At 65.8% G+C, this 43,804-nt stretch carries 33 protein-coding genes, 2 tRNA genes and 2 pseudogenes (1 of these 37 cut by a window edge); 11 read left to right on the top strand and 26 right to left on the bottom strand.

The annotated features are described in order from the left end of the window. From RN629_RS09110 to RN629_RS09085, 6 genes and pseudogenes are all read right to left on the bottom strand, one after another. Window positions 1–181: pseudogene (locus RN629_RS09110) on the bottom strand (electron transfer flavoprotein subunit beta/FixA family protein); the annotation flags it as partial. Between the two features lie 14 nt (window positions 182–195). After that, window positions 196–997, bottom strand: a pseudogene (locus RN629_RS09105) (OmpP1/FadL family transporter). 45 nt (window positions 998–1,042) lie between these two features. Beyond that, window positions 1,043–1,450 carry a DUF2147 domain-containing protein gene (locus RN629_RS09100; RefSeq protein WP_407034935.1) on the bottom strand — a complete coding sequence of 136 codons (408 nt, stop codon included), beginning with the start codon at window positions 1,448–1,450 and terminating at the stop codon, window positions 1,043–1,045. A gap of 161 nt (window positions 1,451–1,611) precedes the next feature. Next, the gene (locus RN629_RS09095; protein WP_407034934.1) at window positions 1,612–3,408 is read right to left on the bottom strand and encodes an acyl-CoA dehydrogenase C-terminal domain-containing protein; all 1,797 of its coding nucleotides are present in this window, start codon (window positions 3,406–3,408) and stop codon (window positions 1,612–1,614) included. A gap of 18 nt (window positions 3,409–3,426) precedes the next feature. After that, window positions 3,427–5,754: a 3-hydroxyacyl-CoA dehydrogenase/enoyl-CoA hydratase family protein gene (locus RN629_RS09090; protein ID WP_407034933.1), complete on the bottom strand. Its 2,328-nt coding sequence runs from the start codon at window positions 5,752–5,754 to the stop codon at window positions 3,427–3,429. Continuing rightward, window positions 5,754–6,890 carry a thiolase family protein gene (locus tag RN629_RS09085; RefSeq protein ID WP_407034932.1) on the bottom strand — a complete coding sequence of 379 codons (1,137 nt, stop codon included), beginning with the start codon at window positions 6,888–6,890 and terminating at the stop codon, window positions 5,754–5,756. Before RN629_RS09085 ends, RN629_RS09090 begins: the two co-directional genes overlap by 1 nt. A 150-nt stretch (window positions 6,891–7,040) precedes the next feature. On the opposite strand from RN629_RS09085, the gene RN629_RS09080 reads away from it, so the two are divergent. After that, the gene (locus RN629_RS09080; protein ID WP_407034939.1) at window positions 7,041–8,744 is read left to right on the top strand and encodes a long-chain-fatty-acid--CoA ligase; all 1,704 of its coding nucleotides are present in this window, start codon (window positions 7,041–7,043) and stop codon (window positions 8,742–8,744) included. Continuing rightward, window positions 8,741–9,130: a MerR family transcriptional regulator gene (locus tag RN629_RS09075; protein WP_407034931.1), complete on the top strand. Its 390-nt coding sequence runs from the start codon at window positions 8,741–8,743 to the stop codon at window positions 9,128–9,130. Before RN629_RS09080 ends, RN629_RS09075 begins: the two co-directional genes overlap by 4 nt. 51 nt (window positions 9,131–9,181) lie before the next feature. Here RN629_RS09075 and RN629_RS09070 read toward each other — a convergent pair whose 3' ends face one another. From RN629_RS09070 to RN629_RS09060, 3 genes are read right to left on the bottom strand one after another with little or no spacing between them, the layout of a single operon-like run. Further along, window positions 9,182–10,645, bottom strand: coding sequence for an efflux transporter outer membrane subunit (locus RN629_RS09070; protein WP_407034930.1), 1,464 nt, complete (start codon window positions 10,643–10,645; stop codon window positions 9,182–9,184). An 8-nt stretch (window positions 10,646–10,653) separates the two neighbouring features. Continuing rightward, window positions 10,654–12,243, bottom strand: a complete 1,590-nt coding sequence (locus tag RN629_RS09065; protein ID WP_407034929.1) for an MDR family MFS transporter — start codon at window positions 12,241–12,243, stop codon at window positions 10,654–10,656. After that, window positions 12,240–13,433 (bottom strand): HlyD family secretion protein, encoded by a 1,194-nt coding sequence (locus RN629_RS09060; RefSeq protein ID WP_407034928.1) that lies wholly within the window; start codon window positions 13,431–13,433, stop codon window positions 12,240–12,242. Before RN629_RS09060 ends, RN629_RS09065 begins: the two co-directional genes overlap by 4 nt. A 96-nt stretch (window positions 13,434–13,529) precedes the next feature. Between RN629_RS09060 and RN629_RS09055 the strand changes: the two genes are divergently transcribed. Further along, complete coding sequence (locus RN629_RS09055) at window positions 13,530–14,000, top strand: MarR family winged helix-turn-helix transcriptional regulator (RefSeq protein WP_407034927.1); 471 nt, start codon at window positions 13,530–13,532, stop codon at window positions 13,998–14,000. Here the strand turns inward: RN629_RS09055 and RN629_RS09050 are convergent. The 3 genes from RN629_RS09050 to RN629_RS09040 all read right to left on the bottom strand — a co-directional run bounded on the left by RN629_RS09050 (window position 13,997) and on the right by RN629_RS09040 (window position 17,706). Beyond that, window positions 13,997–14,416 carry a response regulator gene (locus tag RN629_RS09050; protein WP_407034926.1) on the bottom strand — a complete coding sequence of 140 codons (420 nt, stop codon included), beginning with the start codon at window positions 14,414–14,416 and terminating at the stop codon, window positions 13,997–13,999. The genes RN629_RS09055 and RN629_RS09050 overlap by 4 nt on opposite strands. A 4-nt stretch (window positions 14,417–14,420) precedes the next feature. Continuing rightward, window positions 14,421–15,584, bottom strand: a complete 1,164-nt coding sequence (locus tag RN629_RS09045; RefSeq protein WP_407034925.1) for a GAF domain-containing protein — start codon at window positions 15,582–15,584, stop codon at window positions 14,421–14,423. Window positions 15,585–15,741: 157 nt separating this feature from the next. After that, the gene (locus tag RN629_RS09040; protein WP_407034924.1) at window positions 15,742–17,706 is read right to left on the bottom strand and encodes a CocE/NonD family hydrolase; all 1,965 of its coding nucleotides are present in this window, start codon (window positions 17,704–17,706) and stop codon (window positions 15,742–15,744) included. Between the two features lie 224 nt (window positions 17,707–17,930). Here RN629_RS09040 and RN629_RS09035 point away from each other — a divergent pair, with 224 nt between their 5' ends. Next, complete coding sequence (locus tag RN629_RS09035) at window positions 17,931–18,632, top strand: FadR/GntR family transcriptional regulator (protein ID WP_407034923.1); 702 nt, start codon at window positions 17,931–17,933, stop codon at window positions 18,630–18,632. A gap of 78 nt (window positions 18,633–18,710) precedes the next feature. Here the strand turns inward: RN629_RS09035 and RN629_RS09030 are convergent, their stop codons facing one another. Further along, complete coding sequence (locus RN629_RS09030) at window positions 18,711–20,828, bottom strand: TonB-dependent siderophore receptor (RefSeq protein WP_407034922.1); 2,118 nt, start codon at window positions 20,826–20,828, stop codon at window positions 18,711–18,713. Window positions 20,829–21,042: 214 nt separating this feature from the next. Here RN629_RS09030 and RN629_RS09025 point away from each other — a divergent pair, with 214 nt between their 5' ends. After that, on the top strand, window positions 21,043–21,258 hold the full coding sequence (locus RN629_RS09025) for a DUF4170 domain-containing protein (protein ID WP_407034921.1): 216 nt from the start codon (window positions 21,043–21,045) through the stop codon (window positions 21,256–21,258). 122 nt (window positions 21,259–21,380) lie between these two features. On the opposite strand, the gene RN629_RS09020 is transcribed toward RN629_RS09025, so the two are convergent. The 5 genes from RN629_RS09020 to carA all read right to left on the bottom strand — a co-directional run bounded on the left by RN629_RS09020 (window position 21,381) and on the right by carA (window position 27,793). Beyond that, on the bottom strand, window positions 21,381–22,019 hold the full coding sequence (locus RN629_RS09020) for a rhomboid family intramembrane serine protease (RefSeq protein WP_407034920.1): 639 nt from the start codon (window positions 22,017–22,019) through the stop codon (window positions 21,381–21,383). Between the two features lie 4 nt (window positions 22,020–22,023). After that, the gene (gene greA, locus RN629_RS09015) at window positions 22,024–22,500 is read right to left on the bottom strand and encodes a transcription elongation factor GreA (protein ID WP_407034919.1); all 477 of its coding nucleotides are present in this window, start codon (window positions 22,498–22,500) and stop codon (window positions 22,024–22,026) included. Between the two features lie 94 nt (window positions 22,501–22,594). Next, entirely contained in the window at window positions 22,595–25,927 is a 3,333-nt protein-coding gene (gene carB, locus RN629_RS09010) for a carbamoyl-phosphate synthase large subunit (protein WP_407034918.1), read from the bottom strand. A 313-nt stretch (window positions 25,928–26,240) separates the two neighbouring features. Beyond that, window positions 26,241–26,615: a hypothetical protein gene (locus RN629_RS09005; protein ID WP_407034917.1), complete on the bottom strand. Its 375-nt coding sequence runs from the start codon at window positions 26,613–26,615 to the stop codon at window positions 26,241–26,243. Next, on the bottom strand, window positions 26,612–27,793 hold the full coding sequence (carA, locus tag RN629_RS09000) for a glutamine-hydrolyzing carbamoyl-phosphate synthase small subunit (RefSeq protein ID WP_407034916.1): 1,182 nt from the start codon (window positions 27,791–27,793) through the stop codon (window positions 26,612–26,614). The genes RN629_RS09005 and carA overlap by 4 nt, the downstream gene beginning before the upstream one ends. Window positions 27,794–27,934: 141 nt before the next feature. Between carA and RN629_RS08995 the strand changes: the two genes are divergently transcribed. The 3 genes from RN629_RS08995 (at window position 27,935) to rpoD (ending at window position 32,503) form a co-directional block, all read left to right on the top strand. Next, entirely contained in the window at window positions 27,935–28,387 is a 453-nt protein-coding gene (locus RN629_RS08995) for a GatB/YqeY domain-containing protein (protein ID WP_407034915.1), read from the top strand. A gap of 98 nt (window positions 28,388–28,485) precedes the next feature. Then, a complete protein-coding gene (dnaG, locus tag RN629_RS08990) occupies window positions 28,486–30,333 on the top strand; it encodes a DNA primase (protein ID WP_407034914.1) in 1,848 nt (615 codons plus the stop codon). A 142-nt stretch (window positions 30,334–30,475) separates the two neighbouring features. After that, complete coding sequence (gene rpoD / locus RN629_RS08985) at window positions 30,476–32,503, top strand: RNA polymerase sigma factor RpoD (RefSeq protein WP_407034913.1); 2,028 nt, start codon at window positions 30,476–30,478, stop codon at window positions 32,501–32,503. Between the two features lie 412 nt (window positions 32,504–32,915). On the opposite strand, the gene RN629_RS08980 is transcribed toward rpoD, so the two are convergent. Beyond that, window positions 32,916–32,992 (bottom strand) — tRNA-Arg (locus tag RN629_RS08980). 35 nt (window positions 32,993–33,027) lie between these two features. Continuing rightward, a tRNA-Arg gene (locus RN629_RS08975) sits at window positions 33,028–33,104 on the bottom strand. Between the two features lie 138 nt (window positions 33,105–33,242). Here RN629_RS08975 and RN629_RS08970 point away from each other — a divergent pair. After that, window positions 33,243–33,761 carry a hypothetical protein gene (locus tag RN629_RS08970; RefSeq protein WP_407034912.1) on the top strand — a complete coding sequence of 173 codons (519 nt, stop codon included), beginning with the start codon at window positions 33,243–33,245 and terminating at the stop codon, window positions 33,759–33,761. A gap of 356 nt (window positions 33,762–34,117) precedes the next feature. Here the strand turns inward: RN629_RS08970 and hemB are convergent, their stop codons facing one another. Next, a complete protein-coding gene (hemB, locus tag RN629_RS08965) occupies window positions 34,118–35,110 on the bottom strand; it encodes a porphobilinogen synthase (RefSeq protein ID WP_407034911.1) in 993 nt (330 codons plus the stop codon). Window positions 35,111–35,199: 89 nt separating this feature from the next. Here hemB and RN629_RS08960 point away from each other — a divergent pair, with 89 nt between their 5' ends. Beyond that, window positions 35,200–36,054: a diacylglycerol/lipid kinase family protein gene (locus RN629_RS08960; protein ID WP_407034938.1), complete on the top strand. Its 855-nt coding sequence runs from the start codon at window positions 35,200–35,202 to the stop codon at window positions 36,052–36,054. Between the two features lie 4 nt (window positions 36,055–36,058). Here RN629_RS08960 and RN629_RS08955 read toward each other — a convergent pair whose 3' ends face one another. The 4 genes from RN629_RS08955 to RN629_RS08940 all read right to left on the bottom strand — a co-directional run bounded on the left by RN629_RS08955 (window position 36,059) and on the right by RN629_RS08940 (window position 41,902). Continuing rightward, window positions 36,059–37,501, bottom strand: coding sequence for an MATE family efflux transporter (locus tag RN629_RS08955; RefSeq protein ID WP_407034910.1), 1,443 nt, complete (start codon window positions 37,499–37,501; stop codon window positions 36,059–36,061). Then, window positions 37,498–38,370 (bottom strand): hypothetical protein, encoded by an 873-nt coding sequence (locus RN629_RS08950; protein ID WP_407034909.1) that lies wholly within the window; start codon window positions 38,368–38,370, stop codon window positions 37,498–37,500. The genes RN629_RS08955 and RN629_RS08950 overlap by 4 nt, the downstream gene beginning before the upstream one ends. 38 nt (window positions 38,371–38,408) lie before the next feature. Further along, entirely contained in the window at window positions 38,409–41,057 is a 2,649-nt protein-coding gene (gene alaS, locus RN629_RS08945) for an alanine--tRNA ligase (protein WP_407034908.1), read from the bottom strand. Between the two features lie 164 nt (window positions 41,058–41,221). Then, complete coding sequence (locus RN629_RS08940; protein WP_407034907.1) at window positions 41,222–41,902, bottom strand: phytanoyl-CoA dioxygenase family protein; 681 nt, start codon at window positions 41,900–41,902, stop codon at window positions 41,222–41,224. 237 nt (window positions 41,903–42,139) lie between these two features. Here RN629_RS08940 and RN629_RS08935 point away from each other — a divergent pair, with 237 nt between their 5' ends. Then, window positions 42,140–43,471 (top strand): dicarboxylate/amino acid:cation symporter, encoded by a 1,332-nt coding sequence (locus tag RN629_RS08935; RefSeq protein ID WP_407034906.1) that lies wholly within the window; start codon window positions 42,140–42,142, stop codon window positions 43,469–43,471. 160 nt (window positions 43,472–43,631) lie between these two features. Here RN629_RS08935 and RN629_RS08930 read toward each other — a convergent pair whose 3' ends face one another. Next, window positions 43,632–43,804, bottom strand: partial view of a glutathione S-transferase family protein gene (locus tag RN629_RS08930; RefSeq protein WP_407034905.1) — the 3' end only. 454 nt of this gene lie beyond the right edge of the window; only the last 173 of its 627 coding nucleotides appear in the window; the start codon falls outside the window, past its right edge; it ends in the stop codon at window positions 43,632–43,634.

Here is a 43,804-nt window from a genome sequence, read left to right as displayed (position 1 = left end):
CGACGACGACCTCCGTCGCCGCCCCCTTCTCCTTCAGCCGGATCGCCTCTTCCACCGCGATCTCATCGAACGGGTTCATCGACATCTTCACGTTCGCCAGATCGACGCCCGTCCCGTCCGCCTTCACGCGCGGCTTCACATTGTAATCCAAAACCCGCTTCACGGGCACGACGATCTTCATCAAACCTAACTCCGTCAGAAGCTGAAGCGGCCGCCGATCGACGCCACGAACGCCCGCGCCTTCTGCACCTGACCCGAGGTCAGGATCGGCGTCATGACCGGCGTGCCGACATAGGCGGCGGTGCGACGATCGATGCTGGCATTGGCGAAATCGATATAGCTGCCCGCCGCATCGAGGGTGAAGCGCGGCGTCACCTTGTACGAACCGCCGATCGAGTAATTCCAGCGATTGGCATCGGGAACCCGCGCGTCGCGATTGCCGTCCTGCGTCGGGGTGATGCCACGCTGCACGCCCGCGCGCACGGTCAGCCGCTCATTGGCCGCATAGTCCAGGCCGCCCGCCAGCGACCAGCTGTTCCGGTAATTCTCCGGGATCGCGGTATTGATCGGGGCGCCCAGACGGATCGCATCGAAATCGGCCCAGGTGAAGCGGACGATCTGCGCGTTCAGCGTCAGCTTGTCGGTGGTGCGGAAACGACCGCCGACGATGATCTGGGCTGGCGTACGCCGGCGTGACCAGCGCGGGCGGCTGACCCGGACGCACGATCACGGTGCCGGTATCGACGACATTGCCCTTCGGAATGACCGCCGACGCGCCGATCACCGCCTCGCCACGTTCCATGCCCGCGATGGCCGCGGGGTTCCACCAGAGCGACGACGCGCCGGTATCGGCCGCTTCACCCGAAAAGGCGCGGCCCTGCGCGCGGACCGATTGTTCCTGAAGATAGAATGCCTGTCCGTGTGCCGCACCCGCAAAGGCGAAGGACGAGGACAGAATGGCGGAGGCCAGCAGCGGGGCCTTGAAACGGACGGTCATGATCTCTCTCCCAGATATTCTATGCTAAACGTCAGGCGCGGCCGATCAGCGCAGGCGGGTCCAGGTCTGGGTCTTGCAAAGCGGCACGAAGACGCACCCCCGCACCTTGAGCGTATCCGGCCCTTCGGGCGTCAGCTTCGCCTTATAGGTCTTGCCATCCTCGGCATTGTAGATGGTTCCGCCGCTCCACGCCGCGCCATCCTGCGAAAAGCCCTGAAGGATCAACAGGTTCTTGAGCGGCCGATTGCGCAGCTTGGGATCGCGATTATTCTCGTCGGTCAGCGCGGGGTTGGTGTGCAGCTTCTCCGAGGTCAGGATGCGACCGCAGACCGAATTGCCGCATTTCTGGATTTCGACCACGCCGCCGCGCGTCTGGGTCTGCCAGCGGCCGACCACCGGATCCGTGCTGCCCCCCGCCGTCGCGAGCGCCATTGCCATCAGGCTCAAAAACATCCGTGCTCTCCTCTCCATGCCCGTTCGTCCGGGCCGGAACGCCGTATTTTCACGGTCGTCCCGCCAATTGCCCTATAGGTTCATCACATGACGCATAGGGCAATGCGTCATGCCTACGATGCCGACGGGGCGCAATCAAGGCCCGCCGGCATCGAGCGATCTCAAAACGCGTCCAATTCCAGCGCCATGGTCGAACGCTTGCCCGACTTGATGGCCAGGAACGCGGCCGTCGCCTGCGGCAGGATACGGTCGAAGAAAAAGGCGGTGGTGGCGAGCTTGGCCTTGTAGAAGCCCGGTTCGTCGGTGCCACCGGCCAGCGCCTCGGTCGCGATCCGCGCCGATTTCAGGAAGCAATGGCCGATGCCGACCAGCCCCAGCAGCCGCAGATAATCGGTCGCTGCGGCGCCCGCTTCCTCGGGGTCCTTCATCCCCTTCTGCGCGATCATGCCCGTGCTGAGCTGGAGCGCTCCGAACGCCTGTTGCAGCGCACCGGCCCAGCCGGTGAGCGCCTTGTCCTCGTGCTTCAACAGGGTTTCGACCTGTCCCGACACAGCATGGAAGAAGGGGCGCATATAGCGGCCCATATGCGCGGGCATCTTGCGGCCGACCAGATCGAGCGCCTGGACGCCGTTCGTGCCTTCATAAATCTGGGCGATGCGGGCATCGCGCACGAACTGCTCGATCCCATGGTCGCGGATATAGCCGTGGCCGCCATGGACCTGCACCGCCAGATTCGCCGCGTCGAAGGCGAGGTCGGTGAACAACGCCTTCACGACCGGGGTGATCAGCGCGACGAAATCCGCCGCACGCGCCTTGTCGGCCGGATCGATCGCATGCGCCTCGGCATCCAGCGCGCGCGCCGCCCATTGCCCCAGCGCGCGGCATCCCTCGGCATAGACGCGCATGGTCATCAGCATACGCCGCACGTCCGGATGGACGATGATCGGATCGGCGGGCAGATCGGGCCGCTGGGCGCCGCCCAGCGCACGTCCCTGTACCCGGTCCTTCGCATAGGCGACGGCCGACTGATACGCGATCTCGTTGACGCCCAGGCCCTGGATACCGACCGAAACGCGCTCGGTGTTCATCATCGTGAACATCGCGGCCAGGCCCTTGTTCGCCTCGCCGATCAGCCAGCCCTTCGACTGGTCGAATTCGAGCTGGCAGGTGGCCGATGCCCTGAGGCCCATCTTGTGCTCGATGGCCGCGACGCTGACACCGTTGGCCGCACCGATCGAGCCATCCTCATTGGGCAGATACTTGGGCACCAGGAACAGGCTGATCCCCTTCACCCCCTTTGGCGCGTCGGGCAGGCGCGCAAGGACGAGGTGGATCACGTTCGTGGTCAGGTCATGGTCGCCCGCCGAGATGAAGATCTTGCCGCCGAAGATCGCATAGGACCCGTCCTCCTGCGGTTCGGCCCGGGTGCGCAGCAGGCCCAGATCGGTGCCGCAATGCGCCTCGGTCAGGCACATCGTCCCCGACCATTCGCCCGAAATCATCCTGGGCAGGTAGAATTGCTTGAGGTCTTCCGAGCCATGGCCGACCAGCGCGGTGGTGGCACCGTGGGACAGACCGGGATAGAGGCTGAACGACAGGTTCGTCGCGCAGATCATTTCCTCGACCAGCTTGTTCACCGCCTCGGGCAACCCCTGCCCGCCATATTCGACCGGCGAGGCAAGCGCGGCCCAGCCGCCCTCGCAGAACTGGCGATAGGCGTCCTGGAAACCGGCGGGCGTGCGGACGACCCCGTTCTCCAGCTTGCAACCTTCGATATCGCCCGACGCGTTGAGCGGCAGCAGGACTTCCTGCGTGACGCGGGCCGCCTCCTCCAGGATCGCGTCATAAAGTTCGGGGCCGAATTCGTCCTGCCCCGCAACGGGACCGAACTCATCCTCATGGAACAGTTCGTGGAGGACGAAACGCATGTCGCGCAGCGGCGCGTTATAGACTTGCATGGGGATTTCCTCTCCCGATCAATTGCGCAGCGGCTTGCCGGTTTCGAGCATATGCTCGATCCGGGCCTGGGTCCGCGCATCCCTGACGCTTTCCATGAAGGCGGAACGCTCCAGCTTGAGCAGCTGATCCTCGCTCACCTCGTCGATCAGGTCGGCATCGCCGCCGGTGACGATCCGCGCCAGCCGGTCCGCCACCACCACGTCATAGGGGGTGGCGACGCCCTTCTTCGCGAAGTCGGCGACCGCACCGTCAAAGGCGACCTTGCCCGCCGCGCCCGGCAGACGGAAGACCGGCTTTTCGGGCGGCTGATAGCCCTCGACCAGCGACAGCGCCTTCTGCTTGGCATCGGCCAGCAGCCGGTCGCGGTTCATGGTGACGCCGTCATCCTTGCGGAGATAACCCAGTTCCTTGGCCAGCGCCGCCGAGCGCGACACCTGCGCGGTCGAGATCGTCTCGAACGCCTTGGTCACGGCGGGCATCGGGCCCTTGGCCATCTTGGGCGACTTGGCGAGACGATCGATCAGCTCGCCATTGCCACCCCAGCCGGGGATCAGGCCGACACCGGTTTCCACGAGACCGATATAGCTCTCGGCATGGGCCTGGATCGCATCGGCGTGCAGCAGGATCTCGCACCCGCCGCCCAGCGCCATGCCGGCCGGTGCCGCGACCACCGGGAAAGGTGCGTATTTCAGCGCCTTATAGGCCTGCTGCCCGGCGACGACCAGCTTTTCGACCTCGCTCCAGGCCGCGATGTTCACCGCGAACATGGCAAGGCCCAGATTGGCCCCGGCCGAGAAGTTGCTGCCCTCGTTATACACGACCAGCGCCTTGTACTGGCTCTTCACCAGCGCGATGGCCTTTTGCAGCAGCGAAAGCACCTGCTCGTCGAGCGCGTTCATCTTGCCGGTGAACTCGAACGCCACCACGCCGTCGCCGATATCCCACAGCGCCGCCGAGCCGTTCTTCAGCAGCGGTTCGGACCGCAGCTTGATGTCCTCGAGCAGCAGCACGCCCTCGGCGCGGACGACATCGGCATAGTCGCCGCCGGTCGTCAGATACTGGCGCTTGCCATCGACCACGCGGTAGAAGGGGCGATCGCCCGCCGTTTCCAGCAGCGCGGGCACCGGCCTGCCCTCGGCGCGAAGCCGTTCGGCCAGCTTGCCCGGCCCCAGCCGGTCGATCAGCTCGAACGGGCCGAACTTCCAGTTATAGCCCAGCTTCATCGCGTCATCGATCGCGACGATATCGTCCGCCGCCTCGCCGACCAGACCCGCCGCATAGGACAGGACCGGACCCAGGATCGCCCACGCATAGTCGCCGACCTTGCCCGGCGTCGCGACCAGCGCCGCCAGATCCTTTTCGGCACGCCCCGACAGACGCTCAGGCTTTTTCTCCGCGCGATATTCGCCGGTCTGAAGGTCAATCGCCTGCTTCGCCCGGCTTCCGTCGGGCTTGCGGTCGAGGCGGTAGAAGCCGCCCTTGCCCTTGCGCCCGGTAAAGCCATCCGCGATCATCCTGTCGATCAGCGGCAGCGGACGGATCGTCTCGAAATACGCATCCCCTTCCGGCAGGGTCGAGGACAGCGACTTGGCGAGCAACGGCATCAGGTCGATGCCGACCAGATCGATCAGCCCGAAAATGCCGGTCTTGGGCACACCCATCGGACGGCCGCCAATCTGGTCGGCCTCCTCGACGGTCAGCCCCTGATCCATCGCGGCGTTGATCGCGACCGCCAGCCAATAGGTGCCGATCCGGTTGGCGATGAAGCCCGGCGTATCCTTGGCGCGCACGATCCGCTTGCCCATGCGATGATCGACGAACTGCGCGACCTTGGCGGCAACGCCCTCATCGGTCTCGGCCGAGGTCACGATCTCGATCAGCCGCATGTAGCGTGGCGGGTTGAAGAAATGGGTGATGAGGAAGTCGCGCTTGAACTGCTCCGACCGCCCCTCGACCAGATGGCCGAGCGGGATGGTCGAGGTGTTGGACGACACCGCCGTGCCCGGACGCTTCAGCTCTTCCAGCCTGGCGTAGAGCGACTGCTTGATGTCCAGCCGCTCGACCACCGCCTCGACGATCCAGTCGCATTCGGCGACCTTGGCGAGGTGATCCTCGATATTGCCCGTTTCCACCAGCCTGGCGGCGGCGGGCGACATGAAGGGGGCGGGCTCGGTCTTGAGCATCTTCGCCACGGCCCCCTTGGCCACCGCGTCGCGGTCGCCGCCATCCTTGGGCACGATATCGAGCAGCAGGACAGGCACACCGGCATTGGCGACCTGCGCCGCGATGCCCGCGCCCATCACGCCCGCGCCGATCACGCAGACCTTGTTGATCGCATCAGCCATCATGCACGCTCCAATACCGTGGCGATGCCCTGGCCGCCGCCGATGCACTGGGTAGCGAGCGCATAACGGCCGCCGTCGCGCGCCAACAGCGCCGCCGCCTTGCCGACGATCCGCGCGCCGGTCGCGCCCAGCGGATGGCCGATCGCGATCGCGCCGCCATCCTTGTTGATCGTCTCTTCCTTCAGGCCCAGGTCGCGGATACAGGCGATCGCCTGGCTCGCAAAAGCCTCGTTGATCTCGACCACATCGAGGTCGCCCGCCGCGATCCCGGCGCGCTGAAGCGCCTTGCGCGACGAACCGATCGGACCCAGCCCCATCGTCTCGGGCTCGCAGCCCGCAATGCCGACCGCCTTGATCCGCGCGAGGATCTTCAGGCCGTGCTTCTGCGCGAATTCCTCCGAAGTGACCAGCACCGCCGACGCGCCATCGGTCAGCGGCGAGGCGGTGCCCGCCGTCACCGTGCCCTTGGTGTCGAATGCGGGCTTGAGCCCGGCGAGCACCTCCTCGGTGGTATCCGGGCGGATCAGCCCATCCTCGGTCACGTCGCCCGCCTTGGTATGGATCGGCACGATCTCATCCGCGAGCCGCCCGGCGGAGCGCGCCTCGGCCGCCTTCATCTGGCTGGCCACCGCGAACCTGTCCTGCTCGGCGCGGGTGATCTGGTATTTTTCCGCGACATTCTCGGCGGTCTGGCCCATGCCCATATAGGCGCCGGGGCGCGCGGCGGCGAGTTCGGGATTGGGCAGCGGGTTGTAGCCGCCCATCGGCACGCGGCTCATCGACTCGATGCCCGCGCAGATGAACGCCTCGCCCGCGCCGATCTGGATCTGGCCCATCGCGATGTGGATGGCCGACATGGACGATCCGCAGAACCGATTGACCGTCATGCCGCCGACCGACAGCGGCAGGTCGGCAAGCAGGCCGATCAGCCGCGCGACGTTCATCCCCTGCTCGCCCTCCGGAAAGGCGCAGCCCAGGATGATGTCCTCGATCTCGGCCGGATCGACGCCGGTGCGTTCGATCAGGCCGCGAATCACTTGCGCGGCGAGGTCATCGGGGCGGACCCGCGCCAGCGCGCCTTTGCCCGCCTGGGTGAAGGGAGAGCGGGCATAGCCGGCGATCACGATGTTGGTCATCCAATCCTCTCTTTGTGCGGTCATCTTGGGGCTTGCAGCCTCACGTTAAGGTGCGTTACCTACCCTATACGTAAACACCATATGAAACTCGACTGCAATCGACAACCGGGTATGGTGGAAAAAAGAAAATAGGAGAGCCGCGCGATGATGATGGGCGAGATCGGCGGAGTGTCCCAGGGACGAGCGCAAGGACGCGCCCTGGCGTTCCGGCCACGACTGCTGACGGACATGTTCGAGACTACGGTACGGCAATATGCCGACCGCGCGGCGATCGATTTCATGGGGCGGATCACCCGTTATGGCGACCTGGCCGACATGGTCGACCGCGCCGCGGCGGGGCTTCAGGCGCTGGGCGTGAAGCCGGGGACGCGCGTGGCGCTGTGCCTGCCCAACATCACTTATTATCCGGTGCTGTTCTTCGCGACGCTCAAGGTCGGCGGCATCGTCGTCAATGTGAACCCGCTCTATGTCGACCGGGAGCTGTGCCATCTGCTCGAGGATTCGGGGGCGGAGATCATCGCCACCTGCGACATCCCCGACATATACGACCGCGTGACCAGGGCCGCCGAAAAACTGTCGCTGCGCCATGTCATCGCCTGCCCCGTGGCGGGCGCGCTGCCGCTGTTGAAGGGGCTTGCCTATCGCCTGTTCAAGCGTTCGATGATCGCGCGGCCCGGCCCCGCGCCCCGCCACCTGCCCTTCGCGCGCCTGCTCCGCCACGGCCGGTCGGTGTCGCCCGTGGCGGCGACGCCCGATGACGTGGCGGTGCTGCAATATACCGGCGGCACGACGGGCAGCCCCAAGGCGGCGATGCTGTCCCACGCCAATCTCCTCGCCAATGCCGATGCCATGGTCATCCATACCGGCGGCGAGGAGGCGATCGGGCAGGAACGCATCCTGGGCGTCCTGCCCCTCTTCCATGTCTTCGCGCTGACCACGGTGCTGAGCTTCGCCATCCGGGTCGGTGCGGAGATGATCCTGCTGCCCCGGTTCGAGCTCGACCAGGTGCTGAAGACCATCGCGCGCAGCAAGCCGACCTATTTCCCCGCCGTCCCCACCATCTACAATGCGATTGCGGGCGTGGCGGAGGCGCGCAAGGTCGATCTGTCGGATATCAAGGCGTGTATTTCAGGCGGAGCGCCCCTTCCCGCCGAAGTCCGCGTCGCGTTCGAAACGACGACCGGCGGCAAGCTGGTCGAGGGCTACGGCCTGTCCGAAGCCTCGCCGATCATCACGTGCAACCCGCTGACCGGCGCGAACAAGGGCGGGTCGGCGGGTATCCCCTTCCCCGGCACGATCATCGAGATCCGCGACCGCGAACATGCCGACCGGCTGATGCCGCCGGGCGAGGTCGGCGAGATCTGCGCGCGCGGCCCGCAGGTGATGAAGGGCTATTGGCACAAGCCCGCCGAGACCGAACAGGTCTTCGTCGACGGCGCGTTGCGTACCGGCGATGTCGGCTATCTGGACGAGGAAGGCTATCTGTTCATCGTCGACCGGATCAAGGACGTGATCCTGTGCGGCGGCTATAATGTCTATCCCCGCACGATCGAGGAGGCGCTGTACGAGCATCCCGCCGTGGCCGAGGCGGTGGTGATCGGCATTCCCGACGCCTATCGTGGCCAATCGCCCAAGGCCTTCGTCACCCTGGCCCCCGGTCATCAGGCCAGCCCGGACGAACTGCGCGCCTTCCTTCAGGACAAGGTGAGCAAGATCGAGCTTCCCCGCGAGGTTGAAATCCGCGAAAGCCTGCCCAAGACCCTGATCGGCAAATTGTCGAAGAAGGAACTGGTCGAGGAAGAAATGGCGAAGGCGGCGGCCAAGGCGCAGCCGGTGGGGGAACAGGCGAAGTGACAGAGACGGAGGAGTTGCGCGGCATCCAGGATGTCGCCAACAGCCTGGGCGTGACGGCGCGCACGTTGCGCTTCTATGAGGATCGCGGGCTCATCGAACCGCGCCGGGTCGGCACCGCGCGCGTTTATTCCAAGCGCGAGACCGCCCGGATGCAACTGATCCTGCGCGGCAAGCGGCTGGGTTTCTCGTTGCGCGAGATCGAGGAATTCCTGCGCCTCTATGACACGGACCCGCAGCATGTCGAACAGATGCGCGTCCTGGCCGAACGCTGCCGCAAGCGGCTGGAGGAATTGCGCCAGCAAATGACCGCGCTGGTGCAGACCGTCGAGGAACTGGAAACGATCGAACGCGAAGCGCACCAGCGGATCGCGGCGGCGGAGGCGTAACGGCCATCCATCCTCCCCCTCCCCAGGCCTGGCCCGGGGAGGGAGCGAGCATCACGAACCCTGCGGCGCGCGCCAGCCCAGGCCCAGTGCTTTCTGCAGCGCCACATAGTCGCTGGTCAGCCCGGCGACTGCCTGCGAGAGCGACTGGTCCGCCGCCACGCGCTGCCGTTCGGTATCCAGCGTGTCGATCAGCGTGGCCGCGCCCGCGCGATAGCGTTGCTGCATCAGCGCCGCCGAACGGTCCGCCGAAAGCTTGGCCCGCGCCAGCGTTGCCACCGTGTTGCGCCGTGCCCGGAACCGCGACAGCGAATCCTCCGCATCGCGCAGCGCCGACAGCACCGCGCCGCGATATTGCGCCTCGGCCTCGTCGCGCGCGCCCTCGGCCTGGCCGACCCGCGCATTGGCGCGACCGAAGTTCAACGCGTTCCACTGAAGCATCGGCGCGCCCAGCGTCACCAGATTGTCGAGGTCGGTCAGCGAATCGACGGACGTGCCGCCGATGCCGATCAGCCCCATCAGGCTGAGCCGTGGGAACTTCGCCGCTTCGGCCACGCCGATGCGCGCGGTCTGAGCCGCCAGCCGCCGCTCCGCCGCGCGAATGTCGGGCCGCCGTTGCAACAGCGCGGCCGGATCGCCCACCGCCACCTGCGCCGGGGGCAAGGGCACCTTGCCCGCCGGGCTCAATCGCTGGTCGAGCGCGCCGGGCGCTTCGCCGACCAGGATCGCCAGGGCGTTCAGATAGGTTTCGACCTCCGCGGAAAGCGGCAGGATCTGCGCGTCGGTATTCTCCACCTGGTTGCGCAACCGCTCCACTTCGAGCTGCGAGGCGGCGCCGTTCCTGAACCGCTGCTCGGTCAGTTTCAGCGTCTCGCGCTGCATCCGCACCGAATCGCGGGCCAGGATCAGCCGCTGCTGCCGGTCGCGCAGACCGATATAGGCTTGCGCCACATCGGCAGTCAGCGACACCTGCGCATCCGCGACATTGGCCTCCGCCGCCGCCGCCGTGGCGCGCGCCGCCTCGACCGTGCGGCGCTGTCCGCCGAACAGATCGATTTCCCAGCTCGCATCGAACCCCACGTTGAAGAAATCGAAGCTCTGCCCGTCGGAATTGCCACTGGCCTGTCCGCCGTTCGCACCACCCTGCGGCGCCTTGCCCAGATTGAGGCCGGGCAGGTCGGCGTGCAGATAGGTCCCACGGGCATTGGCGCTGGGCGCCTGGTTGGCATGCTCCAGCCGCAGCGAGGACCGCGCCTGCTTCAGGCGCGCCTGCGCCACCGCGACATTGGGATTGGCGGCCAGCGCCTGATCCTCCAGCCAGTCGAGCGTCGGATCGCCCAGCGTCGTCCACCAGTCGGCCAGCGCGGGTGCGGTCGTCGCGATGCTGGCGCCGGCCCGGGCGAAGCCGGCGGGCGGCGTCGCCGCCGATCCGATCGCCTTGGGCGGGCCGGCATAATTGGGCCCGACGGTGCAGGCCCCCAGCAGGAGGAAGGGGATAAGGGAAAGCTGCTTGCGCATCATGGATCTCAATGCATCGCCACGGGGCCGCCCTGGGGCAGCGGGCGGAGGAAGAGGACGAGCGGCATGGACATCAGGATGCCAACGCACAGCATCCAGAAGAGGTCGTTATAGGTCATCACCAGCGCCTGTTGCTGGATGATGTTGCCGATCATGCGATAGGCCGCATCGGCACTGCCGAATTGCCGGGTCAGCCCGGCCATCCAGTCCTGCACCATCTGGGCATTGGCGTGGAGCGATTCCTCCAGCCGCCGCTCGTGCAGGAAGCTGCGTTGATCCTGCACGGTGGCGATGCCCGCCAGCGCGAAGGAGCCGCCCAGGTTGCGCGCGGCGCTGAACAGCCCCGCGGCATCGCCCGCCTGTTCCGGCGGCACCGACGAGATCGCGGCCTGGTTCAGGAACAACATGCCCAGGATCGTGCCGACACCGCGCAGAAGCTGGGAATCTGTAAAGGAGCCGCCCGTCGAATCGGCGGTCAGCACCGTGTCGATCCCCGCGCTCAGCGCCATGATCCCCAGGCCCAGTCCCACCGCGATGCGGATATCCACCCGCTTGATGAGGATCGGCGTGAACGGCATGATGATGAGGCTGGGGATGCCGCTGAGCAGCACGACCTTGCCCGCCTGGAACGCGTTATAGCCGGCGATGGCGGCCAGGAACTGCGGGATCACATAGGAGGTGCCGTAGAGCACCATGCCCAGCACGATGCCCATGATGACCACGCTGCCGAACTGACGGTCCAGCAGCAGTTTCAGCCGGATGACCGGCCGCGACGCGACGAACTGTCCCGCGAACAACAGGCCGAAGCCGATGACCGACAGGATGGTGAGTTCGATGATCTCGCGCGACTGGAACCATTGCTCGCGCTGCCCCTCTTCCAGCACGACGGTCAGACCGCCCAGCCCCAGCGCCAGCCCGGCAATGCCCAGCCAGTCGGCCTTGGCCAGTTCGGACAGATGCGGCTTCTGGTGCGGCAGGCCGATCAGCAGCAGCCCCACAAGGATCGCGCCCACCGGCAGGTTGAGGAAGAAGGCATAGTGCCAGCTGATATTCTCGGTCAGCCAGCCACCGATCAGCGGCCCCATGACGGGGCCCAGAATGGCGGTGACGCCGAAAAAGGCGGTGCCGATCGGCTGTTGCTCGCGCGGCAGGCGCGTGGCGATGATGGTCAGTGCGGTGGGAATAAGCGCGCCGCCCGTAATCCCCTGCCCCGCGCGGCCGATGATCATCATCGTCAGGTTGCTCGACACGCCGCACAGGATCGAGAAGGCGGTGAACAGGATCGACGCGATCAGCAGGAAGGTGCGCAGGCCCAGCACCCGTTCCAGCCAGGCCGAAAGCGGGATGATGATGATCTCGGCGACCAGATAGGAGGTCGCGATCCACGTGCCCTCGGTCCCGCTGGCGCCGATCTCCCCCTGGATGGTCGGCAGCGCGGAGTTGACGATCGAGATGTCGAGCGTCGCCATCAGCGCGCCGATGCTGCCCGCCGCGACGGCCAGCCACGCGGTCAGGTCCGCCTTGGCCGGGGCGCCGCCGCCCGCGCGGGGCGACGATCCGGCCGTGGTGCCCCGGGCGGGGGCGGCCGCGGCGCTCACCGGCCCTGCGCCCCCTGTCGCGCGTCGTTATGCTGGTCCTGCTGTTCCGCGATACGCTTCAGCGCCCCCTTGGCCGAACGCGTATCCACCGTCACGTCGACCGACATGCCCGGCACCATCAGCGCGCGGGTCTGCGCATCGGCGTCGACCGCGATGCGGACGGGCACGCGCTGCACGATCTTGGTGAAGTTGCCGGTCGCATTCTGCGGCGGCAGCAGCGAGAATTGCGCGCCGGTGCCCGGTGCCACGCTTTCGACATGGCCGTTGATCTCGACACCCGGCAACGCATCGACCTCGATCTTCACCGGCTGGCCGGGACGCATCAGGCCCAGCTGCGTTTCCTTGAAATTGGCTTCGATATATAGCTGGCTGACCGGGACGATCGACATGGTGCGCGTCCCCGCCTGCAGGAACTGGCCGACCCGCACGGTCTTGTTCCCCACGCGGCCGCCGATCGAGGCACGGATCAGGGTCGAGCCCAGATTGACCTCGGCAGCGTCGAGCTGCGCCTTGGCGGCCTGCCCCTGCGACCGGGCCTGCTGCACCTGCGCGTTCAGCGTGCCGATGCGGCGCTGCGCGCTCGACAGCGCGGCGGCGGCGGCGGCGGCACGGGCATTGGCCTGGCGCGCCTGGTTCTGCAACTGCGACAGGCGCTCGCGGCTCTCCGCGCCCGACGCGGCGAGCGGCGTGTAGCGCGCGACCTCGGCCTGGGCGAAGGCGGCGTCGCTCTGCGCGGCGCGAAGGTCCGCCTGGGCGCGATCGATCGCGGCCTGCTGCTCGTGGATCTGCGCCTGCACGCCCTCGGCATTGGCGCGGGCGACGCCCATCTGCGCCTCGATCTGCGCGGTCTGCGCGCGATAGTCGCGGGTATCGATCTGAAGCAGCGGCTCGCCCGCCTGAACCTGCTGGTTCTCGTTCACGAAGACCTTGTCGACATAGCCCGACACCTTGGGCGCGACCGTCACGGCATCGGCCTGGATGAAGGCGTCGTTGGTCGATTCCATATACTGGCCGACGGTCGTGTACCGCGCGTACCAGAACACGCCGGCAACCACCAACGCGGCGGCGATGACGAGCAGGATGACCTTGATCCGCCGCTTCTTCTCGGGCGAGGCCGGGCTCTTGGCCACCTCGACATCGCCCTCGGGCGCATCGGCCTGCGCCCCGTTCACATCATGTGCGTCGGCCATGCCGGCCTCCCTGTCGAAAGAATCAAAAGAACTCGGCGGCGCATTTGCTCGCGCTTGCAGCATAAGGCAAGATCATTTATTGAGTTACCTCACATTATGCCCGATCGTGACAACCTTATCATCCGCTACGGCCGCATCTACATGCGCCTGCACCGCCTGCTCGACCGCCGCATGGCGGCCGAGGGCGCGTCGCTGGCGCGGACCAAGATGCTGCTGTTCATTGCCAATCGGGCCCCTGCCCGCGCCGCCGACCTGGCGGATTTCTTCAACCTCGCCCCGCGCACGGTCACCCAGGCGATCGATACGATGGAGCGCGACGGACTGGTGCGGCGGATGCCCGATCCGGTCGATCGGCGCGTCAAGCGGCTGGACATCACCGATAGCGGGCGACAGGTCATCAAGCAGACCGAACCGCTGCGCCTCGAACTAGTACGCCAGGCCGTCGACGTCCTGACGGAGGAAGAGACGCAGCAGCTCGATCATATCCTGACGAAGCTGGACGAGGCGATCACCACGCGGCTGGAGGACGGCGTTCCGTCATGGCCGCCGTGCGACGCCCAGGTCTAACGCCCCTCGCGATAGAGCCTGAGCGTGGCGGGCGGATGCTCCGGCCAGCCGCCCTGCGCCACGATATGCGCGGCTCGAACCGCCGAACCCAGGCTACCGGCGCGAAACGGCTTGGCGATGCAGCCGATGACCAGAGGATGGCCGCCGCGCTCGGGGCAATTGCCGCTGAGAAACACGCAAGGGATACCGCGATGGGCGAGCAGTTGCGCGGCCGTCAGCCCGCTGTCGCCATCGGCCAGCTTGACATCGCACAGGACGAGATCGGGCGGCTCGGCATCGGCCATGGCGATCGCGGACGCCACCGTATCGGCGATCCCGATCACATGATGGCCATGCAGCGCCAGCGCATCCTCGATCAGCATCGCGACCAATGCTTCGTCTTCGATGATCAGGAGTTTGAGCGGAAGGTTGGGCACCGTTTCATCCATCGGCCGCGTTGCGGTGTCCATATTCGCTGCCGTCATATGGCATGACCAAGATCAGGCACCCGTCGTCCTCGCTCGTCGGCGTCGCGCGCAACTGATGGCAAAGCCGCGCGACGAGCCGATCGTGATCGATCAGCGCCTTGCGTCCGCCCCATCCGGAGCCCTGAAACGACAGCTCCAGCATTTCGTTCCCGTCGCGCCGGTCCAGCCGCATCCCGATCTGCGGTGCGCCGCCATCATCGTCATGGGCCAGCAGCGCGTCCAGCAGCAGCGCCGCCCCCACCGCACGCTCGATCGACACGGCGATCCGATCGACCGCGTCGACCGCGCGCTCGGCCGCCTCGCCGCGCACCTGGGCGATAACCTCGCGAAACAGCGCGGGCAGATCGACCAGCCCCGGCGCGGCGGTGGCGTAAAGCGGCCGGTGCGCGCTCGCCAGCACCTGCAACCGCTCGACCGCGCGGGACAGCGCGGCGCGGGCCGAGGCATCGACCGCCGTGCCAATCTGATGGGTGACCAGGCCAATTGCCACCTGAAGCGCGTTGCGCACGCGGTGGTTCAACTCGGCCAGTAACCGGCTCTGCGTTTCCAGCCCTTCGCGCAACGCCTCCTCGATCCGTAGCCGGTGCTTGGCGAGCGACACATAATGGCACAGCAACGCGAGCAAGCGCCGTTCGTCCTCATCGAACGGCAGCGGCGCGGTCCGCCCGAAGCCCAACGTGCCGAGCACCTGGCTGCCATGGAACAGCGGAATGCACAGATAGACCTGGATCCCGAGCGAGCGCACAAAAGCGGTGCGGGGATCGCGGCTGGCCTGGATATCGGTCAGGTGGAGCGACCGGCGCTCGCGCATCGCCAGGCCACACGCCGTTTCCTCGATGTCCAGCCGGGCCGCGGCCTGCCACGCGTCGCGCGACAGCCCGCCCGACGCCTCCAGACGGGTGGTCGCGTCATCGCGCCGATAGTTGAAATAGAAATCGAGCCGCAATTCATCGCGGATCAGCGTGAAAAGCGAATCGATCATCGCCCTCGGATCGTCCGCCGCCATCAGCCGGTCGGTCGCCTCGGCGATCAGGGTCAGGTGACGGCGCGCCACCGCCGGGTCGGCGGCAACCGCCCCGATCGCATCATCGGAAAGGGTCAGGGGTGAGGGAGACACCACGCGCGATCGATAGCGCTCCCTCCCGCCCTGTCCAAGATCGAAATTGGGCAATCGCCCCGGGATCTGGCCGGGATCTGGCCGGGATTTGGATCATATCGGACCGACGGGGACGGCGCGCATGCTCCGCTCCGTCCCCGTCGGTCAAATGGCCCGATCAGCGCGCCATGGCGGCCGACTGGTCGGTCGGCACCACCGGCAGCCAGACCCGGCTGGCATTGGCACCGCCACGCTCCAGCGTGATCGTCGCCTTGCGATAATCGCCGGCCTTCGCCGTGAAGATATTGGGCACGAAGGTCTGCGGATTGCGGTCGTAGAGCGGGAAGAGGCTCGACTGGACCTGGATCATGATCCGGTGCCCCGGCTGGAACACATGGTTCACCATCGGCAGCCGGAACTTGTATTCCTGGACCTTGCCCGCCGGGATCGCGCTCGGCTCGGCAAAGCTGCGGCGATAGCGACCGCGGAAGATGTCGAGGCTGATCGGCAGTTCATAGCCTCCCATCTTCGGGTCGATGGCGTCTTCCTCGGGATAGACGTCGATGATCTTCACCACGAAGTCGCCATCGGTGCCGGTCGTCCTGGCGAACAGGTCGGCGATCGGCGCGCCCGACACGCGCACCGCCTGGGTCAGCACCGGAGTGCGATAGGTGACGACATCGGTGCGGCCATCGACATGCCGCTGGTCGCTGACCAGCCAGTCCCCCCAGCGCCCGTCGCCGAAACTGACCGGGCGCGACAGATGCGGCACCGGATTGGCCGGATCGGAGACATAGCTGTCCTGCCCGGTGTCCGGCATGGCGAAGCTCAGCCCCCTGTCGCCCGCCAGATAGAGCGGGGTCAGCGGCGCGGCGCATCCGCTCTGGCACGCCAGCGGCCATTGGTTCAACCGGTCCCAATGATTCTCGCCGGTGTTGTAGATCGCCGCGCTGGGCAGGTTCGCCGCCGGGCCGTCTTTCAGATACTGGTTGAACAACGGCAGGACCATGTCCTTGCGGAACTGCCTGGCGGTGTCGCCATTCCACTGGAACGGGCCCAGGCTGGTGCCGGTCCGGTTGATCTGGCTATGTCGCCACGGCCCCATGACGAGGAAATTGTTGCCGAGCTTGCCCTGCGCCTTCAACGCCTCCCACGAGTGGATCGCGCCGTACATGTCCTCCTGATCCCACAGCCCCTGTTCCCAGATGGTCGGCACGTTGGAGGGGTTGGCCGCCAGCAGCTTGTCGAGCGCCTGGCCCTGCCAGTAATAATCGTAGGACGGATGCTGGACGATACGCTGCCAGAAGGGCAGTTGATCATAACCCGACTTCTTCGCCCAGTCATTGGCCGAGCCGTAGCGGAAATTCTCGTAATCGTCATAGCCGCCGCTCGGCGGCGCCTTTCCTTCACCCTTGTAACCGGTCTGCGCGCCGATCCAGCCGATATTGGCCAGGCGGAACGCGCCGTAATGGAACCAGTCGTCGCCCATCCAGCCGTCGATCATCGGGCTTTCCGGGGCCGCGACCTTCAACGCGGGGTGCGGGTGAAGCAGCGCCATGACGACGGTGAAGCCCTCATAGGATGATCCGATCATGCCCACGCGGCCATTGGACTCGGGCAGGTTGGCCTTGTTCACCAGCCAGTCGATCGTGTCATAGGCATCGGTCGTGTGATCGACCTTGGTCGCGTTGAGCGGGCCGATGACCGGCCGGGTCACGACATAGTCGCCCTCCGAACCGTATTTGCCGCGAATATCCTGATAGACGCGGATATACCCGGCCTTCACGAATTCCTCGTCGGCCAGCGGCAGCGCCTCGATCATCCGGGTGCTGTCCGACCGCTTGGCCCGGCCCGCCGCGTCATAGGGGGTGCGGGTCAGCACGATCGGCGCGTTCACCGCGCCCTTTGGCACCATGATCACCGTGTAGAGCTTCGTCCCGTCACGCATCGGGATCATCACCTCGCGTTTGTCGTAATCGCGCTGCGCCTGGTCGGTCGGGGGGGTGAATTTGGCGGGAATGTCGCTGACCGTCGAGTCGGTGACGACCTTGACCGGCGCGGCGGCCGGAGGCTGGTGCTGCGCGGCGGCGGGAGTCAGGGCCGCGAGCGCGCTGGCGGCGAGAAGGCAGGTACGCAAGGTCATGAAACGGATCCCCCTCTTGGATCGGTTGGTACGCCATCGTGCCGCGCCCAGGGCGTCAGGGCAACCGGTGCGATGCCGCCGCTGATACAATGTAACACGTCCATGACAAGCCCCGCCCATCGTTTGCTTTCCTTTCCCGCCCCCGGCCCATAAATAGGTCGCTCCATGCAACAGGGAGCCGCCGGGGCTCCGGGGATACCCACGGAGGAACCCGCCGAGTGACGATGACCAAGCGACGCGGACCGGCGCATAGCGCGTTGGCGCGGGATATCGGCGTCGCGATCGTGACCGGACGGATCACCCCCGGCTCCACCCTGCCGGGCGAAGTCGAGATCGCCGAACAACGAGGCATGTCGCGATCGGTGGTGCGCGAGGCGCTCAGGATGCTGTCCGCCAAGGGGCTGGTGGTCAGCAAGCCCAAGACGGGCACCCGGGTGCGCGAACGGCTGGAATGGAATCTGCTCGATCCCGATCTGCTCGCCTGGATGTTCGAGGGCGAGCCGCCCGCGGGCTTCGTCAACAGTCTGTTCCAGCTCCGCCTGATCGTCGAGCCCGCCGCCGCCGAACTGGCCGCGACCAGCCGCGATGCCCGGCAATTGTCGCGCATGGGTGCCGCGCTGGAGGCAATGGGCGCACACGGCCTGCACACCGAGCAAGGCCGCGCCGCCGACCAGCAATTCCACAACATCATCCTGGAGGCGACGGGCAATGAACTGCTCATCAGCCTGTCGGGCAGCATCGGCGCGGCGGTCCGCTGGACCACGCTCTACAAGCATCGCCATGCCCGCCTGCCGCGCGATTCCATGCCCGAGCATCGCCAGCTCTTTGCCGCGATCGCCGACGCCGACCCGGTCGCCGCGAGGGCGGCAACCATCGCGCTGGTCCAGCAGGCGCGCGAGGATACCGAACGGGCGCTGGCGCGTTAACCGACAGGGATGCGGCGGCCCTCGCCGCGCCCCTCTCCCGCCGTCCTTAAGGGCGACGCGATCCGGCGGAAAGCCGGATCAGAACGCGACCCGCGCCGACACGCGGACGGTGCGCGGTGCGCCAGGGAAGACCCACACGGGGCTGTACGAACTCATCGCATAACGGACGTCGAACAGATTGTCCGCCTCGGCCCGCACGGTCAGCACGGGTGTCACGCCGATCTCCCCGGCCAGCTTGGCCTTGGTATAGGCCGGCAGGCGCAGGCCACTTGCGTCGACCGCCCCGGCCCGATCGCCGACATAGGCCGCGCCCGCCGACACCGACCAGTCGGTGCCCCAGCCGGTCGGATAGCGCGCGACGACCAGCAATGTCCCGGAATGCTTCGCGACGTCCAGCACGTCCGGCGTGGCGAAGGTCTTATCGTCGGCCCGCGCATCGATATAGGCATAGTTCGCCACCACCTGCCACCGCCGCGCGAGGTTGAGCGAGGCGTCCAGCTCGACGCCCCGGCTCTTGAGCGAACCGACGGGCGCGAGGAAATTCGGGTCGACCGGATCGTTGGTCAGGATATTGCGCTTCTCGATGTCGAAGAAGGTGGCCGCGACATTGATCCCCGGCCAGCGCCCCGCAATCCCCAGCTCATAGCCTTTGGCCTCTTCCGCGCCGAAGGCAGGGCCTTGCGGATTGTCCGCCGTCGGACGGCCGGTGCCCGAGTTGAGCAGGAAGGACTCGCCCCAATTGCCATGGACGGCGATCGTGTCGGTCAGGCGATAGCGCGCGCCGAACCGGAACTTGACCGGATCGCCGGTCGCCTGGGTCACCAGTCCGGTCAGGTTGCGCCGCAGCCTCTGGCGATAGGCGTCGTAGCGAACCCCGCCGGTCAGGGTCAGGCGATCGGTGACGTCCCACATATCCTGGATATAGATCGCCCCGGCCAGGCGCTTTTCGCGCTGATCGGTGAAATTGGCGACCGCCGGGCGCGGCTGGCCGTAGACCGGCTCCAGGACATCGATCGCATAGGGTCGCGCGGCCGATGGACGGAAACGGCGCATCAGTTCGAGATAGTCGAGCGTATAGCCCTTGATGCCGATGCTCGGATGGTGGACGCCCAACGCCTCGAACCGCCCCGCCAGCTCCAGCCGGACGGAAAAGTCGGTCGCCTCATAGCCGCGCTCGCGGCGTTGCCGCCACAATGTGCGATCATCGGGGCGCAGCACGGACTGATCGCTCGAAAAGCCGCGCAGCGTGCTGTAGCGCCAGTTTACCCCGCCATTGATCGACCATTCGCCGCCCAGCGCATGCTCGCCGGTCAACTGCAACCGGGTGTTCCGCGCGACATGCTGCCCGTCCGCCGGTTCGCCGAAATAGCGATTGCGCGGGATGGCCAGCGCATCGCCACGGATAGCGGGTACACCCCGGTCGAACGCCGACTGGAAGTTCGTATATTCCGCCAGCGCGGTGAACTTGGTGCCCGCCGCCGGCTGCCAGGTCAGCGACGGCGACACCACCCGGCGCGCGAAACCGACGAAATCGCGATAGCCGTCCGAATCCTCCGCCGCGACCACGATCCGTCCCGCCAGCGTGTCGGAGAACGGCCCGGTCACGTCCAGTTCGCCCCGTTTCGTATCGAACGATCCGTAGAGCAGCGTGGCATTCACCGCCGGGGTGAAGCGCGGCGTCTTCGACACGATGTTGACGCGGCCCGCCGGATCGATGTCGCCGAACACCGCGCCCGCCGGCCCCTTCAACACCTCGATCCGTTCGGTCGTGGCCGGATCGCGCGGCGGCGCGAGGCCGCGATTGGCGAGGAACCCATCGGCATAATATTCCGCACCGCCGTCGGGCGTGCCCAGAAAGCCGCGAATGGCGAAATTGTCGATGAAGCCGCCCCGATTATTCTGCTGGCTGATGCCGCTGAACAATTCCAGCGCGTCGGACAGGCGATAGGTGCCGTTGGCGACCAGCAGGTCACGCTCCAGCGAGCGGCTCGATTGCGACATGCGCCGAGTCAGCAAATCCGACCCCAGCGTCGAATCGCGGTCGGTGCGCGTACCCAGGACCACGATGTCACCGTGATCGTCCTCGCCCGGCGTCGCATTCCGGGTTTGCGCCACGACAGGAGGCGCGGCAAGCAGCAGCGCGATGAGGGGCAAGGATGACAGCCGACGCAGCGCCGGTCGGTAAAAGATGGACATGCAAATCTCCCGTGGACGCGGCGCATAGCTCCGAACATGAACTGATACAACATATCAACGTCATGTTTCTGTCATCCGGGGCATCCGTGTCCGGCGCGCGCGCTACCCCGTTTGTCGCCGGACACCCATGACGAAAGCACCGCATCGGCGAAAGAGCATCTTCAATCGCGCGCGGCTTGCCGCTAGGGGACGGGGCGATCGTTCAGGAGATTATATGAGCAAGTTGCACCTCGTCTTCGGTGGCCGCGTCAGCGACCCGCAGACTCTGGACTTCGTCGATCCGTCCGCGCTCGAAGTGGTCGGCATCTTCCCCGATTATGCCAGCGCCGAAAAGGCATGGCGCGCCGCCGCGCAGCGCACCGTCGACGACGCCGAGATGCGCTTTGTCGTCGTGCATCTCCATCGCCTGCTCGAGCCGACGCTCGATTGACGGTCCTGCCTGGGGGAGGTTGAGGGCCCGGCCCTCGGCTTCGCCCCAGCGCGGCACGGCGACCCCGTCCACGCCTCTCCTCCCGCACCACACAAGATCGCCGCGAACGGGCGAGCGCCGCCTCAGGCGTTCCGATAGCGCCACAGCAGCAGGGGCTTGGCAAACGCCAGTCCGGCCAGAAAGCCGCCGATATGGGCGGCCACCGCGATCGCCCCCATTCCCATCCCGGCATAGCCGATCAGCAACTGGATACCGATCCAGCCCGCCGCCAGCCAAAGAACATGGATGAATTCGGCGGACAGCCCCGCCACGCCGCGCGTCGCACGCCGCCGCCCGAACAGGAGCGCATAGGCACCGACCAACGCCGAAATCGCGCCGCTCGCCCCGATCATCGGCATGGCCGATTGCGGATCGGGGAAATATTGCGCCATCGCCGCCGCATAGGCGCCGACGATGTAAAGGACGACGACCCCACGCGATCCCAGCGCGCGTTCGACCTGCGCGCCGCAATAGAGCAGCATCACCAGATTGAATACGAGGTGCGCCAATCCGCCATGGATCAGCGTCGCCGACAGCGGCGTCAGGATCGTCGGGACCGCAAAACCCTGATCCGGGGGCAAGGCCGCGCCCTCGAAGCGCAGGGGGATGAACCCCGCGCCCACGGCGGCGTCGGGCACCAGTCCCGAAAAGATCAGGAGCAGCGACACGATCGCCGTGACGACAGCGATCGCCGTCGTCGCCCGTGCCGCTGCCCAGTCCATCGGATCAGATGAATTCGATCTTGTTGACGAGGTAATAGCGGTCGCCCGACGGCACCGTCACCTCGACCTCTTCCTCGACCTTGCGCCCGATCAGCGCGCGGCCCAGCGGCGAGTTGTAGCTGATCCGGCCGGTCTTGGCGTCCGCCTCGGTCTGGCCGACGATCTGGTATTTGACCGGCTTGTCATCCTCGTCGAGCAGCGTGACGGTGGCGCCGAACACGACCTTGTCGCCCGACAAATCCTTCGGGTCGATGATCTGCGCGCGGCTCAGCTTGTCCTCGATGTCGGCGATCGACGCCTCGATCTGGCCCTGACGCTCCTTGGCGGCATGATATTCGGCGTTTTCGGAGAGGTCGCCATGCGCACGCGCTTCCTCGATCGCGTCGACGATCTGCGGCCGTTCCTCTTTCAGACGCCGCAGGTCCTGGGTGAGCTTGTCATAGCCCTCCTGGAGCATCGGCATCTTTTCGACGGTCGCCATATTCCTTGTCCCCAATTCCATACGCATTCCCGGTACGGACCGCCCTCCCCAACGGGAAAGCGGTCCGCCAGCACATCATGTTCTCATGTCGGGATCAGTTGTGCGAACGCGAATAGTAGGATTGCAGGGGACGTACTTCAAGACCATGGCTGCCCGCCGCGGCAATCGCCTTCGCCGCCTCGATGCTGGCGGGCGCCGTCGTGAAGTAGGGGATCTTCTGGCCGAGCGCGGCTTCGCGGATCGGCTTGGAGTCCTTCAGGCTCTGCCATCCCTCGGTCGTGTTGAAGATCAGGGTGATACCGCCGTCCTTGATCCGGTCGACAATATGAGGACGACCCTGCGCCACCTTGTTGACCTTTTCGACCGCCACGCCCGCGCGGTCGAGATAGTCGGCGGTGCCGCCGGTCGCGACGATGGCAAAGCCCGCCTCCGCCAGCAGCCTGGCGGCCGGAACGATCTGTTCCTTGTCGCCGTCCTTCACGCTGATGAACACCGCCCCCTCGGTCGGCAGGACGGTGCCCGCGCCGAGCTGCGACTTGGCGAACGCCGTGGTGAAGTCGGGGTCGATGCCCATCACCTCGCCCGTGGATTTCATCTCCGGCGACAGCACCGGATCGACACCGGGGAAGCGCGCGAAGGGGAACACCGCTTCCTTCACTGCATAATAATCGATGTGGCGGTCGATCTTCGGCAGGTCGGCCAGCTTCTCGCCCGCCATGACGCGCGCGGCGATCTTGGCGATGGGCGTGCCGATCGCCTTGGCAACGAAGGGCACGGTGCGGCTGGCGCGCGGATTGACCTCGATCAAATAGACCCGGCCATCCTTCACCGCGAACTGGATGTTCATCAGCCCGCGCACGCCAAGCCCATGCGCCAGCGCCTCGGCCTGGCGCTCGATCTCGGCGATGATCTCCGCCGACAGGCTGTAGGGCGGTAGCGAGCAGGCCGAGTCGCCCGAATGGACGCCCGCTTCCTCGATATGCTGGAGCACACCCGCCACGACGACCTCGTCACCGTCGCAGATCGCGTCCACGTCCACCTCGATCGCGTCGCGTAGATACTGGTCGATCAGGACCGGCGCGTCGCCCGACACCTGCACCGCGGTCTGGATATAATCCTCCAGTTGCTGCGGCCCGTCGACGATCTCCATGGCGCGGCCGCCCAGCACGAAGCTGGGGCGCATCAGCACCGGATAGCCGACCCGCTCTGCGACGAGCAGCGCTTCCTCGCGGCTGCGCGCGATGCCGTTCTTGGGCTGCAACAGCTTGAGCTTGTCGACCAGCGCCGCGAACTGCTCGCGATCCTCGGCCAGGTCGATCGCATCGGGGCTGGTCCCCAGGATCGGGATACCGGCCGCCTCCAGCGTGCGGGCGAGATTCAGCGGGGTCTGCCCACCGAACTGCACGATCACGCCGACCAATTCGCCCTTCGACTTCTCGACGTCAAGGATCGCCAGCACGTCCTCGGCGGTCAGCGGCTCGAAATAGAGACGGTCCGAGGTGTCATAGTCGGTGCTGACCGTCTCCGGGTTGCAGTTGACCATGATCGTCTCATAGCCCGCATCCGCCAGCGCGAAGCAGGCATGGCAGCAGCAATAGTCGAACTCGATCCCCTGCCCGATCCGGTTCGGACCGCCACCCAGGATGACGATCTTCTTGCGGTCGCTAGGGACCGCCTCGTCCTCGGGCTCGCCAAAGGTCGGCGCTTCATAGGTCGAGTACATGTACGGCGTCCGCGCGTCGAACTCCGCCGCGCAGGTGTCAATCCGCTTGAACACCGGGCGGACGCCCAGCTTCAGGCGATGCTCGCGCACTTCCTGTTCAGTCACGCCGCCGGTCATCATCTTGACGACCTCATGGATCAGCCCCGATCCGCGCGCGATGCCGCGATCCATGCCGCGCAGATTGGCCGATTGCAGCGCCAGATAGGCCAGCCGCTTGTCGGAGAAGCCCATCGCCTTCAGGCGGCGCATTCCCGCCGCATCCTGCGGCAGTCCGTTGTCCATGACCTCGGCCTCGGCGGCGACGATCTCGGCGATCCGCTCCAGGAACCAGGGATCATATTTGGCGATCGCATGGACCTCGGCGACGGTGAAGCCCTCCCGAAGGGCTTGGGCCGCGATCAGCAGCCGGTCGGGGGTCGCCCTGGCCAATGCCGCCTCGATCTCGGCGCGCGGCGCGCCCACCAGATGCTCGACATCGTTGAAGCCGCTCAGCCCGGTTTCCAGCCCGCGCAGCGCCTTCTGCATCGATTCATGGATGTTGCGGCCGATCGCCATCACCTCGCCGACCGACTTCATCGCGGTCGACAGCACCGGCTCCGAGCCCTTGAACTTCTCAAAGGCGAAGCGCGGGATCTTGGTGACGACATAGTCGATCGTCGGCTCGAACGAGGCCGGGGTCGCGCCGGTGATGTCGTTCTCGATCTCGTCGAGCGTATAGCCGACCGCCAGCTTGGCCGCGACCTTGGCGATCGGGAAGCCCGTCGCCTTGGACGCCAGCGCCGAGGAGCGCGACACACGCGGGTTCATCTCGATGACGATCAGGCGGCCGTCCTTCGGATTGACCGCGAACTGCACGTTCGAGCCGCCCGTCTCCACGCCGATCTCACGCAGCACCGCCAGGCTGGCGTTGCGCATGATCTGATATTCCTTGTCGGTCAGGGTCAGCGCGGGCGCGACGGTGATCGAGTCGCCGGTATGGACGCCCATCGGATCGATATTCTCGATCGAGCAGATGATGATGGAATTGTCGTTGCGATCGCGCACGACCTCCATCTCATATTCCTTCCAACCGAGGAGCGATTCCTCGATCAGCACCTCGGTCGTCGGCGAGGCGTCGAGCCCGGCGCGGACGATCGCGATGAACTCCTCGCGGTTATAGGCGACGCCGCCGCCGGTCCCGCCCAGCGTGAAGCTGGGGCGGATGATCGCGGGCAGGCCGACCTTCTCCAGCCCCGCCAGCGCCTCCGCCTCGCTATGCGCGATGGCCGAGCGGGCCGATTCCAGCCCGATCTTCTCCATCGCCGCCTTGAACTTCTGGCGATCCTCGGCCTTGTCGATCGCCTCGGCATCGGCGCCGATCATCTGGACGCCGAACTTTTCCAGCGTACCGTCCTCGAACAGCGCCAGCGCGGTGTTCAGCGCGGTCTGGCCGCCCATGGTCGGCAGGACCGCGTCGGGGCGCTCCTTCTCGATGATCTTGGCGACGACGGCGGGCGTGATCGGCTCGACATAGGTCGCATCGGCCAGCTCGGGATCGGTCATGATCGTCGCCGGGTTCGAATTGACCAGGACGATGCGATAGCCCTCTTCCTTCAGGGCCTTGATCGCCTGCGTGCCCGAATAGTCGAACTCGCACGCCTGACCGATGACGATCGGGCCAGCGCCGATGACGAGGATGGAGGAGATGTCGGTGCGTTTTGGCATTTACTCGTCTTCACCTTTGCTCGCGATTTGCAATGGATCGGCTCCACCCTTATCCAACCAGACCCAAATTTCCTTATTAAGCCATCCGTTAGTCCAATTTCGAGCTGGGTCCACTCGCGCTAGTACGTATCGGGTAGGCTTAAAAAACTCAGTTAACGCTTCATCCAAAACCTGAAGGTCAACTGAGGACTTTATAAAGAAGGCACCAGGGTATAAAAAAGACCACTGGTCTACATGACGATTAGATCTAATGAATGCGGAAACAGCAGACTCTGGCACAGAACCAGAAACAGCATTATAACTAAGGATATAGTTAGTCATGCTTGTCTCCAGCTGATTCATTACCAATCAAATGACCCGAATTCTCAAGCGTAATCTGCTTCCTGGTTTCATTATCTCCAATAATAGATCGCTCTTGGTCTATCATCATCCGCCGCTCAATATGTTCCTCGTTGTGCAACCTATCGCGATCCCACAAAGTAAAAAACGTTATTTGAAGCAATAGAACAGCAAGAGGAGCAAGGAGACAAATTGAAAAAAGCACTTCGTGCTTTCCGTTGCTTACAGCCAAACCTGCGCCACCGATCGACATAGAGATCGCCGCAGCAAGCAAAGCTGGCACTACTGCGCTGCTCGTTTTCAAACGAGCAGATATTTGCTTAACGATTGAAAGCTCTGAACTATTCATGTAAGCGACCCCACGAACCGCTCGAACAGATAGAAGCTGTCCTGCGGCCCCGGCGAGGCTTCGGGGTGGTACTGGACCGAGAAGGCCGGACGGTCGGTCAGTTCCAGCCCCGCATTCGACCCGTCGAACAGCGACACATGCGTCTCGTGCGCGTTGGCGGGCAGCGTTTCGCGCTCGACCGCGAAGCCATGGTTCATGCTGGTGATCTCGACCAGACCGTCCGACAGGCGCTTGACCGGATGGTTCGCGCCGCGATGCCCCTGGTGCATCTTGGTGGTCTTGGCGCCGACCGCCAGACCGAGCAGCTGGTGGCCCAGGCAGATGCCGAACAGCGGCTTGCCGGTATCGAGCAGCTGGCGGATCACCGGCACCGCATATTCGCCCGTCGCCGCCGGATCGCCGGGGCCGTTGGACAGGAAGATGCCGTCCGGGTTCAGCGCCATCACATCCTCGTAAGAAGCGGTGGCGGGGACCACCGACACCTTCGCACCAGCCTGAACCAGGTTGCGGAAGATGTTGTGCTTACTGCCATAATCGATCGCGACGACGTGCGGGCGATCCGCGCCCTCGGCCCCGGCATAACCGAAGCCCAGCCGCCACAGGCCGCCCTCGCGCGTCTCGCCCCAGCCATAATGCAGCTCGGTCGAGACGTCCTTGGCGAGGTCCATGCCCTCCAGACCGGGCCAGGCCTTCGCCTTTTCGAGAAGTGCTGCGATGTCGAATTCGCCCGAAGCCGAATGCGCGATCACGCCGTTCGGCGCACCGGCGGCCCGGATGCGGCGGGTCAGCGCGCGGGTATCGATGCCCGCCAGGCCGATGCGGTTGTGCCGCGCCATCCATCCGGCAAGGTTCTCCATTGCGCGGAAGTTGGACGGGGCGGTCGGGTCCTCGCGGACGATCATGCCCAGCGCGTGCGGCGCATCCGCCTCGATATCGTCGGGGTTCGCGCCGACATTGCCGATATGCGGGAAGGTGAAGGTGATGATCTGCCCCGCGAAGGACGGATCGGTCATGATCTCCTGATAGCCGGTCATCGCGGTGTGGAAACACACCTCGCCGACGGCATCACCCTCGACGCCGAACCCGCGCCCCCACAACACGTCTCCGTTCGCCAGAACGAGAACACCCGTGGCGCCCTCAGGCTTTTCGGGCATGGCGAATGGCTTGGCGTCGGCCATGATCGGCGGGCACTCCTCAGTAAAATGTCTGCAATGTCGCTAAGTGGCGTCCGCTAGACCCCGTTGGCCGATCCGTCAACCGGTTCACGGCAATGCCCGGCTGCGCTATCATCCCCGCCTTTCAGACAAGACGGACAAAACATGATTCGCGACGACATCAAGGCCGCGCAGGTGGCCGCCATGAAGGCTGGCGACAAGGAAAGCCGCGCCGCCATCAGCCTGATCCAGGCCGCCATCAAGAACCGCGACATCGAACTCCGCACCGGCGAGGCGCCCGCCGATGACGACATGGTCGTGATCGAAGTGCTGCAGAAGATGGTCAAGCAGCGCCGCGAATCGATCGCCATGTACGAACAGGGCGGTCGCCAGGAACTGGCCGATGCCGAAAAGGCCGAGGTCGCGGTGATCGAGCGCTTCCTGCCGCAGACGCTGTCCGAGGACGAGACCAGGGCCGCGATCGAGGCGATCAAGACCGAGATCGGCGCGAGCGGCATGAAGGACATGGGCCGCGTCATGGCGGAGCTGAAGGCGCGCCATGCCGCCGTGCTGGACATGAGCAAGGCGAGCGGGCTGGTAAAGGCGGCGCTGGCCTGAATATCCGGTCGGGGAATGCGTCGAAACGCCCCTCCCCGACCCCATTTTCCTTGCCAGAATAACGGTGTTGCTATAGGGTTTATAATCACGCGGACATCATGAGCCTGACCCCGCAATTCCTTGACGAGCTTCGTGCCCGTACCAGTCTGTCGGCGCTGATCGGCAAGACGGTGAAGCTGCAAAAGGCGGGCCGCGAATATAAGGGCTGCTGCCCCTTCCATAATGAAAAGACGCCCAGCTTCTACGTCAACGACGACAAGGGCTTTTACCATTGCTTCGGCTGTTCGGCGCATGGCGATGCCATTCGCTGGATGACCGACCAGCGCGGCCTGCCCTTCATCGACGCGGTCAAGGAACTGGCGCAGGTCGCCGGGCTGGACATGCCCGCACAGGACCGCCGCGCCGCGCGGGAAGCCGAGCGCGCCAAGGGCCTGCACGACGCGATGGCCGATGCCGCGTCATGGTTCTCCGAGCAACTGGGCGGGCTGTCGGGCGGCGACGCGCGCGCGCTGCTCGAACGCCGCCGGGTCATGCCGGAAACGGCCCGCGCCTTCGGCCTGGGCTTCGCGCCGGACAGCCGGGGCAAGCTGAAGGCCGCGCTGGCCGAATATGGCGACCCGGCGCTGATCGAGTGCGGGCTGCTCATCAAGGTCGACGGCAAGGACCCGTATGACCGTTTCCGCGGCCGGCTAATGATCCCGATCCGCGACGCGCGCGGGCGGGTGATCGCGTTCGGCGGCCGGATCATCGGCGAGGGCGAGCCGAAATATCTCAACTCCCCCGACACGCCGCTCTTCGACAAGGGGCGCACGCTCTACAATCTTGACCGTGCCGCGCCCGCGGTGCGCAAGTCCGGCCGGGTGCTGGTGGTCGAGGGCTATATGGACGTGATCGCCCTCGCCCAGGCCGGGATCGAGGAAGCCGTGGCGCCGCTGGGCACCGCGCTGACCGAGCATCAGCTCGAGCGTCTGTGGCGAATGGTCGACGTGCCGACCCTGTGCTTCGACGGCGACGCGGCGGGACAGAAGGCCGCGATCCGCGCCGCCCACCGCGCGCTGCCGCTGCTCCAGCCGGGGCGCAGCCTGTCCTTCGTCACCCTGCCGCAAGGGCAGGACCCCGACGATCTGGTCCAGGAAAAGGGCGCGGCGGGGTTCGAGGCGGTGCTCACCCGCGCGACGCCGCTCAGTGACCTGCTCTGGCAGTCCGAGATCGCGCAGGCCCAGACCGACACGCCCGAGGGCCGCGCCGCACTGAAACAGCGGCTGGAGGAACTGGCGCAGCAGATCCCGCACAGGGATTTGGCCTACGAGTATAAGCGCGCGATGATGTCGCGCTATTTCGACATTTTCGGCATCCGCCGGGTCAATGCCGCGGCGGTGCACCAGGCGGTGGCCGAGGCCAATCGCCATGTCGGGCGCGGCGTCGAATACAGCCTGCGCCGCGCGGTGCTGCTGGGCCTGATGCGCTATCCGCATGTCCTGTGCCGCTATATGGACGAGATCAGCCGGCTGGACATGGGCGACCGCTATCTCAACGCCTGGCGGCACCATCTGCTCGACGCGGCGGTCAACGACCCACATCTCTCGCGGAAGGACTCGGCGGAGGCCGAAAGCCTGATCGAACAGATCATGGCGACCACCGAGGTCCACCCGATCGACGCGCGCGACTATACCCGCGACCTCGCCTTCAGCTTCTTCAGCCGGATCAGCGACCCGGCGATCGCCGTGCGCGACCTTGAAAAGGTGATCGAGGTGATGCTGGAGGAAAGCGAGACGCGCGCCAACCGCGAACGCGCGGTACAAGCGTTCCAGGCCGACATGACCGAGGATCGTTTCGCCGAGCAGACGCGGTGCCACGCCGCGCACACGCAATCGCTCGATCAGCTCTATCGCTGGCTGGAAAATGCCCGCGATCTGGCCGATCGGCAGGCGGGGGAGGCCGCTTGATACAGGCGACCCCGCGCCCCATATCCGGGGCATATCGGGCGGCATACGCCCATAATGGAAAATTACGCATGGCCCCCTCACCCGCTTGCAATAATGGCAAGTGGCGTGAAAGAGGCCGGGCATTGAGACCCGAGGGCATTTGATGGCGAAGGCGAATATGGCGGCGGATACGACCGATACCACGGAAACGGGCGATGCGCCGCTGATCGACCTGAACGAGGCGTCGGTCAAGAAGCTGATCGCGCGCGCCAAGAAGCGCGGCTACATCACCTATGACCAGCTGAACGAGGCGCTGCCGCAGGACCAGATGTCCTCCGACCAGCTCGAGGATATCATGGCCGCCCTCAATGAGATGGGCGTCAACATCGTCGAGAACGAGGAACAGGGCGAGGACGGCGAGTCCGAGGAAGAGGCCGACGACGCCGAGACCACGGATGGCGACGCCGATTCCGGTCCCCAGCCGGAGGCCAAGAAGAAGGAAACCGTCGATCGCACCGACGATCCGGTCCGCATGTACCTGCGCGAGATGGGCGCGGTCGAACTGCTGAGCCGCGAGGGCGAGATCGCCATCGCCAAGCGGATCGAGGCGGGTCGCGACACGATGATCCTGGGGCTGTGCGAAAGCCCGATTACCTTCAACGCGATCATCGACTGGTCGACCGCGCTGAACGAAGGCACGATGCAGCTGCGCGAGATCCTGGATCTCGACGCCATGCTGTCCAAGGATGCCGGCCCGGAAAATCTGGGTGAGGAGGACGAGGACGACAATGGCGAGATCAGCGCCAAGAATGCCGGTCCCCAGTTCAAGGAAGAAGAAGAGCCCGAGGAACCCTCGGTCGACGGCGAAGAAGGCGAAGGCGGCGAACGCCGCGGCCCCCGCGCCGAGGACGAGGAAGAGGACAACACCCTTTCGCTCGCCCAGATGGAGGAGACGCTCAAGCCGCAGGCGCTGGAGAAGTTCGCCAACATCACCAACATCTACAAGAAATTCTCGAAGATCCAGCAGCAGCGACTGGAATCGATGGCGCTGGGCGGCGAGCTGTCGGTCGCGGACGAGCGCAAATATCACAAGCTGCGCGAAGAGCTGACCGCCGAGGTCGAGAGCGTTCAGTTCCACAACGCCAAGATCGAATTCCTGGTCGACCAGCTCTATGCCTTCAACCGCCGCCTGACCGCGCTGGGCGGCCAGATGCTGCGTCTGGCCGAGCGGCACAAGGTCAACCGCAAGGACTTCCTCGACCGCTATCTGGGCCATGAGCTGGACGAGAACTGGCTCGACACGGTGCGTGGGCTGGACAAGAAGTGGGGCAATTTCGCGTCGAACGAAGCCGCCACGGTCGATCGCATCCGCAGCGAGATCGCCGAGATTTCGCAGCAGACCGGCATGGCGCTGACCGAATTCCGCCGCATCGTGAACATGGTGCAGAAGGGCGAACGCGAGGCACGGATCGCCAAGAAGGAAATGGTCGAGGCCAATCTGCGCCTCGTCATCTCGATCGCCAAGAAATACACCAATCGCGGCCTGCAGTTCCTGGACTTGATCCAGGAGGGCAATATCGGCCTGATGAAGGCGGTCGATAAGTTCGAATATCGCCGCGGCTACAAGTTCAGCACCTACGCGACCTGGTGGATCCGGCAGGCGATCACCCGCTCGATCGCGGATCAGGCGCGGACCATCCGCATCCCGGTCCACATGATCGAGACGATCAACAAGCTGGTCCGCACCAGCCGCCAGTTCCTGCACGAGCAGGGCCGCGAGCCGACGCCGGAGGAGATGGCCGAACGCCTCTCCATGCCGCTGGAGAAGGTGCGCAAGGTGATGAAGATCGCCAAGGAGCCGATCTCGCTCGAAACGCCGATCGGCGATGAGGAGGACAGCCATCTCGGCGACTTCATCGAGGACAAGAACGCGGTCATCCCGGTGGACGCGGCGATCCAGGCGAATCTCAAGGAAACGGTCACCCGCGTCCTCGCCTCGCTGACCCCGCGCGAAGAGCGCGTGCTGCGGATGCGCTTCGGCATCGGCATGAACACCGACCATACCCTTGAAGAGGTCGGCCAGCAATTCAGCGTGACCCGCGAACGCATCCGTCAGATCGAGGCCAAGGCGCTCCGCAAGCTGAAGCACCCCAGCCGCAGCCGCAAGATGCGCAGCTTCCTCGACCAGTAAGATCGGGCGCATCGGGCAAGAAAACAGGGCTGCCGGTCGAAGGATCGGCGGCCCTTTTCGTGCCTGAGACAACTCCGATCCGGCATGTCGCTTGCACGCGCCTGCATTCGCTACGGCGGGGCTAAGACGCTACAGGCGCACCGATTATTTGCCGGACTCGCGATCGCGGCACTCGCCATGCGGGGCCACTCGTCCGCAGCCGGTATGACCGACGTAGGACGCGACGGAGCGTCCATGAGTATCGGTCAGGTGCATCGGCGATCCGGCGGGGCTTTTGCGCGTCTTCGCTCGTCAAGGACGTCTCTGGCAGCAGAGCTCCCATCATGGGGAGGAAATCGGAACGACTTCCAACCCTTACGGCCGCTCGCAGCATGAAATCGGCGAGGTTTTGCGTTCAGATTTTGGAATGAAATGGTGCGCCCGGAACGATTCGAACGTCCGACCCTCAGATTCGTAGTCTGATGCTCTATCCAGCTGAGCTACGGGCGCGCATAGGGTCTGGAAAGACCGGCTATAGGATCCACTGGCGCGCCCGGAACGATTCGAACGTCCGACCCTCAGATTCGTAGTCTGATGCTCTATCCAGCTGAGCTACGGGCGCGCTGTGGAGGTGGGCTGATATAAGCGGCGTTCGATCTTGGCAAGCACCTTTTCACGGTTATCCACAAATTCCTCGCAAAGCCGCACCTGGCGCGTTGCGGCATTTTCCCCCATCGCCTTCGCCGCTAGGATGGCGAGGATGACCCATATTCGCTTTCCCCGCCCGGCCCTGCCGCTCCTGCTCGTTGGCGCCTCGCTGCTCACAGGCTGTGCGCACGACACGCTCCAATATCCGTCGCTCGCGGTCCGCCCAGTCGAGAAGCAGGGCTTTGCGGAGCCCGAGGTCAAGCCGGTGGTCGCGCAACCCGATCCGGCGCTGGACCGGGATGTGGCGGCGCTGAGCGATCGATTGAACGCGGTCGCACAGGAATTCACCAAGGCACACGGGCAGGCCCAGGCGAGCGCCCGTAGGGCACAAGGGCAGGCAGTGGGCAGCGACGCATGGCTGACCGCGCAGACCGACCTGGCAGGACTGGATGAGATCCGCGCGCGAAGCTCGGCGCTCCTGACCGATATCGACGATCGCGCTCTCGCCCGCGCCGCCGAGTTGAAGCCCGATTATCCCGCGCTCAATGCCCTGCGCGACCGTGCCGCGGCGTTGATCGCGCGGCAGGGGCAACAGATCGGCGCGCTCTCGGCCAGCCTGCCCGCCGCCTGATCCGCGCCGGACCGTCTGACACGTCGAAGCGACGAGCGCCGGCGATCGCGAAGGAAGGACAAGACGCCCGGATCCCGAAAGGGTGAGGATCGGGTGCGGGGGACGCGGCGATATGCCGCCACCCGCCACGCCGCGCCTTGGTAACGCAACGGGCACGATCGGATCGTCCCCCGACCCTTCCCGGACCCGCCGGCCCGTAGCGACTCGGTGGATGACGCCCAGCCTGGGCAGCCCCATCTCCGCCACGATCGGCTGGACCGGAAACGACAGGCCTGCCCTTCAGGATCGACGCGCCGATCAGGCCCGAACCAGCGGAACCTGGACCGAGGCCACTCGCGCGGCGATCGAAATGCCCCTCAGGCGTGCAGCAACCGCGCCGCATGCGCAGCGTGGTAGGTCAACACCCCCGAACAGCCGGCGCGCTTGAACGCGGTCAGCGTCTCCAGCACCATCGCATCGCGATCCGCCACCCCGGCCGCCACCGCCGTCTCGATCAGCGCATATTCGCCCGACACCTGATAGGCGAAGGTCGGCACGCGGAATTCGTCCTTCACCCGGCGGACGATGTCGAGATAGGGCAGGCCCGGCTTGACCATCACGCTGTCCGCGCCCTCCGCCAGGTCGAGCGCGACCTCGCGCAGCGCCTCCTCGGCGTTGGCATAGTCCATCTGATAGGTCTTCTTGTTGCCCTTCAGCAGGCCACGCGTGTTCACCGCATCGCGGAACGGGCCGTAGAAGGCGCTCGCATATTTGGCGGCATAGGCCATGATCTGGACATTGTGGAACCCTTCGGCTTCCAGCGCGGCGCGGATCATGCCGACCCGCCCGTCCATCATGTCCGACGGCGCGATCACGTCCGATCCCGCCCGCGCCTGGGTGAGCGCCTGCTGCACCAGTGCGTCTGCCGTGCTGTCATTGACGACATAGCCCGCCGCGTCGACCAGCCCGTCATGGCCATGGGTCGTGTAGGGATCGAGCGCCACATCGGTCAGCACGCCGATTTCGGGCACCGCGTCCTTGATCGCGCGGATCGCCCGGCACATCAGATTGTCCGGGTTCACCGCTTCCCGCCCATCGTCGGTGCGAAGCTGCGGCGGCGTGTTGGGGAACAGGGCCAGGCAGGGAATGCCAAGATCGGCGGCTTCCCGCGCACGCGCCACAATGCCTTCGACCGACCAGCGCGACACGCCCGGCAGGCTGGCGATGGGCTCTTCCACCCCCTGCCCCTCGGTCACGAACAACGGCCAGATGAGATCGGCCGGGGTCAACACCGTTTCGGCGTGCAGCCGGCGGCTCCAATCGGAAGCACGAGTGCGACGAAGGCGAAGCGCGGGATAGGATGCGGTCATGGCCATGGCATTTGAAGGATCATACCCGTCTTGCCAAGCGTTGCGTATGCGAAAGGAAATCCGGTTTGAGAGAAATTCGATCGGCCGCCATGGTCGTCAACGCCAGGGCCCGACGCGGACACGCGATGTTCCGCAACGCCTGCGACGCGCTGTCCGGCCTGCCCTGCCCGCTTGATGCGCGCGCGGTCGAAAATCCCGCGGATCTGGAACCCACCGTGCGTGAGTTGCTGGCGGGCAAGCCCGACCTGCTGATCCTGGGCGGCGGCGACGGCACGATCAGCGGGCTCGTCGACCTGCTGGTCGGGCATGACGTCGTCCTGGGTGTCCTGCCGCTCGGCACGGCGAACAGCTTCGCCCGCTCGCTGGGCATCCCCCTGACCATCGAGGGCGCCGCCGATGTGATCCTCAATGGCCGGTCACGCCGCATCGACCTGGGCATGATCGACAAGGATTATTACGCCAATTGCGCCGCGATGGGGATCAGCCCGAAGATCGCCGAGACGGTGCCCCACGGCCTGAAGCGAGTCGCAGGACGGCTGGGCTATCTGGGCTGGGCGGCCTATCAATTCCTGCGCTTCCGCCCGTTCACGCTCATCGTCGAGCAGAATGGCCGCTATGAGCGGCTGCGCGTGGTCGAGGTCCGCATCTCCAACGGCCCCTATCATGGCGGAACCGAAGTGGTGGAGTCGGCCGCCGTCGACTCGGGCGAGATCGTGGTGCAGGCGGTGTGCGGCCATGTGAAGCGCCGCCTGATCGTCAACTGGGCGGCCAGCGTCCTGCACAGCGATTATCGCAAGGAGGAGGTGCGCGAGTTTCGCGGCCGCGAGATCCGGCTCGACACCATCCCGCCGCTCCCCATCTCGATCGATGGCGAGGTGCTGGCCCACACGCCGGTGACCGCCCGCATCGCGCCGGGGATCATCGAGGTGATGGCCCCGGTCTGACCGATCAGCCGACCGGCATCGCCTTGTTGGTCGGCTCGCCCTCCGCAAGTACCTGTTCGCGGCACTCATCCTGCCCGACCACCAGCTTCACCTTGCGCCAGCCGCCATGCCGGTAATAGCCGATGGTCATCAGCATCGAGGCGAGCGAGCCCGCCGGGAAGCTCCACCAGATCGCGTCCGCCCCGAATTGCGGCTCCAGCGCATAGGCCAGGCCGAAGCGGACCGGGAACATCGCCACCGCCAGGATGACCAACGGCCCGACTACAGCGCCATTGGCCCTGACCGTGGCCGCCAGCACCATCGACACGCTGAACAGGATGAAGCTCCAGGCACCGATCAGGTTGATCCGCGCCGCGATGCCGATCGCCTCGGGATCATGGCCCAGGAACAGCCACAGCACATGCCGGTCGAGCGCAGCGAGCAACAGCACCAGCCCGCCCGTGAGCAACAGGTTCATGCGCAAACCGGCGCGGGCAATCCGGTCGACCCGGTCCCACTGGTTCGCGCCGATATTCTGCGCGACCATCGCGCTGACCGCCGCGCCCAGCGCCATGGCGGGCATCTGCACATAGGTCCACAACTGGTTCGCCGCACCATAGGCTGCGGTGGTGGCGGTGCCATGCCGGTTGACCAGCCCCATCATCGCCAGCGCGGAGGTGGAGACGACCAGCATCTGCAACCCCATGGGAAAGCCCTTGACCACGATGGTCCGCAGGAGGGGGCCGGTCGGGATCAGAAAGCGCCATTCGGCCCCGCGAAGCCGGATGACCAGGTCGCGCGCGTAGAGATAGGCGACCAACGCCGCCAGCGATCCGCTATTGGCTATCAGCGTGGCGATCGCCGAGCCCTGAATGCCCAAGGCCGGAACAGGCCCAAAACCCAGGATGAAGAGCGGGTTGAGCAGAACGTCCAGGACCGAGCCCAAGGCCATGAACTTGAGCGGCGTGATCGAGTCGCCGACCCCGCGCAGCGCCATGGTCAACAACACCGCGATGAATCCGGGCGGCATGGCGATGAAGATCACGCGGAGATAGGCGAGCGCCAGAGGATAAACCTCGACGGGCGTATGCAGCGCGCGCAGGATCGCGGGCGCGGCCAGCCAACCAGCGCCGATGGTCAGGATCGAAATCACGCCGAACAGCCCGAGCGCCGATCCCAGCACGCGGCGCACCATCTCGACATCGCGCCGCCCCATCGCCTGCCCGATCAGGATCGTCGCCGCCATGCCAAAGCCGAAGGTCGCCGCGACCAGCAGGAACATGATGATGTTCGCATTGGTCGTCGCCGCCAGCGCGCGGGCACCGAGGAACTGGCCGATCCATATCGCATTGATCGACCCGTTGAGCGATTGCAGCACGCTGGAGCCCAGCGTCGGCAGCGCGAACAGCAAAAGGGTACGGCCGATCGGCCCTGCGGTCAGGTCGCGCCGGCCGGATTGCGATGTCATCGGGGCGCCTCTCCAAGGGCCATTTCCGTCATGACTGACCGTGCCATATCGGCATATTGCGCCGAAGCCCGCCTGGTCGCCCGGCCGGAATAAAGCCCGCGCAGATATCCCCAGTCCAATGCCGTCAGATGGTCCGGAGAGGTCCCCTCGTCAAACAGCGACAAAATTGTACCCGCATCCTCCGGCTTCCCCTCCTGGCGTGACGGATTGACCCGCGCCAGAGCGCGAAAGGTGGCATAATCGGCGATCTGTTCGATTCTTTTCCCCGGCAGAGCGGAGCGATCGATCATCACGACTGCCGCGACGATCTGTGATTGTATCGGCGCGTCGATCCGACTGGCGGTCGGGATATGCAGCGTCGGGAATCCGCCGTCACCCGCCACCAGCTTTTCGCCATCGCGGCTGGCGATAGCCGTGATGTGCCAGGCATGGACAGGCCCCTTGTCCGTTTTCAGCGCCCGGATCGTGGAATAGGGCAGGTCGCCGAATATAGCCGGACGATATTTGTTCAGCCAATCGACCTGCCGGGCCCCGTTGTCGACGAAAACGATCAGGACATTGGGGCGACACCTGGGGCCAGCCAAACGAATTTTGAGATGTTCGGCATTGGCCAGCACCCGGTCGGCCAGCGCGATGCCCAGTTCGACGCGGAGCCCCGCCGTCACGACGCAAAGCGGCTCGCTCAGACGAGACAGCGGTTCATCCGACGAGGAGCGGACCGAAAGCGCGCGAACCCAACGATCGACCAATGCGCGCTGGGGCACGGGGCGAGCCGTCACGATCACCGGATCGCTCGCCACGCCGGCCTGCCCGGCAAGCGGCGTGGCGGTCATCAGGAGCGCGGCGCCGGCCATCAGGACAGATATCACGCCTCCCATTCGCCCCACGCTCCCTGCTGCCGATCGGTTTACCCAGCCAGCGCGCTCCGCACCGCCTGTACGGCCTCGTCCGCCTTCGTGCCATCCGGGCCACCGCCCTGCGCCATGTCGGGACGGCCACCGCCACCCTGGCCGCCCAGCGCCGCCACAGCCGTGCGCAGCAGCTCGACGGCATTGTGCCTGGCCGTCAGGTCGTCCGTGACACCGACCGCGACCGAGGCGCGCCCGTCATTGACCGCGACCATCACCGCGACGCCCGAACCGCCCAGACGCTGCTTGGCATCATCCACCGCGCCGCGCAGCCCCTTGGCATCGAACCCATCCAGCACCTGGCCGATAAAGGCCACGTCGCCAATCTGTTCGGGGCCCGCCGCCGCGCCGCCCGCACCGCCGCCCATGGCCAGCGCCTTCTTCGCCTCGGCCAGTTCACGTTCCAGGCGACGACGCTCCTCGACCAGCGCGGTGATGCGCGACGGCACTTCGTCCGGCGTCGTCTTCAGCGCGGCGGCCGCGCTTTTCAGCAATTCGTCACGATGCGACAGATAGCTGCGCGCCGCTTCGCCGGTCAGCGCCTCGACCCGGCGCACGCCGCTCGACACCGCGCCTTCGGACACGATCTTGAACACGCCGATCTCGCCCAGTGCGCCGACATGGGTGCCGCCGCAGAGTTCGAGCGAATAGGTGCCGTTGGCGTCCTCGCCCATCGAGACGACGCGCACCTCGTCACCATATTTCTCGCCGAATAGCGCCATCGCGCCCATTTCGATCGCTTCGTCCGGGGTCATCAGGCGGGTGACGACGGGTCCGTTGCCGCGCACCTGTTCGTTCACCCGGGTTTCGACCTCGACGATATCGTCCACGGTCATGCCGACGGGCTGCGAAAAGTCGAAGCGCAGCCGTTCGGGCGCAACCAGCGAGCCCTTTTGCGCGACATGCGTGCCCAGCCGCTGACGAAGCGCCTCGTGCAACAGATGCGTCGCCGAATGGTTGGCGCGAATCGCCGCACGGCGCGCGGTGTCGATCATCAGCCGCACGCTGTCGCCGACCTTGATACCGCCCTCCTGCACCTGCGCATTGTGCACGAACACGCGGCCGAGTTGCTTGGATGTGTCGGTGACAATCGCCTTCAGCCCGGCGTCCCCGGAGATGGTGCCGCTGTCGCCAACCTGCCCGCCGCTCTCGCCATAGAAAGGCGTCTGGTTGACGATGATCGCGACGTTTTCCCCCGCCGCCGCGCTGTCGACGCGCGCGCCGTCCTTGACCAGCGCCAGCACTTCGCCTTCGCCGGTGTCCGAGGCATAGCCGAGAAATTCGGTCGACCCCGTTTCTTCAGCAATGTCGAACCACACATCGTCCGACGCCTTCGCGCCCGACCCCTTCCAGGCTGCGCGCGCGGCGCGCTTCTGTTCGGCCATCGCCGCGTCAAAGCCCGCGCGATCGACCGACAGGTTCTGCGCGCGCAACGCGTCCTCGGTCAGATCATAAGGGAAGCCATAGGTGTCATAGAGCTTGAACGCCGTCTCACCCGCCAGCGTCGTGCCCGGCGCCATGCCCGCCGTCGCTTCGTCGAGCAGCTTCAATCCCTTGTCGAGCGTCTGGCGGAAACGGGTCTCCTCCTGGCGCAACGTCGCCTCGATCAGCGGCTGCGCGCGGACCAGTTCGGGATAGGCGGCCCCCATCTCCGCCACCAGGGCGGGAACCAGCCGGTGCATCAACGGATCCTTGGCGCCCAGCAGATGGGCATGGCGCATCGCGCGACGCATGATCCGACGCAGCACATAGCCACGCCCTTCATTGGCCGGCAGCACGCCGTCCGCCACCAGGAACCCGGCCGAACGCAGATGGTCGGCGATCACCCGGTGCGACGCCGTCCGCTCGCCCTCGGCCTTGGTGTGCGTCAACTGGCACGACGCGGCGATCAGCGCCTTGAACGTGTCGGTATCGTAATTGTCGTGCACGCCCTGCAACACCGCCGCGATCCGTTCGAGGCCCATGCCGGTATCGATCGACTTGCGCGGCAATTCGCCGACGACCTCATTCGCTTCCTGCTCGAACTGCATGAAGACGAGGTTCCAGATCTCGACGAACCGGTCGCCATCCTCCTCCGGGCTGCCGGGGGGGCCACCATAGATATGGTCGCCATGATCGTAGAAGATTTCAGAGCACGGACCGCATGGCCCATTCTCACCCATCGCCCAGAAATTATCCTTGGTCGGGATGCGAATGATCTTGTGATCGGGGAGGCCGGCGATCTTCTTCCACAGGTCGAACGCCTCGTCATCGGTGTGATAGACGGTGGCGGTCAGCTTTTCGGCGGGAATACCCCAGACCTTGGTCAACAGGGTCCAGGCATGGGTGATCGCCTGTTCCTTGAAATAATCGCCGAACGAGAAATTGCCCAGCATTTCAAAGAACGTATGGTGCCGGGCGGTATAGCCGACATTGTCCAGGTCGTTATGCTTGCCGCCCGCCCGGACGCACTTCTGCGAGCTGGTAGCGGTCGAATAGGGCCGCGTTTCCAGGCCGGTGAACACGTTTTTGAACGGCACCATGCCCGCATTCACGAACATCAGCGTCGGGTCGTTCTGCGGCACGAGCGGCGCGGAGGGGACGATCTGGTGCCCTTGCGAACCGAAATAGTCTAGAAAGCCGCGGCGGATGTCGTTGGTCGAGGTCATGCATGCGGCTTAGGCGAGGATTTGCGCCCGCTCAAGCGCCCGCGCGTCAGGCTCGTTCCATCGCATCCCCGGCCGGCCCCGATTTGCGGCGGCATCGCTGGCGGATCGGCGTGAGTGAAAGCCATCGCCGAACGACCTCCCCGCCATCCGCAACCGCGCCGACGTCAACCGGCCGCATCGCCAAGCGCGGCGCTCCACCGCAATCCGCCGGGCAGATCGCCCGCGCAAAGATCGATCTGCAGGACACGGCGATGACGGCCCGGCGCGGCGCGGGCCGATCCATGCAGGACCAGCGTGCGATAGAGCCAGACCGTGCCTTCCTCCGCCAGGCACGTCGTCTGCCCCAGTTCCCGGACCACATCGTCGATCGCGTCCTCGGCAATCAGCCCCCGCGCGTGCGACCCCGGAACGACGAGCAGCGGGGCGTTATCCCGGTCCACCGCATCCAGGTGAAAGCGCACCGTCATCATGCGCTCGAGCAGCGCGATCGGCGGGGCGACATGCAAGCGGCCCTGTTTGATGGTCCATGGCCCAAATCCCGTGACGTGCCTTCGCTCCGCTACCCCGATCGTCCGATCCTGATGCCAGGGCAAAGCCCAGTTCGCGCTGTCCTGCTTGTCGAAAAGCAAGGCGCGGACGGGGCGAACCCCGAGCCCGATGATCGGCTCAAGCGCCCCGATCAGCCGCTGGACACCACCCAAGTCGGCCGCCCGCCGGGGATCGATTCGCTGCCCCGGCCGCTTGTCCGGCCAGTCCGTGAAAAGGCGGCCCAATTCGCCGCGTTCGTTTTCGTCCAGTCGCGATGACCAGAGCGCATAGCCCCGGCGGTCAAGTTCAGCGATCACCCGATCCGCTCCTCGATCGACCGGGACGGCATGGGGAGCGAGACAGGCCCCATCTTGGTCATGGGGACGCAAAACTGGCGGGGACTATACAGCCCCGGCCGGATCCAAAACGGCAACGCGGTGGCCGCGATCATCGCGCGCCGGGACATGGGGGCCGCATGACCGCGATGATAGATTCCTTGACCTCGGCGCCGCAATGCCCTTGGCTTGCGCGCGGACTGCATATTCGGGGTGGGCATGGCCAAGCGGCTAACTTTGTACATTTTTATCGGCCTGGTGCTGGGGCTTATCGTCGGGCTGGGACTGAACCTGTCCATTGACGATGGCAGTGCGGCCTCTGCCGAGCGGCTGAAGACGATCGCGGGCTATTTCTCGATCGTCACCAGCCTTTTCCTGCGCCTTATCAAGATGATCATTGCGCCTCTTGTGTTCGCGACCCTGGTTTCCGGGATTGCGCAGATGGGCGATACCAAGGCGCTGGGCCGGATCGGTTTCCGTTCGCTCGCATGGTTCATCTCGGCCAGCCTCGTCTCGCTCAGCCTGGGCATGATCCTGGTCAACCTGTTGCAGCCGGGCGTGGGCCTCAACCTGCCCTTACCCGCCGTCACCGCCGATAGCGGGGTGGTGAAGGCAGGATTCGACCTGCAGAAATTCGTCACCCATCTGGTGCCCGCCTCGCTGGTCGAGGCGATGGCGACCAATGAAGTCTTGCAGATCGTCATCGGATCGCTCTTCCTGGGCATCGCGATCACCGCGGTGGGCGAACGCGCCGCGCCGCTGGTGCGCGCGGTCGATGCGCTGGTGGCGGTGATGCTGCAAGTCACCGACTATGTCATGCGGCTGGCTCCGTTCGCGGTGTTCGGCGCGGTGGCGGGCACGCTGACCGAACGCGGGCCGTCGGTGATCGGCAAGCTCGCCTATTTCATGGGCAGCTTCTATCTTGGCCTGTTCCTGCTGTGGCTGGTGCTGATCGCCGCCGCGACGCTGTTCATCGGGGTCCGTATCCGCGCGTTGCTGGCGCATATCCGCGCGCCGCTGATCCTCGCCTTTTCGACCGCGTCGTCCGAAGCCGCCTACCCGCGCATCCTGGAGGGGCTGGACAGGTTCGGCGTGCCGCCGCGCATCGCCAGCTTCGTCCTGCCACTGGGCTATTCGTTCAACCTCGACGGCTCGATGATGTACATGACGTTCGCCGCGCTGTTCATCGCGCAGGCCTATGGCATCGACCTGTCGATCGGCCAGCAGATCACCATGCTGCTGGTCCTGATGGTGACGTCCAAGGGTATTGCGGGCGTGCCCCGCGCCTCGCTGGTGGTGATCGCGGCGACGATGCCGATGTTCAACATTCCGGAAGCGGGCCTGCTGCTGATCCTGGCCGTCGACCATTTCCTCGACATGGGCCGGTCGGCCACCAACGTCATCGGCAATGCGGTGGCGAGCGCGGTCATCGCCAAATGGGAGGGGCCGCTCGACCCGGCCGAGCCGGTCGATGTCGACATGCTGCACGCCCCCTCGGGCACCCCCAAAAAGCCCGCCCCGGACAGCTTCAGGCAGATTGGCGGCCATTGATCGCGGCCTTTCCGCCCGGCGAAACGCCGGGGCAGTGGCCGGCGAAAATCACCCTCGCCCTTCGCGCGACCAGGGGAAGGCCTCCGGCAGGCGTGCCGTTTGGCGATCGAAGCCTCGGCCCGCCTATCGCGACTGGCAGGCCCAGCCGCGTGACCCGCCGTCACGCATAGGCATAGGGACCGCCCTTGGCGAGCGCCGCCCGATAGGCCGGGCGGGCATGGATGCGCGCCAGCCAGGCCATCGTCGCGGGGCGACGCTCGTCCAACCCGGCCCGCGCCCGCGCCGCTTCCAGCGGGAAGCTCATGATGATGTCCGCCGCCGTCATCTGGTCGC

The organism is Facivitalis istanbulensis, assembly GCF_040560405.1.
Classification (GTDB): domain Bacteria; phylum Pseudomonadota; class Alphaproteobacteria; order Sphingomonadales; family Sphingomonadaceae; genus Sphingomonas; species Sphingomonas istanbulensis.
The sequence above is the reverse complement of the archived record's forward strand: the minus strand, read 5'-3'. Positions and strand labels throughout refer to the sequence as shown.

What these genes read in the sequence shown, in the direction of transcription:
- alaS (WP_407034908.1), bottom strand. Translation starts at nt 41,057, where the DNA reads ATGACCTCGACCAACGACATCCGCCGCGGCTTTCTAGACTATTTCGGT.
- RN629_RS09020 (WP_407034920.1), bottom strand. Translation starts at nt 22,019, where the DNA reads ATGGACTGGGCAGCGGCACGGGCGACGACGGCGATCGCTGTCGTCACG.
- dnaG (WP_407034914.1), top strand. Translation starts at nt 28,486, where the DNA reads ATGAGCCTGACCCCGCAATTCCTTGACGAGCTTCGTGCCCGTACCAGT.
- RN629_RS09030 (WP_407034922.1), bottom strand. Translation starts at nt 20,828, where the DNA reads ATGTCCATCTTTTACCGACCGGCGCTGCGTCGGCTGTCATCCTTGCCC.
- RN629_RS09080 (WP_407034939.1), top strand. Translation starts at nt 7,041, where the DNA reads ATGGGCGAGATCGGCGGAGTGTCCCAGGGACGAGCGCAAGGACGCGCC.
- RN629_RS09085 (WP_407034932.1), bottom strand. Translation starts at nt 6,890, where the DNA reads ATGACCAACATCGTGATCGCCGGCTATGCCCGCTCTCCCTTCACCCAG.
- RN629_RS09100 (WP_407034935.1), bottom strand. Translation starts at nt 1,450, where the DNA reads ATGTTTTTGAGCCTGATGGCAATGGCGCTCGCGACGGCGGGGGGCAGC.
- RN629_RS09055 (WP_407034927.1), top strand. Translation starts at nt 13,530, where the DNA reads ATGCCCGATCGTGACAACCTTATCATCCGCTACGGCCGCATCTACATG.
- carB (WP_407034918.1), bottom strand. Translation starts at nt 25,927, where the DNA reads ATGCCAAAACGCACCGACATCTCCTCCATCCTCGTCATCGGCGCTGGC.
- RN629_RS09060 (WP_407034928.1), bottom strand. Translation starts at nt 13,433, where the DNA reads ATGGCCGACGCACATGATGTGAACGGGGCGCAGGCCGATGCGCCCGAG.
- hemB (WP_407034911.1), bottom strand. Translation starts at nt 35,110, where the DNA reads ATGACCGCATCCTATCCCGCGCTTCGCCTTCGTCGCACTCGTGCTTCC.
- RN629_RS09035 (WP_407034923.1), top strand. Translation starts at nt 17,931, where the DNA reads ATGACCAAGCGACGCGGACCGGCGCATAGCGCGTTGGCGCGGGATATC.
- RN629_RS09005 (WP_407034917.1), bottom strand. Translation starts at nt 26,615, where the DNA reads ATGAATAGTTCAGAGCTTTCAATCGTTAAGCAAATATCTGCTCGTTTG.
- RN629_RS09070 (WP_407034930.1), bottom strand. Translation starts at nt 10,645, where the DNA reads ATGCGCAAGCAGCTTTCCCTTATCCCCTTCCTCCTGCTGGGGGCCTGC.
- RN629_RS09040 (WP_407034924.1), bottom strand. Translation starts at nt 17,706, where the DNA reads ATGACCTTGCGTACCTGCCTTCTCGCCGCCAGCGCGCTCGCGGCCCTG.
- rpoD (WP_407034913.1), top strand. Translation starts at nt 30,476, where the DNA reads ATGGCGAAGGCGAATATGGCGGCGGATACGACCGATACCACGGAAACG.
- RN629_RS08970 (WP_407034912.1), top strand. Translation starts at nt 33,243, where the DNA reads ATGACCCATATTCGCTTTCCCCGCCCGGCCCTGCCGCTCCTGCTCGTT.
- RN629_RS09095 (WP_407034934.1), bottom strand. Translation starts at nt 3,408, where the DNA reads ATGCAAGTCTATAACGCGCCGCTGCGCGACATGCGTTTCGTCCTCCAC.
- RN629_RS08960 (WP_407034938.1), top strand. Translation starts at nt 35,200, where the DNA reads ATGGTCGTCAACGCCAGGGCCCGACGCGGACACGCGATGTTCCGCAAC.
- RN629_RS08955 (WP_407034910.1), bottom strand. Translation starts at nt 37,501, where the DNA reads ATGACATCGCAATCCGGCCGGCGCGACCTGACCGCAGGGCCGATCGGC.
- RN629_RS08935 (WP_407034906.1), top strand. Translation starts at nt 42,140, where the DNA reads ATGGCCAAGCGGCTAACTTTGTACATTTTTATCGGCCTGGTGCTGGGG.
- greA (WP_407034919.1), bottom strand. Translation starts at nt 22,500, where the DNA reads ATGGCGACCGTCGAAAAGATGCCGATGCTCCAGGAGGGCTATGACAAG.
- RN629_RS08995 (WP_407034915.1), top strand. Translation starts at nt 27,935, where the DNA reads ATGATTCGCGACGACATCAAGGCCGCGCAGGTGGCCGCCATGAAGGCT.
- RN629_RS09025 (WP_407034921.1), top strand. Translation starts at nt 21,043, where the DNA reads ATGAGCAAGTTGCACCTCGTCTTCGGTGGCCGCGTCAGCGACCCGCAG.
- carA (WP_407034916.1), bottom strand. Translation starts at nt 27,793, where the DNA reads ATGGCCGACGCCAAGCCATTCGCCATGCCCGAAAAGCCTGAGGGCGCC.
- RN629_RS09090 (WP_407034933.1), bottom strand. Translation starts at nt 5,754, where the DNA reads ATGGCTGATGCGATCAACAAGGTCTGCGTGATCGGCGCGGGCGTGATG.